Below are 57,071 nucleotides of genomic sequence, written 5' to 3'. Positions count from 1 at the left end.
GTGGGGGATGCCGAGGCCTACGTCGACGCCGACCTGGTACTGAACATTGCCGTCTACCAGCGGATTCCCCTGTTGCGCATCATTGCCGACAACGGGCAGAATTACTACCTTGACCTCGAGGGCGTACGCCTGCCGCTGAGCAAAAACTACACCGTCCGGGTACCCGTGGTAACCGGCCACGTGGTACCTTGGTCGGACGACTTTGCCACCCAGGCGGACCACCCCCTGAGCCAGCTTATGGAGCTGGGGCATTCCCTGCGGAATGACCCCTTCCTGGCGGCCCTGGTGGAACAAATAGACATAACGGAAACCGGAGAGTTGATCCTGGCCCCCAAGGTGGGGGATCAGGTCATCTACCTGGGACGCTACGACCCAAGAATTACGCCGGAACGACTGGAACGGCTTAAAACGTTTTACCGCGAAGGTCTTCCCTACGAGGGTTGGAGGAAATACCGGAGCTTCGACCTGCGCTACGCCGACCAGGTAGTAGCCAAAAAAGCATAACCATCACTTTTCAGGGGAGTGGCCATGACCCTAACCGCTCCTTCACTTTTAGCTAAATCATCGGATATAATGACTGATACCACTCAAACGAAAACCATTGCCGCCCTAGATATTGGCACCACCAAGGTATGCGCCCTCGTGGGCAGGCGCGACGAGCACGGTCGCGTCGAGATTCTGGGCACCGGAAAGGTAGACTCGGAAGGCGTGATGCGCGGCGTCGTGACCAACATTGAAAAGACGGTACGCGCCATCACCGAAGCCCGCCGCCTGGCGGAGCAGGCCAGCGGCGAGTCCATCCAGACGGTCCACGTCGGAATTGCCGGCCAGCACATCAAGTCGTTGCAGCACCGCGGCATGCTGATGCGGGATAACTCCCACTCCGAGATCAGCCAACGCGACATCGACCGCCTGATCGGAGACATGCACAAACTTGTGCTGCCCCCCGGCGACAAGATCCTCCACGTGATCCCCCAGGAGTATACCGTGGACAATGAGCAGGGCATCGTGGACCCCATCGGCATGTCGGGCTCCAAGCTCGAGGCCAACTTCCACATCATCACCGGACAGATTACCGCCAGCAACAACATCAACCGCTGCGTCGAGCGGTCGGGCCTCCACATGGCCAACGTGACCCTGGAACCCATCGCCAGCGCCGCATCGGTACTCTACGAGGACGAGAAGCAGGCCGGCGTGGCCCTGGTAGACATCGGGGGAGGCACCACCGACATCACCATTTTCCAGGAAGGCATCATCCGCCATACCGCGGTGGTTCCCTTCGGTGGTCACGTCATTACCAAGGACATCAAGGCCGGCTGCACCGTAATGGAGCAGCACGCCGAGAAACTGAAAGTGAACTACGGCAGCGCCCTGGCCAGCGAGGTCTACGAGAACCGCGTCATCGTCATTCCCGGACTGCGCGGCCGCGAGCCCAAGGAAATCAGTGAGAAGAACCTGGCCCTCATCATCCAGGCCCGCGCTGAGGAGATTCTGGACCACGTACTGTGGGAAATCCGCCGGGCGGGTTTCGACGGCAGTCAGCTGATCGGCGGCATCGTGCTGACCGGCGGCGGCGCCCTGCTGCGGGACTTCGACAAGCTCACCGAGCTGCACACGGGCATGAGTGCCCGCATCGGCTCGCCGGTGGAGCACCTGGCCCACGGTTACACTGAGCGGCTCACCAGCCCCATCTACGCCACCGGAGTAGGCCTGCTGCTGCAGGGCTTCGCCGACATCGACGCCGGACGCGTGGCCGCGCCGCCCGTCAAGAAGGAAGAGCCGGTGACGGAACTTGAGTTGGAGGAACAGATCAAGGAGGAGGTGAATAACCCCAGCTGGTTCGACAACGTATTCAAGCGTACCAAGGAGTGGTTCGAAGCCGAACCCGACCGCGATTTTTAACCCTGCGGAAATTCAGTTTCCCCTTAATCCTAACTCAACCCCGGTAGCTACCGGGTAAAAGATATACACCATGACAATCGACTTTCCACAGGGAGAATCTCCCATCATCAAAGTGATCGGCGTCGGCGGCGGCGGCAGCAACGCGGTCAATCACATGTACAACCAGGGCATCGTCGGCGTAGACTTCGCCATCTGCAACACCGACCACCAGGCCATGGAACTGAGCAACGTGCCCACCAAGGTGCAGCTCGGCCCCAACCTCACCGAGGGCCGGGGAGCCGGCTCGAAGCCCAACGTAGGCAAGCTGGCCTGCGAAGAGAGCATCGAGGAGGTGAAGAAGTACCTCGACAACAACTGCCGAATGCTCTTCGTCACCGCCGGAATGGGCGGTGGTACCGGAACCGGAGCCGCGCCCATCATCGCCCGGACCGCCCGGGAGATGAACATCCTCACCGTAGGCATCGTCACCCTGCCCTTCACCTTCGAAGGACGCCGGCGGGCCAACAACGGCATGGACGGACTGCAGGAACTGAAGGACAATGTGGATACCCTCATCGTCATCTCCAACGACAAGCTGCGGCAGATCCACGGCAACCTGAACCTCAGCGAAGCCTTCAGCAAGGCCGACAACATCCTGACCACGGCCGCCAAGGGCATCGCCGAGATCATCACCGTGGCCGGTTACGTGAACGTTGACTTCGAGGACGTGAACACCGTTATGCGCGACAGCGGGGTAGCCATCATGGGCACCGCCAGCGCCGACGGCGACGACCGCGCCCGCGTAGCCGTGGACCAGGCCCTCCACAGCCCCCTGCTGGAAGACAACGACATCCGGGGTGCCAACCACATCCTGCTCAACATTACCAGCGGTACCCGTGAGGTGACCATGGACGAGATCTTCGAGATCACTGAATTCGTCCAGGAGGAAGCCGGCTACGGCACCGACCTGATCTGGGGTAACTGCTTCGACGAATCGCTGGGCGACAAGATCAGCGTGACGGTAATCGCTACCGGATTCGGCGACAAGAAAGCCGCCAACCGCAACGTCGCTCCCGAGCGGCAGGTAGTACACCTTGAGGAGGAAAAGAAAGCGCCCACCGGCCGCCGGACCTCCCTGGAGGAGATCACCGGTGAGGAGGATCCCGCCGGATACGGCAAGCCCAACCAGGCCAACACCTTCGAGTTCGAGGATATGGAAGAAGCCAAGGCCCGGCTGCGGGCCCGCCGCCGCGACGGGGGCAGCTTCACCCAGAGCTTTATGCAGGAGGAAGAGGACGCCCGCCGGGAAGCCCAGCGCCGCGAAATGGAGCTGCGCGACCAGGAACGCCGTGAGGCGCTGCGTCAGCGGACCGAATTGCCCAAACTGAGCAACCCGAAAGTGGTCAATGAACTGGAGAACCAGCCCGCGTACCTGCGGCGCAACATTCAGCTCGACCAGACCAAGAGCAGCGACCAGCCGGAAATGAGCCGGTGGAGCATCACCGACGATGAGGAGATGCCGCTGCGCCGCAACAATTCATTTTTACACGATAACGTCGACTAGGTAATTACTAACTGATTTATTTGTCTTTATATCCTTGTTGATGCTGCCGCCCCACGGCCGCAGCCTTGACATTCACACCGTTTTAGCTTTGGAAGCGGGTAGCGAGGGGTCAATCTCGCTGCCCGCATTTTTTGTTTGGGCACCTCTGAAGCGACCAGGTGCTGCATCCATGGAAGGCTGGCGGCCCGAACAAGGTCAGCGCGGTTGACATCCAATGGGAGCCACCAAGCTTCTCGACTATGACATCCCAACTGTTAGTTCTCTGTTTCTTTTCCCTGCTAATGATAGGGTGTTCCGAGGGCGAATCTGCGAACAGCGACCTGAATACCAACTTGCCCGATGAGGTAACCGGCGTGTACTACGCCGTGATGGGGAAGGAAGACCCCGAAGCGGTATATCGCCGGATCGTTTCCGCATTACGGGGCAATGCCAACATTTCGGTAGTGGCCGAAGTGGATCATTCCGAAAATGCTGCGTCGGTGGGGCAGCGCCTGGAGCCTACCCGCCTGGTCCTGTTCGGCAATCCATCTCTTGGAACGCCCTTAATGCAGATTAACCCCCAAGCGGGGCTGGATCTCCCCCAGAAGATACTGGTGTACCGAGCGGGGAATGGAGCAACCACAGCGATATACAATTCAATTGATTACCTGGCCAGCCGCCACAGCGTGGGCGAGGCTGAATCCCTGGAAAGTATCGGCGAAGCCCTCGCTGGCCTGGTTGCATCCGCGGGCGGAGCGGAGTTACAGGCGGCGGCTACGCAAGAGGTGAGGGCGAATGAAGGCATCGTTAGTTTTAGGAATGCAGGAACCGTAGACTCCGTCTACCAAAACCTCAAAAACGCGGTTTCCAGCAACTCCAAACTTAAAATAATAGCGGAAATTGACCACCAGGCTAATGCAGCTTCGGTAGGAATGGAACTACCTCCCATCCGTTTGCTCGTATTCGGTAATCCGGCGTTGGGTACGCCACTGTTGCAGGAACAGCAACCTATCGGCCTCGACTTACCCCAGAAGATGCTGGTGTACGCGGCGGCCGACGGTGAGGTAGTAGTCGCCTTTAATGATCCGGCTTTCCTTGCACAGCGGCACGGAGTGGAAAACGCGGACCTGCAGCCGATACTCGATGCGCTGACGGGGCTGGCCCGACAAGCCCTGTCCCAATAAGGCCATACGGTGAGTAAATAGGTCCCGGAATGGGGATCACATAAGGGCAGGATTGCTTAAATACTACGGTATAACTTACCTTGTTGACATCACCTTGGTTATGAGAAAGAAAGCAGTAACGATTTACGACATTGCGGAGCGTTTAAAACTGAGCCCCTCCACCGTATCCCGGGGGCTGAGGAACGATCCGCGGATCAACAAGGAAACCCGAAGACTCATCGCCGAAACGGCCCAGATGCTGAATTACCATCCCAACCGGGTGGCGGCGGGACTGCGGGGCGGATCCACCCGTACCATCGGCGTTATCGTGCCCCGCATCGGCCGCAATTTCTTCGCCAAGGCCATCAGCGGAATCGAGGACGTGGCCCGGGCCCGGGGTTTTCAGGTGATCATCACCCAGAGCAACGAAAAGCTCACCACCGAAATGGAAAACGTGGCGGCCCTCACCGCGGCCCGCGTGGATGGCATCATTGCCAGTGTGACCATGGAGACGGTGGACGCCCGCCACTTCGCCAACCTGCAGAAGCAGCAATTTCCCCTGGTCTTCTTTGACCGGGTAGCCGGGGACTTTCCCGCCCACCGGGTGGTATTGAACGACAAGGATTCCGCCAAGGAGGCCGTGAATCACCTCATCCAGGGGGGCGCACGCCGCATCGCCCACCTGAGTGGTCCCCAGAGCCTGAACGTCTACGTAAACCGCTACGCCGGCTACCGGGCGGCCCTGGAGGAAGCCGGGCGGGAGGTGTCGGAAGACTACGTGGACCTCGACTGTATGGAGGTGGAGCAGGGCTACGATGCGGCCAAGCGGCTCTTTGCGCTGCCGGAACCTCCGGATGCGATCTTTTCGGCTTCCGATTACGCCGCCCTGGGCGTCATCCGCTACTGCCGTGAGAAAGGCATATCCATCCCTGAATCGCTGGCCGTGGTCAGTTTCGCCAACGAGATCTTCACCAGCCTGATCACCCCCGCCCTGAGCAGCGTGGAACAGAACAGCGAGCAGATGGGCGCCGCCGCGGCGGAACTGCTCTTCAAGCAAATCGACAGCCGCGACAAGCCCGTGCCCATCGGAGAGGTCGTCATTCCGGGGGAATTGCGCGTCCGGGCCTCCTCCCAGCGCGACGGGAACTAGCCAAGGAAATACTTGCTAAAATGCGGAAGCCCCCGCCAGCGCAGCTGGCGGGGGCTTCCGGTTTCCGTGGAATGGACAGTGATCAGTTCAGGGTGTACTCCAGGGTGATCTTGGTGTTCAGCACTTTCGAGATCGGGCAGTTCTCCTTGGCGTCGTTGACGATCTTGTCAAATTCGTCTTCCTCGATGCCTTCCACTTCGGCTTTCAGCTTCAGGTGGCTCTCGACGATGGTTCCGTCCTGGAAGTCGATGGCGCATTCGGTCTGCAGTTCCCCGGCGGTGTAGCCGGCTTCACCGAGTTTGAAGGTGAGGGCCATGGTGAAGCAGCCGGAGTGGGCGGCGGCGATCAACTCTTCGGGGTTGGTTCCCTTTCCGTCCTCGAAGCGGCTCTTGTAGGAATAATTGGTGCGCTCCAGGACGCCACTTTTGGTGTTTAAGTAGCCCGAGCCCTCCTTTCCGGAGCCCTGCCACACGGCGGTTGCGGTACGTTTCATGCGTTGTTGTATTTACTCCTCCTTACGAAGGACCGGTTGTATTTGTTCGTGCGTTTTTACCTTAACCCCCATGAAGATTGCAATTGTAACCGGGGCCAATCGGGGCCTGGGCAAGGAAGTGGCCCGCCAGCTGGCCGGCCGCGGGTACCGCGTCGTACTGACCAGCCGTTCGGACGCCGGACGGGCCGTAGCCGACAGCTTCCGGCAGGGGGGACTGGACGTGGATTTTCACCCTCTGGACGTGGCGGATGCCAACAGCATTGCTAACCTGACCGAATACCTGCGGAAGCAATACGGCACCATAGATGTGGTAGTCAATAACGCCGGCATTCACTACGATACTTTCCAGAATACGATGACCGCCGACTTCGATATCGTCGAGGAGGCCTGGCGGGTGAACACCCTGGGGCCCTGGCGGGTGAGCCAGGCGCTCTATCCGCTGATCCGCAAAGGGGGTGGGGGGCGCATCGTGAACGTGTCCAGCTCCAGTGGCTCCTTCGTGGAGTCCTGGCCCGGCACCCCGGCCTACGCCATCACCAAGGCCGCACTGAACATGCTGACCATGAAACTGGCGGCGGACCTGGAGAAAGACGGGATTCTTGTGAATTCGGTCTGCCCCGGCTGGGTACGTACCGACATGGGGGGACCGGACGGCACGCGCAGCGTCAGCGAGGGAGCGGAAAGCATCCTCTGGGCGGCCACTCTGCCGGATGACGGCCCCAGCGGAGGATTTTTCAAGGATGGGGAGCCGGTCTCCTGGTAGGCTCTTATACCCCTTCCCAGGCACCCGCCCTCCGGGGCCCTAAAAGCCGAGTTGGGTAGGCAGCCAGGTGCTGAGGCCGGGTACGAGGGTGACGATCAGCAGGGCCACCAGCATGGCCACGAAGAAGGGGAGGAGGGGGCGGACCACTTTCTGGATGGTGGTGCCGGCCACGCCCACTCCGACGAACAGCACCGAACCGACCGGGGGAGTACACAGCCCGATACAGAGGTTGAGGATCATGATGATGCCGAAGTGGACCGGATCGATGCCGATCTGGACGGCCACGGGCAGGAAGATGGGCGTGAAGATGAGCACCGCCGGGGTCATGTCCATGAATACCCCGACGAAGAGCAGGATCAGGTTGATGATGATCATGATCACGAAGGGGTTATCGCTGGTCGCCAGCAGGAAGGTGGTGATGTCCTGGGGGATGTTCTCAAAGGCCATGATCCACGACATGGAGATCGAGGTGGCGATGAGGATCATCACGATGGAGGTGGTGCCGATGGCGCTGAGGAAGATCTGCGGCAATTCGCGCACCCTTACTTCCCCATAGACGAAGGAGAGCCCGAGGCAGTAGAGCACGGCCGCGGCCGAGGCTTCCGTAGCGGTGAATACCCCTACGACGATACCGCCGATAACGATGATGAGCAGCAGCAGGCTGGGCAGGGCGCGGATGAAGGTGCGCCCCACCTCCCGGATTGAGAAGCTGCCCCGGAGGGTATAGCCCTTGCGTTTGGCCATGATGGCCGCCACGACCATGAGCAGGAAGCCGACGAGCAGTCCGGGAATGTAGCCTGCCAGGAAGAGGGCCGCAATGCTGACGCCGCCGCTGGCCAGGCTGTATACGATAAGGATGTTGCTGGGCGGGATGATCAGCCCCGTGGTCGAAGAGGTGATGTTGACCGCCGCGGCGAATTCCTTGCTGTAGCCTTCCTTTTCCATGGCCTTGCCCACGGTGCCCCCGATAGCGGAAGCCGCCGCGGCCGCCGATCCGGCGATGGCCCCGAAGAGCATGGCGGCGATGATGTTGACGTGGGCCAGTCCGCCGGGCAGGCTGCCCACCAGGGAGCGGGCGAAGGCGATGAGCCGGCGGGCGATGCCCCCCTGGTTCATGATCTGTCCGGCGAGAATAAAGAAGGGAATGGCCAGCAGACCAAAGCTGTCGAGCCCCGTGGCGGTCTGCTGGGCCACCGTGGTCAGGGCCGGCAGGGTGGGGATGCTGGCCAGCATGGTGACGGTGGCGCTGATGCCGATGCACCAGGCGATGGGCATGCCCAGGCCGATGAGGACGACGAAGGTGAGGACGAGGATGGCAACTTCCATCAGTTGGATTTAAAGTCGTGAAGGCGGTAGTAAATGATGAGCAGGCCGCTGATGGGGACCACCAGGTAGATCAGCGACATGGGCAGTCCGAGGGCCGGGGACGTCTGCCCCAGTTCGGCCGTCAGCAATACGAGCCGGGTACCCCCCACCACCATTACCCCGAAAGCGAAGAGGATGATGAGGGCCGCGATCAGCTTGACCGGCTTGTTCTTGAGCAGGTCGATCGAGAGGTGCATGTTCTGCCCGCTGGCGTAAGCCGCGCCCAGGATGCCGATCCAGATCAACAGGAAGCGGGCCAATTCTTCGGACCAGCTGGCCTGGTCGCCCATCACGTAGCGGGTAAATACCCCCCAAATCACGTCTACGGTCATGATGGCCAGCATCAGGGCCAGCGATCCGCCAAGTATTCTATCTACACTATCCTTCATTCTCGGGGGCCATTGCAATGATTCGTTCAATAAGGGAGTAGATCGCCGGCTGGTCCCGGTAGCTTTCCAGGATCGGGGCGGTCTGCTCGATAAAGGGGCCCTTGTCGGGGCGGATGATCTCCACTCCGGCGGCCTCCACGGCCTCGAGGGCTTCCAGTTCGGCTTCCTGCCACACTTCCCGCTGGTAGACTACGGCCTCGTCGGCCGCTTCCTGCAGCCATTCCCGTTGTTGCGGCGTCAGCCGTTCCCAGGCTCCGGTGCCGATGATCAGCACGTCGGGGGTGGCGGTGTGCTCGTCGAGGGTATAGTACTTGCATACCTCGTAGTGGCGGCTGGTGTAGAAGCTGGGCGGGTTGTTTTCCGCTCCGTCGACCACCCCCTGCTGGAGGGCGGTGTAGAGTTCGCCGTAGGAAATCGGGGTGGGGGATCCTCCGAGTGCCTTGACCAGGTTGATGGCCGTAGCGCTGAGCTGGACGCGGATCTTGGTACCCTTCAGATCATCCGGGGTGTGTACGGGACGGTCCTTGGTGTAGAAGGAGCGCTGGCCGGCGTCGAAGTAGACCAGGCCCCGCAGGCGGAACTGTTCGCTGGTGGTGAGCACCTCGCGGCCCAGTTCGCTGTCCTGGAACTGATAGACGTGCTCGCGGTCGCGGAAGAGATAGGGGAGGGAAAGGACGGTGGCTTCCGGGGAGAAATTCTCCAGCACGGCCGCTGATACCTTGGTCATGGCCAGGCTGCCGATCTGCAGCAGTTCCAGGGCCTGCCGTTCGGTGCCGAGTTGCTGGTTGGGGTAGATGGCGATGGTGAGTTCCCCGTTGGATTTCTCCGCCAGCCGCTCGGCCATGAATTCCATGCCCAGGTGTACGGGGTGGCCGGTGTCCAGACCGTGCGCGAGCCGCAGCACCCGGGTTTGCCCTTCTTCTCCGCAGCCGGTCAGCAACAGGAGAAGAAGGGCGGGTAAAACACGTAAAGGGGTGATCATTTTCTGAGTTCTTTTGCGTCGGAAAGGGCCTGCCGCACGGCGGCCGTCAGTTCGTCGAACTTCCTTTCCTTCAGCACTTCGTTGCCGATGAGCTGGGAGCCAAGGCCTACGCAGACGGCTCCGGCGCTGTACCAGCCGCGGAGGTTGTCCACCTCGGTGGTGACCCCGCCGGTGGGCATGATGCTGGTCCAGGGCTGGGGACCGCGTACCGACTTAATGAATTCCGGGCCGTAGACGCTGCCCGGGAACAGCTTGACGATCTCGCAACCCAACTCCTCGGCGCGGCCGATCTCGGTGAGGGTAGCGCAGCCCGGCAGGTAGGCCACCTTGCGGCGGTTACACACCAGGGCAATGTCCTCCCGAAGGGAAGCTGAAACGATGAAGCTGGCGCCGAGCTGGAGAAAGAGAGCGGCGGTAGCCGCGTCGTTTACCGAGCCCACGCCGATGACCATTTCGGGCAGTTCCTTGCGGGCGTAAACGTTGAGCTCCCGAAACACCTCGTGGGCGAAGTCGCCCCGGTTGGTGAATTCGAGCAGGCGGCCGCCGGCGTCGTAGCAGGCGCGGAGGACTTCCTTGCCCAGGGCGGCGTCGGGGTGGTAGAAAAGTGGCATGATGCCCTGGTCGTGGATGACCGAGAGGGTCTGGAGGCGGGTGTGGGTAGCCATAGGGGATTATCGTAATCAAAAGACGGGAGCCACCCGACCTGGGCGGCTCCCGGGAAGTAAGATAGGATTAACGGGCTACGCGGCCGGAGCCGTCGCCCTCAATGAGTTTGGTTACTTCGTCGACGGTGACCAGGTTGGCATCGCCGTAGATGGTGTGCTTCAGGCAGGAAGCGCCTACGGCAAAATCCAGGGCCTTCTGCTTGTCGTCCTTGTAGGTGAGGAGGCCGTAGATCAGGGCGGACATAAAGCTGTCGCCGCCCCCGACGCGGTCCACGATGTCGGTGATCTGGTAGGTCTGGGTTTCATAGAGCTTCTCACCGTCGTAAAGGACGCCGGACCAGCTGTTGTGGCTGGCGCTGATCGAGCCCCGCAGGGTTGTGATGGTCATCTTGCAGCGGGGGAAGCGGTTCATAAGTTCCTTGAGGACGGGCAGGTAGGCCTTGCCGTCCATTTCACCACCGGCGGTAACGTCCACCTCTTCGGGGTGGAGGCCGAAGTGCTTCTCGGCGTCCTCCTCGTTACCAAGGATAACGTCGCAGCCCTCTACCAGGGCGGGCATTACTTCCCGCGGATCCTTGCCGTACTTCCAGAGCTTGGCGCGGTAGTTGAGGTCGGTGGACACGGGTACTCCGAGGCGGTTGGCCGCCTGGATGGCTTCATGGCAGGCGTCGGCGGCACCCTGCGAAAGGGCCGGGGTGATGCCTGTCCAGTGGAACCAGTCGGCGTCCTTGAGCACCTCATCCCAGTCGACCATTCCCTTCTCGATGGTGGCCATGCCGGAGTAGGCGCGGTCGTAGACCACCTTGCTGCCGCGTTGTACTGCACCCATTTCCAGGAAGTAAATGCCGAGGCGTTCTCCGCCGCGGACGATGTGGTCGGTGTGGACGCCCCGCTTGCGGAGTTCCATCAGGGCGCAGTCGCCGATGTCGTTGTTGGGCAGCCGGGTGACGAAGTGGGCGTCCAGTCCGAAATTGGCCAGGGCCACGGCTACGTTACTTTCACCGCCGCCGTAGACGACATCGAAGCTGGCGGCCTGGGAAAACCGCAGGTGGCCGGGAGGGGTGAGGCGGAGCATGATTTCTCCGAAGGTGACAACTTTCATGCAGGGAAATTGAAATAGTTTTTGGCGTTGTGGTAGCAGATGTTCTCGATCAACTGGCCGATGAATTTACGATCGTCGGGCAATAGTCCCCGTTCAATATCCTGGCCGAACATATTGCAGAGCAGGCGGCGGAAGTATTCGTGGCGGGGGAAGGAGAGGAAGGAGCGGCTGTCGGTGAGCATGCCCACGAAGCGGCTCAGCAGTCCCATATTCGACAGCACGTTCATTTGCTTTTCCATCCCGTCGAGCTGGTCGAGGAACCACCAGGCCGAGCCGAACTGCATCTTGCCGGCCACGCTGCCGTCATTGAAGTTGCCCACCATAGTGGCCATCACCTCGTTGTCGGCGGGATTGAGGTTGTAAACGATGGTCCGGGCCAGCTGGTCGCTGTTGTCCAGGGTGTTGAGCAGCCGGGCCAGGCCGCGGGCCTGGGAGAAGTCGCCGATGCTGTCCACGCCGGCATCGGCGCCGAGGTTGCGCAGGATGCGGTCGTTGTTGTTGCGCAGGGCACCGAGGTGAAACTGCTGCGCCCAGTCGCGGCGGTGGTATTCGCGGCAGAGTTCAACGAGGAGGGCCGTCTGGAATTTCCGGGCCTCCTCCGCGCTCACCGCCCCCCCGGAACGGCGACTGGCAAAAGTGGTGCGGATCTCCCCGTCGGTGTAGCTCACGTCGTAGAGCTCGTTCAGGCCGTGGTCGGAGATGCGGCAGCCCAGGTCGTGGAAGTAGGCGATGCGGTCGTGGAGGGCCTCCAGCAGGTCATCGTAGCTGTGGATCTCCCGGTCGGCTGCCCGGGCCAGCTGGTCCATGTATTCATTATAGCCCTCGGCGGCGATGAGGATGGACTTGTCGGGACGGAAACCCGGCAGCACCTGGCAGCTGAAGGGGTCGGCCTTGATCCGTTGGTGGTGCTCCAGGCGGTCGGTGGGGTCGTCCGTAGTACAGATCACCTTCACGTTCATCTTGTCGACCAGGGAGCGTACCGAGAAGTCGGGTCCCTGCAGCATTTCGGAGCAGCGGTCGTAGATGGCGTCGGCGTTGTCGGGGCCCAGGATGCTGTCCACCCCGAAATACCGGTCCAGCTCCATCAGCGACCAGTGGTACAGCGGGTTGCGCATGGTGTAGGGCAGGGTAGCGGCCCAGTTGCGGTGCTTCTCCCGGTCGCTGGCCGAGCCGGTGATGCCGTCTTCGGAGATGCCGTTGGCCCGCATCGCCCGCCATTTGTAGTGGTCGCCCCGCAACCAGATGTCGGTCAGGTTGGCGAAGCGGTGGTCACTGGCCAGTTGCTCGGGCGGCAGGTGGCAGTGGTAATCGATAATGGGCGCGCCGGCGGCGTAACCGTGGTAGAGTTCCTGGGCGGCGTCGGATTCCAACAGGAAGTTTTCCGCGACAATCGGGTTTTGCATGCAATCGGTTGACTTTACTCGGGCAATATAGGAATACCTAGGGGAGTAGAGCGGGTAACCGGCCACAACTTTCTCGGTGTTACGAATTGCAGGCCAAATGTTATATCGGGTTCCGGCGGCTATACCTCATTATACATCACCTCCAGGTTCAGGTCGCGCAGCCGCTCCCCGAACCGCCATTCCGGGGCCTGGGGGATGGTGGTGGTTTTCCGCTGCAGGGCTTCCAGGGAGGTGCCGCTGCGCTTTTCCTTTTTTACGTAGGAGCGCAGTGCCCTGAGGTAATTTTCGAAGGATTTTACGTCGGCGAGGCTGCCGGTGACGGGGTAGGACTCGGCGGCGTGGCCAAAGAGGAATACCGTGTCGCGGTCAAAGGTCTTGCGGATTTTCCGCAGCACGGTGATCCAGTGGGTCATGTTGCCGCCGGCGGCGGGGTCGATGTAGGGGTAGCGGCGGTTGAACAGCAGGTCGCCCAGGTGGGCTACGTTGGCGTTCTCGAAGTGGATCACCGCGTCCCCGCCGGTATGGGCCGCGCCGAAGTGGCGGGCGGTCACGGTTTCCTGTCCACCCGGCAGGGCCATCGTCCACTCATCGGCGAACGTGGTGTCGGGCAGGGGCACGGCCTCGCCTTCCGTCCGCTTCGCTTCATTTTCGCTCAGGTTCTGCCGGGCGCGTTCGTGGCTCACGTAGGCGCGGGCCAGGGGAGCCACTACGCCGTTGCCGCCGGTGTGGTCGCCGTGGTGGTGGGTGTTGATGAGCAGGTCGAGCTCCTTGTAGGCGTCAAATACTTCCGTAAGAAACGTGGACGCCTGTTCCGGAAACTGGGAATCGACGACCACTCCTCCGACGCCTCCTTCCGGGCGGTAAAAGCCGATGGTTCCGCCCCGGTCGGTGAAGTACCCCACCTGGTTGCGGATCAGCCGTACTTCCGGGGCGGCCCAGCGGGTGCGCGCCAGCAGGGGAGTAAAAGGGGTAGTCAGCGCGAGGGCCCCGGCGGTGGTCAGGAAGCGGCGGCGTTGCATAGGATTACAATTTACCGAAAAGGTACGCCGGGCACTGGTAACCCGGGGCGGCGGGGCGCGGGTGCCGCGTGACGTGCCGATCCGGTGTAATTTGTAGACTGCTAGCTTACCTTCCCATGGAACGACCACGACTCACTACCCGTCGCCTGCTGCTCAGCCCTCCGGCCCTGGGTGATGCCGCCGCCGTGATCAATTTGGCCAACGATCCCCTGATCGCGGAATTTACCCTCTCGGTCCCCTATCCCTATACCGAAGCCGATCTGGTGGGGTGGCTGCAGGCCGTGGAGACCGGGTGGAATGACGGCACCGCCCTGGTATTTGCCATTCGGGACCCGGCTACGGAGGAATTCATGGGCGCCGCGGGCCTCCACCTTCATCCCCGTTACGGCCATGCCGAACTTGGATTCTGGATGGGGCGCCCCTTTCGCGGCAGGGGATACGTCCGGGAAGCGGTCGCGGCCCTGATCGATTATGGATTCGAGCAGCTGCCCATACAGCGAATTCATGCCAACCACCGGGCCGACAACGAAGCTTCCGGACGCGTACTGCTGGCATCTGGCCTGGTCCGCGAGGCGCTTCTTGAACAGTTCTTCATCAAGGAGGGGCAAGCGTGGGACGTGGTACAGTACCGATTGCTGCGCCGGGAATGGGAAAGGGCAACAGGAACTAATTGAAACATTTTGTTTATTTTACCGTCTTGCGTATCTTGCGGTCATGACCATCAAGCTGATCCAGTGCGACGCCCTGCGTCCCGACCGCCGCGCCATTTCCCGTACCCTCGAGGACATCGCCGATGACCTTGACAGTAGCCTGGCTACCGAATACACGGACATTCTCCTGGCCGGCTCTCCGGTGGAGATTGAGGTGAGCTTCAACACCAGCAGCGCCTTCCGGGCCCTGCGGAAGCTCGACATCGAGTACGAGCTGGAGGAATAGGCCCGCCGGCGGGCCGACTTTCGGCTGCCCCCTACCTTTGTGGAAAACCATTGCCTGCTCTTCCGTCCGGGAGGGGTGGGTCATTGCCTATGGATAAAGTAAGAATCGACAAGTGGCTGTGGGCCGTCCGCATTTTCAAGAGCCGGACGCTGTCCGCCGACGTGATCAAGAAGGGCAAGGTGCGCCTGAACGGGGAGCCCGTAAAGCCGAGTTCCAACGTTACGGTGGGCGACCGGCTGCTGGTGCAGAAGGAAGGCTTCAACCTGGACCTGGAAGTGGTGAAGCTGCTCAACAAGCGGGTGGGCGCCCCCCTGGCCGTGACCTGCTACGTGAACCACACCACGGAGGAGGAGATGAACAAGTACAAGGACTGGTTCGTGGGCAAGACCCAGGGCGAGTTCCGCGAGAAGGGACTGGGCCGGCCCACCAAGCGGGAGCGGCGGGAGATTGAATCCTTCAAGGAGGACCAGCTCTGGGACGACGGTGATGAATAACCGCCAGGGGCGGCCGGGCCAGCTGGGTCCCGCGCCTTACCTTCGCAACCCACAATCCTTACTATGCCCAAAGCGGAACCCGTAGGCGTGATCGGGGCGGGTACCTTCGGTACCGCCATGGCCAATTTGCTGGCCCGCAACACGGACGTGCTCGTCTATAGCCGTAATCCGGAACTCACCGAGCGGCTGAACCGGGAGCGTTTCCGCTTCGGGGTACCCCTCAATGCGCGCATCCGCCTGGTGAACGACTTCGCCGAAGTGGCCGAGCGCTGCCAGCTGATCCTACCCATCGTGCCCTCGAACAACTTCCGGGACATGATGCAGAGCATCACCGAGCACCTGCGGCCGAGCCACGTGCTGATCCACGGCACCAAGGGCCTCGACGTTACCGGCCTCGACGAGCGGCACATACCCACCACCGGCATCGACCGCAAGAACGTCCACACCATGACGGACGTGATCCGCCAGGAAAGCGTGGTGGTGAGGGTCGGCGCCCTCACCGGGCCCAACCTGGCGCGGGAGTTGCTCGACGGGCAGCCCTCCGCCTCGGTAATCGCCAGCAAGTTCGACGAGGTGATCGACCGGGCCAAGGTGGTCCTGAAATCCCGGCAGTTGCACGTCTTCGGTACCCACGACCTGCTGGGAGCCGAACTGGCCGGGGTGCTCAAGAACGTCATTGCCCTGGGGTCCGGCATCCTGAAGGGGGTGGGGCTGGGCAAAAACATCCAGGCCATGCTCATCACCCGCGGACTGGTGGAGATGGTCCACTTCGGCCAGGCGCTGGGCAGCGACAAGCGCGCCTTCTTTGGCACCGCCGGCATCGGCGACCTGATCGCCACGGCCACCTCCAAGAAAAGCCGCAACTACATGTTCGGCTACCGCATTGGCTCCGGCGAGAGCCTGGAGGAGGTGATGGCCACCAGCCAGGAACTGGCCGAGGGGGTACGCACCCTGATGATCACCCGCCATCTGGCCCGCAGCCTGCGGCTGCGGGTGCCGATCACCGAGATGCTGTACCAGATCGTCTTCGAGCAGTACCCGGTGGCGGAAGCCATGAACTACCTCATTACCTATCCCTACGACGTCGACGTCGATTTCCTTTAAGCCTCCTGCATGCAGCCCAAGACCTTTCTGCCCCACCTGATTGCCGTGGTCGTCTTCTACCTCACCGTGATCGTGCTCTTCCTGCCCCAGTTTCAGGGGGAGGGCCTGCAGCAGGGCGACATCGTCCAGTACCGGGGGGCTTCGCGGGAGCTGACCGAATTCCAGGAAGCTACCGGGGAGCGGACCAACTGGACCAACGCCATGTTCGGGGGCATGCCCACCTACCAGATCACCAAGGTGAGTGAGGGCAACCAGCTGAAGTACGCCAACCGCCTGTTTCGGGGTTTTCTGGGCGGACCGGCGGGCTACATCTTCAGCGGAATGCTGACCTTCTACCTGATGATGGTGTTGCTGGGCGTCAGCCCCTGGCTCAGTATTGCCGGGGCGGTGACGGCCGGCATCGCTACCAACAACATCGTGCTTTACGACGCTGGCCACGTGAGCAAGCTGGGCGTGATCATGTACCTGCCGCTGGTGGCCGCCGGGGTACTGCTGGCCTTCCGCCGCCGCTACCTGATCGGGGGGGCAATCTTTGCCCTGGGGATGGGGCTGGCCATTCTGGCCAACCACCCCCAGATGCTGTACTACTTCGGCCTTACCCTGCCTTTCCTGGGCGTGGCGGAATTGGTCCGCCACTTCCGGGCCGGCACCCTCGCCGTTTTTGCCCGGGCCATGGGCGTATTGCTCGTGGGACTGGCGCTGGCCGTAGGGGCCGGCGCCAGCAACCTGCTCACCACGGCGGAGTACCTGCCGCAGTCGATGCGGGGTGGGGCGGTGCTTTCTTCCACCTCCGAAGCCGATGGACCGGCCACCGGCAAAGCCGATCCCGACGGCGGACTCGATTATGGCTACGCCATGCAGTGGAGCAACGGCTTCAAGGATATGCTGGCCACCTACGCACCCCTGGCGGCCGGGGGCGGCAGTGGTCAGGAGATCGACCGCGACACCGACTTTGGCCAGGCCATGACCCGCTCGGGTTTCCGGGTGCCCGAAACTTTCCCCGCTCCCCTCTACCATGGCAGCCTGCCGTTTACGGAGGGGCCGATTTACCTAGGAGCGGTGGCGTGGGCGCTCTTCATCTTCGGCCTCTTCACCGCTTCCACCCCGGTGCGGATCTGGCTCACGGGGGGCACCCTCTTCATTTTCCTGCTGAGCCTCGGCAGCAACGGCGGCTGGATCAACCGCTTCCTGTTCGATAACCTGCCCCTGCTTAACAACTTCCGGACGCCGAACTCCGCCCTCAGTGTGTCCACCTTTTTAATGGTCGCCCTGGGCGTCCTGGGCCTCCACCGCTGGTGGGAACTGAAGCAAGCGGAATCCACTTTCGCGGGGATCCAGCTCAAGCGGGCCGGATTTACCGCTGCTGGGCTGGGTCTCCTCGTGGTCGTCCTGGGCATGACCCTCGACTTCAGCGCCCCCCAGGACGCCGCCCAGATCGCGCGTTTCACCGGAGGGCAGGGCGACGTAAACCAGCTGGTCGGTGCCCTGGAAGCTACCCGGGCGGACGTCTACTACACCGATGCCCTGCGCAGTCTGCTTTTCGTCGGACTCACCTTCGGGCTGCTGTACCTGCTCTGGAAAGGAACCCTGGGCTTCACCTGGGCGGCCCTGGCCATCGGACTGCTGGGACTGGTGGACTTTGTCGGCGTGAACGGACGCTACCTGACCCACGACGATTTCCAGCCCGCCCGCGCCATCACGAACGCCGTGCAGCCCAGTCCGGCGGACCAACAGATCCTCCAGGACCCCGACCCTAACTACCGGGTACTCAACCTGTCGCGGCCGCTCGACCAGGATGCCTTCACCAGCTATTTCCACAAGAGCCTGGGCGGGTACTCGGCCGTAAAAATGCGGCGCTACCAGGACCTGATCGACGGCTACCTGGCCCCCCGCGACATGGACGTCATCAACATGCTGAACACCAAGTACTTCCTGGTTCCGGGGGAAAATGGTGAGCTTTCGGCCCAGCGCAATCCCGACGCCTTCGGCAACGCCTGGCTGGTGGACGACATCCGGTTCGTCGAGGGCCCCGATGCCGAGTTTGCCGCCCTGGGCGAGGTGGAGGACCTGCGGAGCACGGCTATTGTCGACAATTCCTTTGCACCCGCGCTCGCCGCCCTCGATCCAACGGGGCAGGGGAGCATCGAGCTGACCAGCTATCAGCCCAATGAACTGCAGTACCGTTTCAATTCGCCCTCGGAGCAGCTGGTTGTCTTCTCGGAGATCTGGTACGGTCCGGACCTCGGCTGGGAGGCCACTATCGACGGAACGGAAGCCGAGCTCATCCGGGCCAACTACGCCCTGCGGGCCCTGCGGGTACCGGCCGGCGAGCATACCATTACGATGCGTTTCGATCCGCGGAGTTACAGCATCGGGCGTACCATCTCGCTGATCTGCAGCGTTCTGATCCTGCTGGGCGTGGCAGCGGCCGGGTGGTACCGCTACCGCTCCGCTCCAGGACAAGACTGACCTCTATGAAAAGTAAGCTCATTTCCCTGCTGTTTCCCTCTCTGCTGATCCTGCTCGCGACCGGCTGCGAGGAAGAAGTGCTGACCCCGGCGACCGAATCGGCCCTGGAAACCTACTACCCCCTGGAGTTGAACCGGCCGGCCTACTACCGCGTCGACAGCATCGTGCTGACCCCCACGGTCTCCGGCATCCGCTACGACACCGCCCGGGTAGAAGCCCGGGAAACCCTGGTGGAAACCTTCGTCGGAGCCGACGGAGCCCTGGTCTTCCGCGGGGAACGGTGGGAGCGGGCCGACGAGAGCCAGAACTTCACCTTCAAGCAAACCTTCACCGTAACCCGGACGGCCACCGCCGTGGTGCGCAGCGAGGACAACCTCAGCTTCACTAAACTGGTGCTGCCCCTGCGGGATGGCGTGCGGTGGGACGGGCATACGGCCTTCGATGCTTCCCGCGACGTGGCCGTGGGGCCGGAATTCCTGGACGTCTACAACGGCTGGGCCTACCGCTACACAAACACCGGGGAGCAACTCACCCTGCCTACCGGCCTGCAACTCGACAGCGTGGTGACGGTCGACCAGGCCGCCATCGACAACCTGATCGACCTGCGGTCGGCCTACGAGCGCTACGCCCCCGGTCGCGGACTGGTGGAGCGCTTCCTGGACGCCCGCCACACCCAGTGCCGCGAATGCTGCAACGGGGACACCGCCTCGTGCATTGACCTGCCCTGGGACGAAAAGGCCGAGAAAGGGATCATCATCCACCAGCTGCTGTTGCGCCGGGAGTAGGGGCTACCACCTGGCCAACCCAACTACCATTTACATTGCTGGAATTGGCGCCCGAAGGCACCGTAGCGTAAACCCGCGCCCCCGTTCTGACGATAGGTTGGAGTACGGGGCAACCGGTGTCATCACGCTGGTGCCTCATAGTGCGGGCCTGCCAGATGGGAGCCACCTGTTCATCCAAACCCCGAGGACCCGGTAAAACCACCGGTGTGACGAAATGCGATATCCTATCCGCCCCGTAACTTTTGGGCCGCCGATGCCTTTTATTTACCTTAGCCAGCGAATTTTCGCTAAACGATCATGATATGACCAAACACTCCTCCCGACACATCCGCCGCGCCGCCGTGCTCGGCTCCGGCGTAATGGGCTCCGGGATCGCCTGTCACTTTGCCAACGTTGGCCTCGAGGTACTGATGCTCGACATCCTGCCCCGCGACATGGACGATACCGAAACCAACCCCGCCGTCCGCAATTCCGTAGCGACCCAAGCCCTGCAGACGGCCATCAAGTCGAAACCGGCCCCCTTGTACGACAAGGACTTCGCCAAGCGCATCACGGTGGGCAACTTCACCGATGATATGGACAAGCTGGCCGACTACGACTGGATCATCGAGGTGGTGGTCGAGCGGCTGGACATCAAGCAGAAGGTGCTCGGGCAGGTAGACAAGGTGAGGAAACCGGGCAGTCTGGTAACCACCAATACCTCGGGCATCCCCATCCGGATGATTCAGGAGGGGATGAGCGAAGATTTCCGCCAGCACTTCTGCGGCACCCACTTTTTTAACCCGGCGCGCTACCTGCGGCTGTTCGAAATCATTCCCGGCCCGGACACGAAGCAGGAGGTGCTCGACTTTTTCATGCACTACGGCGATCTCTACCTTGGCAAGACCACGGTAATGGCCAAGGATACCCCCGCCTTCATTGGCAACCGCATCGGGGTGTACAGCCTGTCGAAGAGTTATGCCCTGACCGACGAGCTGGGGCTGCGCATTGAAACGGTAGACAAACTGACCGGACCCGCCCTGGGCCGTCCCAAAACGGGCACCTTCCGCCTGGGCGACCTGGTGGGCCACGACACGGGGGCCCACGTCATGACGGGCATCCGCGAGAACGCCCCCGACGACGAGGCGGCGGCCGTGCTGGAAATTCCCCAATACTACCAGTTCCTGATCGACAACAACTTCCTGGGCAACAAGACCGGGCAGGGCTTCTACAAGAAAGTGCTCGACGAGGAGGGCAACCGCCAGATCCTCGGGCTGAACCTGAAAACCCTGGAATACGAGGCCCCCGCCCGCGAGGACCTGCCCAGCCTGAAAACCGCCAAGCAGATCGATGACCTGCCCCGGCGGGTGAAGGCCCTCTTCAGCGCCGAGGACCAGGGCGGCACCTTCGTGCGCCGCATGCTGGCCGGACTGTTCGCCTATTCGGCCAACCGCATCCCGGAGATCAGCGACAACCTGTACAGCATCGACGACGCCATGCGGGCCGGTTACGCCTGGAAGCTGGGCCCCTTCCAGTACTGGGATGCCGTAGGGCTGCAGGCCGGCATCGACGCGGCCGAAGCCGACGGGGCCACCATCCCCGCCTGGGTGAAGGAAATGCAGGCCGCCGGCCACGACAGCTTCTACAAGCGCGAAGGCGGCCAGCTGAAGTACTATGACCTCCAGTCGAAATCCTACCGCGTCAAGCCCGGTACCGAAGCCTTCATCATCCTGGACAACCTCCGGGACCAGAAGCCGGTCTACCAGAACAGCGAAGTCACCCTCCACGACATCGGCGACGGGGTGGCCTGCCTGGAGTTCACCAGTGCCTACAACAGCATCGGCGAAGGCGTGCTGCGCGGCTACCAGGAAGCCATCACCAAGCTCGAGGAAGAAGGCTGGCGGGGCATGGTGCTCGGCAACAACGCCGACAACTTCAGCGTGGGCGCCAATCTCATGATGATCGCCCAACTGGCCTACCAGCAGGAGTTCGAGGAGCTCAATATGGCCGTCAACCTTTTCCAGCAGAGCGTGATGCGGCTGCGCTACTCGGCCATTCCGGTAGTGGCCGCTACCCAGGGCTACGTCTTCGGCGGCGGCTGCGAGAGCGTTATGCACTGCGACGGAGCGGCTGTGGCGGCGGAGAGCTACATCGGACTGGTGGAAGCCGGCATCGGTGTCATCCCCGCGGGCGCGGGCACCAAGGAGTTTGCCCTGCGGACGAGCGACAGCTTCTTCGAGGGCGACGTGATGATCCCCACCCTCATCGAGCGTTTCAAGACCATCGCCATGGCCTCGGTATCGACCAGCGCCTACGAGGCCTACCACCACGGCTACCTCATCAAGGGCCGGGACAAGGTCGTCGTCAACAAGGACCGCAACCTCACCGAAGCCAAGCGGATGGTGCTGGACCTTGCCGACGACGGCTACACCATGCCGCAGCAGCGTGAGGACATCACCGTCCTCGGGCGCGGCGGCCTGGCGGCCCTCTACGCCGCCGCCAACGAACTGCGGCGGGGGCAGTACGCCAGCGAGCACGACATCAAGATCGCCAAGAAGATCGCCTGGGTGCTCTGCGGCGGCGACCTCACCGGCACCCAGCAGGTGAGCGAGCAGTACCTGCTGGACATCGAGCGGGAGGCCTTCCTGAGCCTGTGCGGCGAGCAGAAGACCCTGGAACGCATCCAGCACATGCTGCAAACCAACAAGCCCCTGCGGAACTAGCCACCCCAAACCAAAGAAGAAAATACCATGAAAGAAGCATATATCGTAAGTGGCCTGCGCAGCGCCGTTGGCAAAGCCGGCCGCGGTGGATTCCGGAATTTCCGCTCCGATGACCTGGCCGTACGGGTCATCCAGGCCCTGTTTGAACGCAACGACAAGATCGACCCCCAGGTCGTCGACGACGTCCTGGTGGGCTGCGCCAACCCGGAAGGGGAGCAGGGGCTGCAGGTCGGTCGCCAGATCAGCCTGCGCGCCCTCGGCAAGTCGGTCCCCGGCGTCACCGTGAACCGCTACTGCGCCAGTGGCCTGGAAACCATCGCCATGGCGGTGGCCAAGATCAAGGCCGGGATGGGCGAGTGTTTCGTGGCCGGCGGTGCCGAAAGCATGAGCCACATTCCCATGACGGGCTACAAGCTGGCCCCCAGCTACGAGGTGGCCAGCACCACGCCGGACTACGTCGTCAGCATGGGCATCACGGCCGAGGCCGTGGCCAGGAAGTACAACGTCAGCCGGGAGGACGCCGACCGCTTCGCGGTGCGCAGCCACGAACGGGCCGCGGCCGCCATCGACCAGGGGCTGTTCGCCGACGAAATCCTGCCCGTTGAGGTGGAAGAGGTGTTCGTCAAGGACGGCAAGCGGCAGACCAGCAGCCATACGGTGGCCGTCGACGAGGGCGTCCGCCGCTCGACCAGCATGGAGGCCCTGAGCAAGCTCCGCCCCGTATTCCAGCAGGGTGGGGTAGTGACGGCCGGAAACAGCAGCCAGACCAGCGACGGGGTAGCCTTCGTCATCGTGATGAGCGGCGAAATGGTGAAGCAACTGGGCCTCGAGCCCATCGCCCGCCTAGTGAGCTGCTCGGTTGGAGGCGTCGACCCGCTGTACATGGGCATCGGTCCCTGTGTGGCCATCCCGAAGGCCCTGCGGCAGGCCGGACTGCAGCTGAAGGACGTGGAGCTCGTGGAGCTAAACGAGGCCTTTGCTACCCAGTCCCTGGCCGTCATCCGCGAGATGGGCATAGACCCGGAGATCGTCAACGTCAACGGTGGTGCCATCGCCCTGGGCCACCCCCTGGGTTGTACGGGGGCGAAGCTGTCGATCCAGCTGCTTAATGAAATGAGGCGCCGCGACCTCCGCTACGGCATGGTCACCGCCTGCGTCGGCGGCGGACAGGGCATCGCTGGCATCTACGAACGGCTGTAGGAAACGTTAATTTCCGGAAAAAAGGGAGGGCAACCGCATGCGCGAATTGCCCGTTTCCCGGCTTTTCCACCATACGCAATTAGGCCGACGATACCCGCCGGGGCGCCATAAGACGCCCCGGCGGGTGGGCCGCGAAATAATACGTAGCGGGGGCGGAGTAGCCGCCTGGCCGCCAGGAGGCAACTTGCCCGGCGGAAGTGCGTTCTTGGCCGTATGATTAGCTTCTTCTTTGCGACGCTCGGATCCCTGTTTTCGGTGGTTAACCCCTTCGGGGCGGTACCTATGTACCTCACCCTGACCAACGATTATAGCAACGTGGAGCGGTCGCATACCGCCCGGCGGACGGCCCTGTACTTCATGGTGATCCTGGTGACCTTCTTCTTTGCCGGGTCGGTGATCCTGAACTTTTTCGGCATCTCCCTGAACGCCCTGCAGATCGCCGGCGGGCTCATCATCATCAACAGCGGTTACGGCCTGCTGAACAGCAAGTTCGAGCGCCGCCGCATCAGTCACCAGATCGAGGAGGAGGCCCAGGCCAAGGAGGACATCAGCTTCACCCCCATGGCCATGCCCATGCTTTCCGGTCCCGGCAGCATCTCCCTGCTGATCGGTCTTTCGGCCAGTGATCCGAGCTGGGAAGTGAGCGCCCTCATCGTTGGCGTCGTGGCCGTCATGGCCGTGCTGGTGTTCATCACCCTGCAGTATGCCCCCCTGTTGTTCCGCTTGCTGGGCCGCGCTGGTCTGAGCGCCCTTAGCTGCATCATGGGCTTTCTGGTGATGGCCATCGGCATCCAGCTGCTCATTTACGGGGTTGTCAGCCTGGTGGGCGACATCTGGCCCCAGGTGGAGCTGATGCGCAAGTAGGAGCGGCGGCGGAGCGCGGGTGCCGGGGAAAGCCGGGGAAGCCAGCACAAGCGGGCGCGTTCCGCTGTTGCTTACGGGAATACGTACTGAATATAACCCTGACCGTGAAGACCACTTTGATCCTGGGAGCCACGCCCAACCCCTCCCGTTTTGCTTACCTGGCCGCCGAACGCCTCGCCAACCGGGGCCACGAAATCATCCCGGTGGGCATCAAGAAAGGTCGCATCAAGGGCCGTGAGATCCTGAATGGCAAGCCCGACGTCCCGGAAATCGACACCGTGACCCTCTACATCGGCCCCCAGCACCAGCCCGAGTACTACGATTGGCTCCTGCGCGTGGCGCCCCGGCGCATCATCTTTAATCCGGGTACGGAAAACGCCGAACTGGTACGCCTGGCCCGGGAAGCGGGCATCGAGGTAGTGTACGGCTGTACCCTGGTAATGCTGGCCGGCGACAGCTACTGAAATGGGTATCCGACCCGCCCGGGGTGAACGCCGGGGGCAAAAGTGGGGTTACCCTAGTTAGCCATTCATTAGTATTTCCCATCAACCTTACGGGGCCGGCGGTGGCTGATTCCACCGGCAAATGCACTTTTATGACGAAAGCGAAAACGATTGCGGACCTCCAGCGCAAAAAGCCCTACGGCACCTTTGACAATATTGAAATCTGGCCGGGCAGGCCGTATCCCCTCGGTGCCACCTGGACGCCCAAGGGCACCAATTTCGCCGTCTTCAGCGAGGGCGCTACCCGTATGGACCTCTGCCTTTTCCGGCAGGATTCCCCCAATGAGGAAGCCTATCGCATCCAGATGATGGAACAGACCGACCAGGTCTGGCACTGCTACATCCCCAAACTGGAGACCGGGTGGCGCTACGGATTCCGCGCCCACGGCGACTGGAACCCCAAGGAAGGCAAGCTCTACAATGCCAACAAGCTGCTCATCGATCCCTACACCAAGGCCATCGACGGGACCATCGACTGGCACCCCGCCGTATTCCCTTACCCCATCCACGACGAAGACCCGGAGCGCTACCTGAAAATGGACGAGCAGGACAGCGCCCCTTACATCACCAAGGGGGTGGTGATCGACACCCGCTACGACTGGGAAGGCGACGTACGGCTGGAGCGCCCGATGCACGAAACGGTCATCTACGAGATGCACGTGAAGGGGCTGACCCAACAGCTGCCCGCCATCCCCGAAGAACTACGCGGCACCTACGCCGGTCTGGCCCATCCGGTGACCATCGAGTACCTGAAGAACCTGGGCATCACCGCCGTGGAGCTGATGCCGGTACACCACTTCGTCCAGGACAGCCACCTCATCGACAAGGGGCTGCGCAACTACTGGGGCTACAATTCCCAGTGCTTCTTCGCTCCCCACGCCGACTACGCTTCATCCGGGCGGGCCGGCGAGCAGGTCAAGGAGTTCAAGGACATGGTCAAGGCCCTGCACAAGGCCGGACTGGAGGTCATCCTCGACGTCGTCTACAACCACACCGCCGAAGGCAACCACTACGGTCCGATGCTGGGCATGAAGGGGCTGGACAACCAGGCCTACTACCGCCTCGTTGAGGACAGCAAGGAGTTCTACATGGACTATACCGGCACCGGCAATACGGTCAACATGGTCCACAACCGCTCCCTCCAGCTCGTGATGGACAGCCTGCGGTACTGGGTGACGGAAATGCACGTCGACGGGTTCCGCTTCGACCTGGCCAGCGCCCTGGCCCGCGGACTTTACGAGGTGGGCAAGCTGAGTACCTTCCTCGACACCATCCACCAGGACCCCATCATCAGCCAGGTGAAGCTCATCGCCGAACCCTGGGACGTCGGTCCCGGCGGCTACCAGGTGGGGGCCTTTCCCGTGCTCTGGTCGGAATGGAACGGAAAGTACCGCGACAGCGTCCGGGAGTTCTGGAAGGGCGACGCGGCCGGAGTAGCCGACCTGGCATACCGCCTTACGGGCAGCAGCGACCTCTACGAACTCAGCGGCCGGCGCCCGGCGGCGAGCATCAATTTCGTGACCGCCCACGACGGCTTTACCCTGCGCGACCTCTACAGCTACAACGAAAAGCACAACCTGGCCAACGGCGAGGAAAACAACGACGGAGAATCCCACAACAACAGCTGGAACTGCGGGGTGGAAGGGCCAACCGACGACCCGGAGATCCAGGCCCTTCGCCTGCGGATGCAGCGCAACCAACTGGCCACCCTCCTCTTCAGCCAGGGGGTACCAATGATCAGCATGGGCGACGAATACGGCCGCACCCAGATGGGCAACAACAACGCCTACTGCCAGGACAACCCCATCAGCTGGTTCGACTGGAACTGGGACAAGGATCAGAAGGAACTCCACGAATTCACCCGCTACCTGATTACCCTGCGGCGGGAAAACCCCGTTTTCCACCGCCGTCGTTTCTTCAGCGGCCTCAAGATCCAGGATACGGCCATCAGTGACATTCTGTGGCTGAACCCCGCCGGCCACGAAATGACGGAAGAAAACTGGGCCGACGGCAACCAGCGCAGCGTCGGCATGATCCTCAACGGCGAGGGCATGGACGAATACGACGAGCGCGGCCGGCGCATCAAGGACGATATCTTCCTCATGATCCTCAACGGCTACTGGGAAGGGGTGGAGTTCAACCTGCCGGGCGTACGGGAGTATACCCGCTGGGAATTGCTGGTGGATACCCACACCAGTAAAATTCCGCCACCGAAGGATTACCTCGCCGATGAGCCTTTCCTGCTGGGCCCCCGCAGTTTATACCTCTTCCGCCTCAAGCTGCGCGCCGCCAACCAAACCGAGGAAGGCAAACGCAAGGTGTCCATTGTGGAGCAGGTGCGTAAATTGCTGCAGATGATTCAGGAATAGCCCGATGCAGTTACTTACCCATACCCAGATCAACGCCAAGGTGACCCGCCTGGCGATGGAGATCCTTGAACGAAATACGGAGGAGAGCGAGCTCTACATCCTTGGCATCAACCGCCGGGGCATGGAGCTCGCCCACCGGCTGGAACAGGACCTGAGGAGGATATCCCAGGCACCCCTCCACCTCTGGAATTTGCGGATGGATCCGGCCGATCCGCTGGCCGCCGGTCCGGAACTTGACCACGACGTGGAGGAGCTGAACGGCAAGCCCGTGCTGGTCGTCGACGATGTAGCCAATACCGGGCGCACGCTCTTCTACGCCCTCGGTGCCCTCCACCGGGTGCTGCCCAGCAAGATTGAGGTTGCCGTCCTGGTGGACCGCCAGCACAAGAACTGGCCCATCTACGTCACCTACAGCGGCATGGTGTTGTCCACCACCCTCGGAGATAATATTGTCGTGGAATTCGGTGAGGAGGACCTTGCCGTCCTCCAGTAGCCCATCCTTTACCGTGCGCTAGCGCGCCCCGCCCGGCAGTTGCAGGGCAAGGGTCAGGTAGAAAGTGCGCGGGGCACTAGGGATGATGCCCGGTCCCGGGTAGCCGGTGGCCCGGCGGGTGAAATAGCTTTCGTTCATCAGGTTGTTGATGCCCGATTCCAGGGTCAGGAACCGCCAGCGGTAGCTCAGGCTGAGGTCCGCCACCCCGTAGGCCGGGATGCTGCCCACGATACCGCTCTGGTTGTCGGCCCGGTCCTGTTCGGCGTTGCTGGCGTCGGTGTACTGCCGCGACAGGTAGCTGTACTGCAGGGAGCCGAGCAGGTTGCCGTAGCCGAAGCGGAGGCCGGTCTTCAGGTTCAGCCGGGGAATAAACTCCACCCGATTGCCGGCTACCCCGGCAATTTCGGAATCGGTGTAGCGGGAGTCCGTCAGACTGGTGTTGGCGAACAGGGTGAGGGCATAGGGCTGGGATCCGTCGGCGGCCGTAGCGGGATCCAGGAGCCGCCATTCCACCAGGCTCTCCAGTCCGTACAGGAAGGCCGCACCGATGTTGCCGCGCCGGCGCACGATACGTCCGGTTTCCACTTCCTGGCCGTCGGCGTTGGTTCTCACCTCCGGGGTCAGCACTTCCCCAAGGCGGTTGCCGTAGCGTATGGCGAAGGTGTTGGCCGTGTAGGACCAGCGCCCCTTCCGCCCCCTCAGTCCGGCGTCGAGGGTATAGCCGCTCTCGTCGCGGATGTTGGGGTCGATCTGGAAACTGGGGTTCACCGTACGGATGTCGTTGAAGGTGACCGAGCGGTAGTTCTCGCTGACGTTGGCGAAAGCCTCCAGCCCTTCACTGTGACGGTAGCTCAGGCCCACCCCGAGCAGCAGCAGGTTGCGTTCGAATACCCGGTCGTCGGTGAAGGTTTCTTCGCGGATGGGGTTGCCGGCCAGGTCGAAGTCGAACCGGCGGTAGCTGCCCCGGCTTTCCGTGCGGATGTACTCGAAGCGGGCACCGGGGGTGACGCTGAAGCGGTCGGTCAGGTAGAAGATGTGCTCACCGAAGACGGCCACGTTCCGGTTCGGGAAGGTGAAGTCGGACTGGTTGGGGTAGCTCGGGAAGCGGTCGGTAGCGAGGCTGAAATCGGCGTCGCCCTCCGCGGTGCCTGGTCCCTGGATGGCAGCGTTGTTGGCGCGGTACACCTTGGTACCCAGCAGGGCGATGGCTTCCTGCTGCCCGATGCGGTAGCGGTGCAGAATCCGGGCCTCCGCGCCGTAGTTGCGGAACCGGCCGATGAGTAGGTCGCGGGGAGCGGTGAGGTCTTCGGTCTGGCTTACGCGATTGGTCCGGAAGCCCACCGCCCGCCGGCCGGCGTCGAGGCCGAAGACGTTCAGGCTGAAGTTGGTGCGGACACTGAAGCGGTGCTCGACCTTCAGGTTGTACAGCTGCCAGTCGACCGCGAACCAGTTGCGTTCCCGGTTGCTGCTGAAGGGGTCACGGTAAAACTGGGCGTCCGTCAGGCCTCCGGGCTGCTGGGCGAGGTAGTCCAGGTAGGTGTATTCGGCCGCGATCCTGGTATTGGGCAGGAAGGCGGGGGCAAAGTCGAGGTGGAGGAAGGCGTTGTGGGACTGGAAGCCGGAATTGGGCCGGAAGCCGTCGCCCCGCTTATAGTTGTAGAAGCCGTAGTAGCCCACAGGGCCCGTCTGCCCGCTCAGGCTGTTGAAGGAGGTGAACAGCCCGTTGGAGCCCACCGTCTGCCGGCTGTTGACCACGAACTGGCGGGTGCGTTCCGGCTCGCGGAACACGAAGTTGACCAGGCCACCGAACTGGGTGCCGTACTGCAGGCTGGCCGCCCCCCGGACGACCTCGATCCGGGCCAGGGCCTCGGCCGGAGGAGTGTAGTAGCTTTCGGGGTACCCCAGCACGTCGGCGCTGATGTCGTAGCCGTTCTGTCGGGTGTTGAAACTGGCCGACCGGCTGGGGTCGAGGCCGCGGCCGCCGATGTTCAGTTGCAGCCCCGCGTCGTCGTTTTCGTAAATATTAAGGCCGGATACCTCGCCGTAAATCTGCCGGGCCTGGTTGGTGGCCAGGTTCACGGTTAGGGCATCGAGGCTCACGACCTCAGTTTTGCGGCCGGCGTAGATGGCCGTACCCTCCACCGCCCGCAGCCGGGTCAGGGCCTCCCGCCGGCGGGCCTCGGCCACGATGGTTACCGAGCTCAGGTTCAGGCTCAGGGGCTGGAGTTCCAGCCGCAGGGAAGCTTCCTCACCAGTCACCGCAACCTGGCGAGTGGCAAACCCGATGGCAAAGACGGTCAGGGTAGCCGGCCCCGTAGCCGGCAGGGCCACCGCGGCCCGGCCGCCCGCGTCGGTGGTGAACAGCCGTGCGGTTTCGGCCACGAAGATCTCGGTGTCCGGGATCGCGGTCCCGGAAGTATCGGTTACTACCAGCCCAACGGTGCGCTGGCCGAAAAGACAGCTCCATCCCAGCAACAGGCACACCAGGAAAAGCAGGCGGTCAGAATCCATAGATCGTATCTTGAAAGGGCAGCAGCCATTGGTGTACGGGCGCGTCCCGGGAAACGGTGGTGAGGTCGACCCGGGGATCCACGTACCGCTGGCTGAGCCGCCCGTTGAGGGCCACGTAGCTGTCGACGTATACCGCCGGCCGGACGAAACCGCGGTTGCGGTATTCTTCCGCCAGGAAATGCCCGAACTCGAGTAGGAAATCGGGTTGGGAGGCCATTTGTTTCTCCTGGAAGACGGAAAGAAACTCCCGGTTGTCAACCACCGCCCGACGGTCGCTGTCAGCGTCCTCGATGCGGAAGGTGGCCAGGCCGGCCTTTTCCATCAGCATCACCCGCCAGGAGAAGCGGTAGCCGCTTTCGGTCCAGAAGAGCTCCCCAGGTTGCAGGAGATAGCGAAAGGGGAAGAGGAGGTGGAACAGCAGCAGGACCCCGATGGGCAGGAGCCGCCAGTCGCTGCTGGGCCGCGGCAGGGGGAAACGCACGGCGATGCGGGAACGGCCCCGCGCCAGCCAGCCCAGGATGCGCTCGTGGACTTCCGGACCGAAAAAGATCAGGGCGCTGACGATCATGATGTAGGGGAACATCCCGATCGGGAACAGCACCCGCGTAAGCACGTGGAAGACGACCACGAGTACGAAGGCCATTACCCGGGTTCTGCGCCACAGCAGCAGAAAGGGGATGGCCAGGTCGTACAGCGCCCCGCCCCAGGCGAAAGCAAAATGTACCCAGCGCTGTTGGAGCAGGTCGCCCAGCAGAGGCAGGTCGTAGCGGGCGGGCAGCCAGATGGCCAGGGGCTGGGCGTGCAGCAGCCAGTCGCTGTTGAGTTTGGCCAGGCCGGCGTAGAAGTACACTATGGCTACGAAAAGCTGGAGCGCCTGGATATATACCTTGTCCACCCGGCACCCGCGCGCCGCCGCCAGCCCCGCCGGAATGGGGATCCAGAACAGCAGCAGGGACAACAGGCTGATGAAGTAGTAGTGGTTGAGGTAGGTGGTCTTGTCCATCAGCTCGATGTAGGTGAAGCCGAGGAAAAAGACCGCCATGGCCAGGCGGTAGCGGTAACCCACCATGATGCAGGCCGCCGCGACGGCCACGAGGGCAAAGAGCAGGTAGGTCCAGGACCCAAGGGGCTTGACCCACTCGAAGTAGCGATAGGAGAAGAAAAAGTCGGGCTCCAGGTACAGTTTTTCGATCCAGCCATTCGCCCAGAAGCGCACAATGCTGAGCAGCATCATCAGGCCAAAGCCGAATCTAAAAACGACCAGGGGTGCCGCGCTAGTCTCCGTCCGCATCCACGTAGTCTACGTTGATCCCCAGGGCCTGCAGCATATCGACCTTGAGGAGAATGACGTTGGCCTGGAGGGCATCGTAGAGCTGCAGCAGTTCGGTATTGTTGGTAGTTACCTGGGTGGCCACGTCGGCATCGAGGCCGGAGGCGCGGTCCGCAGCGGCGATAAAGCCACTCTGGATGCGGGCACTCAGGGCTTGTCCTTCCCGCTCCACGCTGAGGGCGTCGAGGTAATCGGCCAGTCCGGGCTCACCATTGAAGAAATCACGCCCGGCACTCAAGCCTTCCAGGAACAGCTGCTTGCTCAGGCCACCGTGGTAGGGAGCTTCGGCCAGTTCCGGCCGCGGGCCGTTGGAGAACACCCCGGCCGGGATGCCCACCTTGCCGGCCCGCAGGTACTTCTCGTACCAGTAGATGAAGTCGTTCACGGTGCGGTCGACCGAAGCCGTCGCGCTGTTGCCCGAGGCCGCCACGTAGGCGTCGCGGTACCCGCCGGTGGTCCAGTCAGCCAGCGCCGCGGAAGACAGGCCGTGAATGCGGCGGCTGAGCTCCGCGATCGTGCCGCGGTGTTCCACCGGTGATTCGGTGCCGTAGAGTAGGAAGTCCAGGGCGGGGAAGCCCTGCACGTCGGTGTTCGAGGGAAGCTCCAGGGAACCGGTGTTGCCGGCCTTCAACCGGGCGGTATTGGTGGGGTAGATATTGAGCTGCTCGCGGAGGCGGTGGTCTTCGCCGGGGCCGGTCATGAAGGGGCTCAGTCGCTGCCAGCCCAGGTAGGCGGTGGCGAAGGCCGTGCGCACTTCGCTGAGGCTTTCGGCCGTAGGGGTGGCTTCGAAGGAGGTGGCGGCGGCCTGGAGATCGTCCGCGTCCCGGGTGAAATCTTCGAAGGCCGGGATGATGACGTCGTCGGCCCAGTGGGCGAGCATGGCCGCCCGGTCGAAACTGGCGGGGGCTAGGCTGGTGCCGGGGTCGGTTTCACAACCGGCGGCACTCACGGCAACGAGGAGCAGGAGGAGAAAGCGGATCATGGCAAATTAGTCTGCGGCCTGGTCAACGGAAAGGCCAAATGCGGTAGCGATGGTGGATGCCTGGTCACGGATGGTGGCCGGGGTAACGTCCCACAGGCCATTGGCTCCGTCGGACAGCAGGTCTTCCTGCAGTTCGCGGACCTCCTCGCGGTTCAGATAGGGAGCACCGGTGGCGGGGTTGCGGGAAAACTGCAGGGCGTAGAGGAAGCCGTAAGCCTCACTCAGGGCATGGAAGGCCGCGGTGGGGGCATTGCCGCCCTCGAGCGATTCCGCGCCCCGTACCAGGTAGAAGATGGTGCGTACGGCGAGTACCTTGCTGAGTTTCTCCTTGATGATGGCCGCCTGGGCGTCGCGCTCCGCGTAGTCGCCGGCCACGATGGCGGCCCGGCCGCGCTTGAAGGCATCGAATACGTCCTGGGCAATGCCGGCGTAGTCGGGGTCGTCGTTGACGCGGTCGAGGTATTCGTTGAGGAAGCTGTCGTCGTCGCCGAGGGTCAGCAGGGGCTCGGCGGGGTTGTCGGCGGCGCCGAAGACGTAGCCGTAGGCTTCGTCCCACTTGTGCTCCATGGTGGTGTAGGTCTTGCCGTCCTCCAGGGTGCCGGCGTCGTTGGTGGCGCGGTTGTCGGCCTCATCCAGTACCTGGGGGCTGAGGTAGTTGTTGACCGTCTGGTCGAGCATGAGGGCGCCGATGAGCGACTTGGCGAAGACCTGGTTGTACTCCAGTCCCTGGGCGCTGACGTAGCGGGCGGAGGATCCGTTGGGGATCTGCCCGGCTACTCCGGCACTGGCCAGCTCGTTCCAGCGGGGAAATACTTCATTGACTTGGGCTTCGATCCAGCCGTCGAATTCATCGCGGATGACCGCCGAGGTGGTGGCGTCGGCGAAGAAGTAATCGTAGCTGGCGGCCACCTTGCTGCGGATCGATTTGGTGGCGGCGTTCAGGTCGGCGGAGGCGAAGGGGGCTACGTCCTCGCCGTTGGGGCCCTCGTTGCGGAACATAGCGTTCAGCTCGGCCGTGGTATTGGCAGGATCCTGGAAGGCGTCAACGAGTTCTTCGGCCATGGCGATCCGGGTGGACTGGCCGCTGAAACTTACGGTCGATGCACCATCCCGGGTAAAGGAATAGGTTTCAGGTACTTCAAGTTCAGGGGTGGGGTTCTCATCTTCCTGGCAGCCGGTGAGGAACAGTGCGGCGAGACAGAAAAACAACAAGGCGTTACGGGTCATGGTCTTGGGTTATTTGTATTCAGTCTTATTAAGCACAAAAGTAGCCCATGCCCCCCGGCTTGACCAAGCCAAACGGACACTATTTTTAATTTGTCTAAATAAAACCGTGAGATTGTAAATACGCTCTGGATTCCGTGTGCCCCGGGGTAGGGGAGTACCGCCTACCTGCTTATCTTCCCGCACCCCAAGAGAGTACCCATGGCAACCCAAGACAGAAAGCGTTTCAAAAAAATATTAGTCGCCAACCGCGGAGAGATCGCGATCCGGATCCTGCGGGCCGCCAGCGAGCTGCAGATGCGGACCGTAGCCATATATACGTATGAGGACCGGTACAGCCTCCACCGCTATAAGGCCGACGAGAGCTACCAGATCGGTCCCGACGACGAACCGCTGCGGCCCTATATCGACATCAAGGGCATCATAGAGCTGGCGAAGGAGAAAGGAGTGGACGCCATCCACCCCGGATACGGCTTCCTGTCGGAAAATGTAGATTTCGCGCGGGCCTGTCTGGCCGCCGGCATCGAATTTGTCGGGCCATCGCCGGACAGCATGGACCAGCTGGGCGACAAGGTAGCCGCCAAGGAGCTGGCCCGCCGGGTGGGCGTACCCTTAATCCAGGACAGCGACAAGGATATTTCCGATCCCACGGTTGCCGTGGCTGAGGCCGCCCGGATCGGCTATCCCGTCATCATCAAGGCGGCGGCCGGCGGCGGTGGCCGCGGTATGCGGGTCGTCCGGAACGAAAAGCAATTGCGGGCCGAGGTACAGGAAGCCAGCAGCGAAGCCGAGAAGGCCTTCGGCAACGGGACGATCTTCCTGGAGAAGTTCATCGAGAACCCCCGCCACATCGAGGTGCAGCTGATGGGCGACCGTGAGGGCAACCTAGTCCACCTCTTCGAGCGCGACTGCTCCGTACAGCGCCGTTTCCAGAAAGTAGTGGAGGTAGCGCCCGCGGCCAACCTTGCCCAGGAAACCAAGGACAAGCTCTACGAATACGCCCTGCGGCTGGGGAAGGCCGTCGACTACTACTGCGCCGGCACGGTGGAGTTCCTTGTCGACCAGGATGAGTCCATTTACTTCATCGAGGTGAACCCCCGCATCCAGGTGGAGCACACCATCACCGAGGAAATCACGGGCATCGACCTGGTGCGCACCCAGTTCCTCGTCACTATGGGCTATCGCCTGGACCACCCCACCATCTTCATCCGCAGCCAGGAAGAGATCCGGGCCAATGGCTACGCCATCCAGTGCCGGGTGACCACCGAGGATCCGGCCAACAACTTCAAACCCGACTACGGTACCCTTATTGCCTACCGCTCCGCCAGCGGCATGGGCATCCGGCTGGACGCCGGCAGCGCCTTCCCCGGGGCCATCATTTCGCCCTATTTCGACAGCCTCCTGGTGAAGGTCACCGGCTCGGGCCGTACCCTGAAGGGAGCCGCCGAGCGCCTGCACCGCGCCCTGCGGGAATTCCGCGTCCGGGGGGTCAAGACCAACATCGGCTTCCTGCTGAACCTGCTGGAGAACCAGGATTTCCAGGAAGGCAAGGCCACCGTCCGCTTCATCCCCGACCACCCGGAACTGATGAACCTACCCAACTTCCGCGACCGGGGCACCCGGCTGCTGCGGTACCTGGCGGACGTCATCGTCAACGACAACCCGGACGTAAAGAATAAGGACGCCAGCCGTACCTTCCTCAAGCCGGTGGTTCCCCCCTTCGATCCCTACGGTCAGGTACCGAAGGGGAGCCGCGACCGGCTGCTGGAACTGGGCCGCGACGGCTTCGTCGACTGGCTGAAATCGGAGAACCGCATCCAGTATACCGATACTACCTTCCGCGACGCCCACCAGAGCCTGCTGGCTACCCGGATGCGGATGATCGATCTGCTCAACGTGTCCCGCAGCTACGCCTACAACCAGCCGGGCGACCTGTTCAGCATGGAAGTATGGGGGGGAGCCACCTTCGACGTCGCCCTGCGATTCCTCAAGGAGGACCCGTGGCGCCGGCTCCGCAAGCTGCGCACCGCCATTCCGAACACCATCTTCCAGATGCTGCTGCGCGGCAGCAACGGAGTAGGGTACAAGGCCTACCCCGACAACCTCATCATCAAGTTCATCGAGGAAGCCGCCCGGGGCTCCATGCTCTACGACAACGAAGGGCGGGAGAAAGGATACGCCGGGGGCATCGACCTGTTCCGCATCTTCGACTCCCTGAACTGGGTGAAGAACATGGAGGTGTCCATCAAGACGGTGCGGGAGAACACCGACAGCCTCGCCGAGGCCTGCATCTGCTATTCCGGCGACCTGACGAACCCTGGCAAGACGAAGTTCACCCTCCAGTACTACATCGACCTGGCCAAGCGGCTGGAAAGCGCCGGTGCCCACCTGCTGGCGATCAAGGACATGGCCGGTCTGCTGAAACCCCTGGCCGCCCGGGAACTGATCACCGCCCTGCGCGAAGAGGTCTCCCTGCCGATCCACCTCCACACCCACGATACCAGCGGCATCCAGAGCGCCACCTACCTGGAGGCCATCAACGCCGGCGTCGACATTGTGGACGTAGCCATCAACAGCCTTTCCGGTCTCACTTCCCAGCCCGGCTACAACAGCATCGTTGCCATGATGCAGGGCCACCCCCGGGAGAACCCCGTGGACCTGCCCCTGCTGAACCGTTACGCGGACTACTTCGAAACGGTACGCAACTACTACTATCCCTTCGAGACGGAACTGCGGGCCGGTACGGCCACCATTTACGATACGGAGATTCCCGGCGGACAGTACTCCAACCTGCGGCCCCAGGCCCGCGGGCTCGGTCTCGAGGAGCAGTTCCCGACCATCCGGGAGAACTACGCCGCGGCCAACCGCCTTTTCGGCGACCTGGTCAAGGTGACCCCCTCCTCCAAGGTGGTGGGCGATATGGCCATGTTCATGACCAGCAACGGGCTGACGGAAGCCGACGTGCGGGAACGGGGCAACAAGCTCGACTTCCCGGACAGCGTAAAGAGCCTGATGCGGGGAGATCTCGGACAGATCGAGGGAGGCTTCGACAAGCAGGTGCAGCAAATGGTGTTGAAGGGCGAGGAGCCCTACACCGACCGCCCCAATGCCCACCTGGAGCCCATCGACTTCGACCAGGTAGCGAAAGATTACCGTGCGGAGTTCGAGGAAGAGCCCCGAATGATGGACCTGCTGAGTCAGCAACTGTACCCGAAGGTCTTCGCCGAGTTCAAGGAGTTCCAGCAGGAATACGGTGAGGTAGCCAACCTGCCCACGCCGGCCTTCTTCTACGGCCTGAAGCCCAATGAGGAGATCCTGGTGCGCATTAGCGCCGGCAAGCGCATTGCCATCAAGTACCTGAACATGACCAACGCGGATGAGCTGGGCAACCGCCTGGTCTTCTTCAGCCTGAACGGACAGACGCGCAGCATCACCGTCCGCGACCGTTCACTGGAGAGCAAGGTCGCCGTCCACCAGAAAGCCAGTGGTGAACGGGAAGTAGGCTCCCCCCTCCAGGGTAACCTGAGCCGGATCCTGGTGAAGGTCGGCGACGAGGTGCAGGCCGGCGATCCCCTGTTCGTAATTGAGGCCATGAAGATGGAGTCTACCATCACCAGTCCGGTGGACGGAGAGGTTACCCTCATCCCCCTGAAGGAGAAAACCCTGGTGGAAGCCAATGACTTGATCGTAAAACTGGGGTAGGGCCGGCGGGGGCACAACCTTTCGGAGGCTCCCGCGGTCTTACTCGGAAAGTTCAACCCTGTCGTATGCAAAGAGGCTTCGGTTACCTGTTGTTGATCCTGCTGTTGGCGGGGTGCATGGAAAGCGGGGACGCCCCCGATTCGGATCCACCCTTTGCTCCCGCCATTTTCGGGGGGAGAGACGTGCCCGCGGAGAGTGACCGCAGTTTCGTTCCCGGCGAACGCATCGGGGGCATCAAGCCGGGCATGCCCATGTCACTGGTAGAAAACCTCTATGGTTCCGACAACCTGGAAAGCCGGGACCTGCCAGCCGGCGAAGGCATTACCGTGCCCGGTTATGTCCTCTTTCCCGGCCAGCACGACGAACTGTACATCGAACTCGGAAAGGACAAACAGCCCTCCCGCGCCCGCTTCTTTCACCCACGGTCCAACTGGACCCACGCAGCCACTGGTCTGACCATTGGCACCACCCTGCGGGAGCTCAACGAGATGAATGGCCGCCCCTTCGAGTTTCGGGGGTTCGGGTGGGACTACGGCGGCACCGTCACCGACTGGCGGGGCGGAAAACTGCAGCACTTGCTGGTCCGGCTGACCTACGCTCCCGAGCGGGTGGGGGCCGGGGGGCTGCCCGACAGCCTGATTGGGGATATTCCCCTCAACAGCGACCTCCCCGACCTGCGGGAACTGGGGCTGGAGGTGAGGGAGATCGTAGTTCCCATCCGCCAGGAAGCCGACGAAGTAAAGTGAAAGAGGGCCGCCGGTGATCCGGCGGCCCTCTTTGCTGGGAAATGGTTGGCGTTTGCCGCGCGGCTTACTAAGCCAGCACCGCTTTAACTTCCTCGGCCGCATCCTGGAGGGAGATGGCCGAGCGTACGTTCAGTCCGGAGTTGTCGATGAGCTCCTTGGCGATGTCGGCATTGGTGCCCTGGAGGCGCACGATGATGGGCACCTTGATGTCACCGATGTTCTTGTAGGCGTCGACTACCCCCTGGGCGACGCGGTCGCAGCGGACGATGCCGCCGAAGATGTTGATGAGGATGGCCTCGACCCGGTCGTCGCGCAGGATGATGCGGAAAGCTTGCTCTACGCGGGCGGCGTCGGCCGTGCCCCCGACGTCGAGGAAGTTAGCCGGCTCACCTCCGGAGAGCTTGATGATGTCCATGGTCGCCATGGCCAGTCCGGCGCCGTTCACCATACAGCCGACGTTGCCGTCGAGGTTGACGAAGTTCAGGCCGTGGCTCTGGGCTTCCACTTCGGTGGGGTCCTCCTCGGTGGTGTCGCGCATCTCGGCCAGGTCCTTGTGGCGGTAGAGGGCGTTGTCGTCGAGGCTGAACTTGCAGTCGACGGCCACGATGCGGTCGTCGCCGGTGTGGAGGCAGGGGTTGATCTCGATCAGGGTAGCATCGGCGCCCAGGTAGGCCTGGTAGAGCTTGCTTATGAACTTGGTCATGTTCTTGAAGGCGGTGCCTTCCAGTCCCAGGTTGAAGGCCACTTCCCGCGCGTTGAAGCCCTGCATGCCCAGCTCGGGATCGATGTAGGTCTTGTGCACCAGGTGGGGCGTTTCCTCGGCTACGGCCTCGATGTCCATGCCGCCCTGGGTAGAGTGGATGATCACGTTCTGCTTACGCTCGCGGTCCATCAGGATGGAGACGTAGTACTCCTTGTTGGCGTCGAAGTCCGGGGCGTAGGCGTCTTCGGCGACGAGGATCTTGTTGACCTGCTTGCCAGGGCCCTCCATGCCGCCGGGCGTTTGGGGCGTCTTGAGCTGCATGCCCAGGATGTTGGAGATGTGCTGCTTGGCTTCCTCGCGGTTCTTGGCCAGTTTCACGCCACCTCCCTTGCCGCGGCCGCCCGCGTGGATCTGGGCCTTTACTACGGCAAAGGGGCTGCCGGTTTCCTTAGCGAGCTGGTCGTATTTCTCCAGGGCCTCGTCGACCGTATCGGCCGCGTAGCCGTTCTGGATCGGTACACCGAACTTGGTCAAGATGGATTTACCCTGGTATTCGTGGAGGTTCATTGGCTTAAATTTTGTGGGTCGTGAAGGTAGGAAAAAGTTGGGCCACGGAGGGCAGGTGCCGGGTTTTCCACCAATTGCCCGCCGTCAGTGATTTCCGCCTCCCGAAGTTGCCCCCGTATGGTGGCTTCACCCAGGGGCAATCCCGGCGGAATGTTGCACCACCCGCGGGGAGCGGCCGGGGCGGTGTACCTTTGGCTTGTTCATGCACCAGACCGAATTGCAACAGTTTCTCGGCAGGTTTCTGCTCTTTGCCGGCCTGCTGCTGGCGTATGGGATACTGATGTTCGGGATCAATGAGGCCCTCTACCGACTTCGGCCATTACCGCTGGAGCCGTCGCGCGTCCTGATCGCGGGGGATTCCCACCTGCGGCAATCCCTGAATCCGGCTGCCTTTGAGGATGCCCGGAATATTTCCGTCACCTCGGAGCCCTACGCCATCACCTACTGGAAACTGCGGGCCATTCTGGATGAGGTTCGGCCGGATACCGTTCTGCTCAGCTTTGCTCCAGGCAATGTTTCGGGTTATACGGATCTCATGTTCTACGACGCAGCCTCCGCGGCCAATCAGTTCAACAAAGCTTTCCGGGTGCTAGACCTGAAGTCGTTGTTTCAGGACTTTCCGGTTAACAAGAAGAAGCTGTTCGCTATCCTCATCAAAAAGCATACGCTGTACCCCAACCTGCATCAAGGGGCGTTCATCGGGGAATTTCAGCCGGTCGCCTACAGCCAGGCGAATACGGCAAGTCAACGGATCCAGCGCCACTTCCGGCAACCTGGCCTTCCGCCCGCCAGGACCAGCACCGCCATGATCACCTACCTGGATTCGATCATCAATCTCTGTCAGTTGAGACGGATTACCCCCATTGTAGTCGTTTCCTCCCACCAACCATCCTACGTGGAGGCGGTACCCCCGGAAATAATGACGGCCTACCAAGGGAAACTGGAAGAATTCCGTGAAAGGGGAATTACGACGATTGATGGGTTGAACAGGGCCTATCCGCCTGCGATGTTTCAGGACGCCGATCACCTGAACCAGGCCGGAGCGGCTCGCTTTTCCTCCGACGTTGTGACCCGACTGGGTGAATTACCGGCGATCAAAAATGAAAGTAGATGAACGGGATGGACTCCCGGGCTACCGCGCCGCTGAGGATGAGCAGGGCGGCATAGGCCATCCACCGATGGGGCAGTGGCCAGTCAAGCCCCATCTTTTCCAACGCGAAATCGTCGTGACGGCCTCTCCATTCCACGACCACCATGAAGGTGAGCAGGGGGATGGCCATCAGGTTACGCCACGACAGGCTGGCAAAGGTGATCGGGTCGAACAGGCTTGGCGAAAAGATGCCCGACAGGTATTGCATCGCGTCGCCGATCGAGGGGGAACGGAAGAACACGAGCAGCAGGGCACAGGTCATTTGGGTAGTAATGATTTGCACCACCTCCCTGGATCCCAGCCTCCCGGGCTTCACCAGACCAAAGAGACCGCCGCGGGTCCGGTTGCGGAAATAAAGCGAGGCGGCAAGCCATACTCCGTTTAACCCGCCCCACACGACGAAGGTCCAGTTCGCCCCGTGCCACAATCCGGTAACGAGGAAGACGACCAGAATGCGCAGCCCGAGGGAAGACCGGCTGCGCCGGGATCCCGGGAGAACGTTGAACAGGTAGTCGCGGAACCACTGGGTCAGCGTGATGTGCCACCGTTGCCAGAATTCCCGGATGTTGCGGGCAAAGATGGGAAAGGCAAAGTTGCGGCTCAGTTTGATGCCGAACAGCCGGGCCAGTCCAATGGCCATATCCGAATACCCCGAAAAATCGCAGTAGATCTGCCCCGCGAACAGGATTGCCCCCAGCAGCAGGGTACTCCCCGAATAATACTCGTAATGGCCAAAAATGTCATTGACGATAATCGCGCAGCTGTCGGCGACGGCCACCTTTTTGAAGAGCCCCCACAGGATCTGACGGAGGCCACGAACGGCCAGTGCATAGTTGAAGGTCCGCCTCCTGAGCATCTGCGGCAGGAGGTCGGTCGCCCGTTCAACGGGGCCGGCTACCAATTGGGGGAAAAATGAAACGAAGGAAGCAAAGGCCAGCAGGTCGGTGGTCGGGATCACCCGGTTGCGGTATACGTCGATGCTGTAACTGAGGGTCTGGAAAGTATAGAAGCTGATGCCAATGGGCAAAATGATCCGCAGCGTCCAGGAATCAACCGAGGTGCCGAACAGGGTGAATGCGTCGGCAAAGCTTTCCACGAAGAAATTGAAATACTTGAAAAACAGGAGTATGCCCAGGTTGAACGCCAGGCTGACCAGCAGCAGCGCCTTGCGTTTCCCCGGATGCGGCTGTCGGTAAATCAACAGTCCCGTAAGGAAGTCCACCAGGACGCTGCCGGCCATCAGGCCCAGAAAGCGCCAATCCCACCATCCGTAGAAAATACAGCTGGCTCCGAGGAGGACCAGGTTTTGCCGGCGGTGGCCATCACCCGCCACCGACCAGTACAGTAGGAATACCAGGGGGAGGAATAGCGCAAACTCCAGGGAGTTAAAAGACATTGGCGGGGTGTGTACCCCTGGAAACGCGCTTACTTCCCCCGGATTGTCAGTTCACGTTTCTTCGGCGCGTAGTCAGGCGGGATTACAGCTCATTCACGTGCGCCTTCACCCAGGCCGCCCGTTCCAGGATGGCCGCCTGCTGTTCGCCGCCCTTGCGCTCCCACCCCTTGTACATGAAGGCCATGCGGTAATTACTCCCCAAGCGCTCGCGGTGGCGGTCCAGGAAATCCCAGTACAGGCTGTTGAAGGGGCAGGCCCGGGGCCCGGTGTGTTGCTTGGGGTCGTAGTGGCAACCCCGGCAGTAGTCGCTCATCTTGTTGATGTAGTTGGCGGAACTGCAGTAGGGCTTGGTAGCGATGAGACCCCCGTCGGCCCGCTGGCTCATGCCCCGGGTGTTGGTGATCTCCACCCACTCAATGGCGTCGATGTACACGCCCAGGTACCAGGCGTCCACGGCGTCCGGGTGGGCCCCTAGGATGAGGGCGAAATTCCCGGTGATCATCAGCCGCTGGATGTGGTGGGCGTAAGCCAGGTCCAGGCTCTGATTGATGGCGTGACTGAGGCAGTTCATCTTCGTGTCCCCCGTCCAATACCACTCCGGCAGGTCAGCCCGGTGGTCCAGGGCGTTGACTTCGGCGAATTCCGGCATCTGCGCCCAGTACACCCCACGCATGTATTCCCGCCAACCCAGGATCTGCCGCACGAAACCCTCGACCTGGTTGATGGTGATTTCTTCCGGTCGTTCCCGCCAGGCGTTGATCGCGGCGTCGATCACCTCCCGGGGGCCAAGCAGCTTGGTGTTCATCGCGAAGCTCAGGTTGGCGTGGAAGAGCAGGGGATGACGGGTCGTCATGGCGTCCTGGTAGGTTCCGAAGTGGACCAGTCTGTGACGGCAGAAGTCCGAGAGGGCTTCTAGGCACTCCCGGCGGGTGACCGGATAAGTGAAGCGGTTGCCGGGCATGCGACCCATGGTAGCGATGCCGTGCCGCTCCAGCAGGGTGACGATCTCCCCTCCATCTCTTTCGAAACGGGGGGATTCCGGGATGCTCACCTCCGCGGAGATGCGCCCCCGGTTGTCCTGGTCGTAATTCCACTGCCCCGTGGCGGGCTCCCCGTTGGCGTCCATGAGGATGTCGTGGCGGCGGCGCATTTCGCGGTAGAAGGTTTCCATCAGGTAGCGCTGCTTGTCTGCGAACAACCGCCCTACGTCCTCCCGGACGGAAAGGAAATGCTCGCTGTCGCAGGCTACTCCTCCAGCCTTTTCCGAATATAGTTTTAGCTCCTGGTCCAACCGCCATTCATCGGGTAGCTGGTATTCAAATGCGGGATTTTCCTGTTCGCGTCGCAGGTGGCTTACGCAATCGGTAATTGAGTGGTGACCGGCGGCCAGTGTTTCGTCCAGCGATCGGTACACGACGTGGTGGCCCAACTCACGGAGCCGGTTGGCGAAGGCGCGCATCGCCAGGAAGAAACCGGTGATTTTTTGGACGTGGTGGCGGGTATAGGTGGCTTCCGAGTGGGTCTCGAAGAGACAATACACCGTGGCGTTGTCCACCTCCCGGAACCAGGAGTGGTTTTCGTTGAGTTGGTCGCCGAGGATGAGGCGCAGGCGGGCGTAGGGCAAGGGGAATTTTCTGGCCTAACCGAGCGCGGCGGACCATGGTTCAGCGCGGTTGCGGTTGGGGCGGCACCCGCGTCCGTGGTCAGGCTTGCGACTCCAGGATATTCCGCAGCAGGGCCTGGGTTTCCCGGGGCTCGGCAGCGCCTCCGCTTTTTTTCATCACCTCGCCCATGAAGAAGCCGATGAGCCCCTTCTTGCCCTTGCGGTAGGCGGCAGCTTTTTGGGGATTGGCCTGGACCACCTCCCGGGCGATGTCGCTCAGGAAATTGATGTCGGTGTTCTGGATGAGGCCGAGTGCAGTAGCGCGTTCTCCAGGATCGCCGGGGGTGTCGAGCAAGTCGGGCAACAGGCGGGAGGCGGCGTTGGCGGCGCTTACCTTACCCTCGGCGATGAGCTGCTGGAGGGCGGCGAAGCGGGCGGGGGTGAGGGCGGGCTCAGCATCCTGGGTATGCGGCAGTACGCGGTTTACCCACAGCTTGGCCAGTTCGGGAACGGCCGGGGAAGCGGCGGCGTACCGGCGGAAGGTTGCGTAACGCTGCCGGTCCTCGCTGATGAGGGCGGCATCGTCGGCGTCGAGCCCCAGGGCGATGAGTTCGTCGTAAGCTTCCCAGGGCAGGGTGCCGATTTCGGCGCGCAGCCGGGCGATGTCTTCCTCGCTCACCACTACCGGCGGCAGGTCGGGATCGGGAAAGTAGCGGTAATCGTGGGCATTTTCCTTGGTCCGCAGTGCGGAGGTGGTACCACTTTCCGGATCGAATTGCCGGGTTTGCTGGGCTACGGTGCCGCCGGATTCCAGCAGGGCAATCTGCCGGTCTACCTCGAAGGCAATGGCCCGGCGGGCGAAGCGCATCGAGTTCATGTTCTTGATCTCGCAGCGGGTGCCGTAGGCGGATTGCCCTTCCGGGCGGACGCTGATGTTGACGTCACAGCGCAGGCTGCCTTCTTCCATGTTGCCGTCGCTGATGTCGAGCCAGCGCACGAGTTGGCGCATGCCGCTCATGAAGGCGTCCACCTCCTCGGCGGAACGCAGGTCGGGTTCGGTAACGATCTCCAGCAGGGGGGTGCCGGCGCGGTTAAGGTCGACCTGACTGAAGTCCTGGCCCTCGGCGTGGATCGACTTCCCGGCGTCCTCCTCCATGTGGATGTGGTGAAGCTGAATGCTGCGTGGTTCGCTTCCGGCGATCCGGATCGGCAGCTGGCCGCCAACGCAAATGGGGCTTTCGTCCTGGGTAATCTGGTAGCCCTTGGGCAGGTCGGCGTAGAAGTAGTTCTTCCGGTCGAAGGTGCTGCGGCGATTGATCTGGCAGCCCAGGGCAAGTCCCAGCTTGACGGCGAAGGCTACCTGCCGCTCGTTCAGGAAGGGCAGGGTGCCGGGGTATCCCAGGCTGACCGGGCTGATGTGGGCGTTGGGTTCTGCTCCAAAGGCGTTGCGGTCGTCGCAGAAGGCCTTCGATTCGGTAGCCAGCTGGACGTGGGTCTCGAGGCCGATGACGGTTTCGTAGGTGGTCATAGGCTGGCGAAGATAAGTAAGTGGTCGGACGGGTTAGTCGTCCGACGAATTTCACATAGACCACTAAGTCGTCCAATGAATTTTCGTCGGACGACTTAATCGTCCGACCACTTCACCATGGACCACCCCCCTACAGCATCGCCGCCAGCTTCTCCACTACGTAGTCCACCTGCTCGCGGGTGTTGTGGTGGCTGAAGCTGAAGCGGATGGTGTGCCGCTTGGAGTCCGGGTGGAGGTGGCCCACCACGTGGCTGCCCACGTCGATGCCGCTGGAGCAGGCCGAGCCCCCGCTGGCGGAGATGCCCGCCAGGTCCAGGTTCATGAGTAAGAGGTCCCCTTTGGGAGATTCCGGGAAGCTCACCGACAGCACCTTGTAGTGGCTGCGGCAGGGGTCGCCGTTGAAGCGTACCTCCGGATAGACTTCCCGCAGTCGCTCCATCATGTACTGCTTGACGGACTCCATTTGGTTGCGGCGCTCCTCGCGTTCTTCCACCGCCCGCTCAAGGGCCTTGGCCAGGCCAACGATGCCATAGACGTTCTCCGTACCGCCGCGCATGTTGCGTTCCTGGGCGCCGCCGTCGAGGTAGGGCTTGATGTGGTTGTCGTTGTTGATGTACACAAAGCCCACGCCCTTGGGCCCGTAGAACTTGTGGGCCGAGCCGGAAAGGAAGGACACCCGGGTCTTCTCCAGGTCGATGGGGAAGTAGCCCATCGTCTGCACCGTATCGCAGTGGAAGTACACCCCGAATTCGCCGCAGAGGTCGGCGACCTCCTGCAGCGGCAGCAGGTTGCCGATTTCGTTGTTGGAGTGCATCAGGCTGACGAGGGTATCCGCAGACTGCTCCTCCAGCCGGCGGCGCAGGTCGGCCAGGTCAACGTGCCCCCGCTCGTCGATATTCACCATTTCTACTTCCGCGGCCCCGGTGGCGGCGATGGCCTCCAGGCTGTGAAGCACGCAGTGGTGCTCCAGGGGAGAAGAGATGATGCGCTTCACGCCAAGGTCGCGCACGGCGTTCTTCAGGGCCATGTTGTTGGCCTCGGTACCGCCGGAGGTGAAGAAAATTTCTCCGATGCTGCAGTTCAGGGCGTTGGCCACCGTTTTGCGGGCCGCCTCGATCAGGCTGCGGGCCTTGCGCCCCTCGGCGTGGATGCTGGAGGGGTTGCCGAAGGTGGATTGCATGACCTCCACCATGGCCGTGAGGACTTCGGGGTCAATGGGGGTGGTGGCGGCGTTGTCGAGGAAAATGCGGTTCAAGGGCTCAGTCGGTTAATTCGATAAGGATAGGGCAATGATCGGAGTGCAGGGCGTCCTTGAGGTGTTCCACGCGGACGATGCGGTCGGCCAGGGCAGCGGGGTAGCTGTGGTAATCGATGCGCCAGCCCTTGTTGTTGTTGCGGGCGTTGGCGCGGTAGCTCCACCAGCTGTAGGTGACCTCCTCGGGATGAAGGTAGCGGAAGGCGTCAACAAAGCCCGTCTTTTCAAACCACTTCGTCATCCAGGCCCGCTCCTCCGGCAGGAAGCCGGTGGTGTTCTCGTTGCGTTTCGGGGCGTGGAGGTCAATCTCGTGGTGGGCGATGTTGTAATCGCCTACGACCAGCAGGTTGGGGCGGGTCTGCTGCAGCTCCAGCACAAACTCGAGGAAATCATCGAGGAAGCGGTACTTATACTCCTGACGGTGATCGCCTTGACCCCCGTTGGGGAAGTAACAGTTGAGGATGGTCAGGTCGCCGTGATCGGTGCGGATTACGCGTCCCTCGCAGTCGTATACCTCGAGCTGACAGCCTTCTACCACCCGGTCGGGGGCCTGCTTGCTCAGCGTCAGGACGCCGGAGTAGCCCTTCTTGCTGGTGGCACTGTGCCAGGCGGCGTGGGTGTAGCCTACGGCGGCCAGTGCGTCCAGTTCGACCTGCTCGGGGGCGGCCTTGGTTTCCTGGAGGCAGAGGATGTCCACGTCTACGGTGGCGGCCCATTCGGCGAGTCCCTTGCGGAGGGCCGCGCGGATTCCGTTGACGTTGTAGGTCGCGATGGTCATGATCGGGGGAGGTTTATTGGGGGCGGAACAGCTCCTGGAGGTGGGGGGCTTGCTCCGGCTTCAGCCGGCCGGCCAGTACCAGCCGGAGCTCCCGGCGCCGCAGGGCATCGGTGTAGCGCTGCTGTTCCATTTCGGTGAGGGGGATCAGTTCGGGCACCTGTACGGGCGACCCATGGTCCTTGTCCAGGGCAACGAAGGTGAAGTAGGCATGGTGGGTCCGCCGGGGGTGGGTACCCTGCATGGTGGCGGCGAAGACCTCGACGTAGACCTCAATACTGGTGTTGAAGGCGCGGGTAACGCTGGCTTCCAGGGTGATTACCTCACCGTTCTTGATCGCGCTCTTGAAGGCCACGTTGTCGACGCTGGCCGTCACCACGGGGCGGGCGCAGTGCTTGCCGGCGCAGATGGCACAGCAGATGTCCATCCACCGCAGCATGTTACCGCCCATGAGGTTGTCCTGGGGGTTGGTATCGTTGGGCATGACGAGTTCCGACATCGTCGTAAAACTCTCCGCCACGCGCTTGGGCAGCGGCCGGCTCATTGCATCATCACTCCGGGGCGGCCCAGTACGGGCAACTCGGTGAGCGACTCCTGGCTAATGGTGCCCGCCGGGAAGGTGTACCGCTTGTCCAGCATGTGCTTCCCGTTGTTGAAACTGACCCAGTACTCGTTCGTGATCGCGAAGAGCGAGGGCTGGATGGGTTCAAGCTTCAGGGAATCCTGGGCCTCCAGCTTCTGGTGGAAGTGGCGCAGTACGGTTGTCGTCTTGTCCACGCCGTCGATGCTGCCGTAGCCCTGACTGGTGACCAGGATGTTCTCCATCGGTTCCTGCCGCAGGTTGATCAGGTAGATATCCCACAGCTCCTCCCCGGCCTCCTGGCGAGGTACCGCGGCCACGGCTACGTCGGTTACTTCGGGTGTTGCTATGTCTTCTTTCATAGAGCGGTCTGCAATTGGGCCGCAAAGGTACGAAGGCTGGCGGGAAGGAGGCAGTCGTTGGCCTCCCTATAAGCATGTGAGAACAAGGACCTTCCCTTCGCCGGCCTAGCGCCCCCAGCGCAGGCCCAGTTCCAGCCGCTGCCGTTCCATGGCGGGACTGCCTTCCCGGTACACCGGGGTGAGGTGGCGGGTGGTGCCCAGGGTGAGGTGGAGGTTCCCCGACAGCCGGTAATCTGCCCGCAGCCAGGTAGAAAGCGACAGGCGGTTCAGCACGGGATTCAGTACCGAGCGGTTGCCGCCGCCTCCGGCGGACATATCGAACTGGGTCCCGCCACCACCATAATTCGAGCGGCTAAACCGCTCCTCGGCCACGGTTACTGACACTACCCCCGCGGAATCCAGTACCGCGTAGGTAGGGCCGGAGCCCCCCATAAGGTAACCACCCTGCAGTCCCCCTTCGAGGGTGAGCCGACCGGATAAACGGCGACCGAGGCCGGTCCGGACGGCCAGGGTATGGGTTTGCAGCTCACGGGGTTGGCGGAACTCTTCCCGCGCCTGGGCGGTGCTCAGGCCGGCGGTGGGTACCGGGTAACTCGGCCCAAACAGTTCCTGGGGGTCGTCCATTCCGGAGGTGGTCACTTCCCGGCGGCCGTAGTCGTAACGGAGCCCTACGGGCACGAACCACCGGCCGGTAGGGAAGCGGCGCGTCAATTCCACGTACCCTCCGGGGTAGTAGCTGTTTGGGTAGGTCGTTGCCCCAGCCTCCAGGGTGAGGGTCTGAAACGGTTGAACCGGAATAATCTCCTCCGTACGAGCACGAACCACCGGCGGGTCGAAGTTGAACGCCGGTTCGATCAGGGTAAAAGACAGGGTGGGAAGGGCAGAAACCCTGGCGGCAACTTCTCGAGGTGACGGTGTCGGGGCAGTGGACTCCACCGGATTAGGCACTTCATTGGCTGTCGGAGCGGGTGCCGGGGTACCCGGCGAAGCGGCCCGGGAAGGGGGAGAGGTGGGTTGACGGCGGGCGTTCGAGGTGGCCGTGCCGGTTTGATCGGCCGGGGGGGAGGGTTGAATGGCCTGCTCAAGCTCAGCATCCTCAATTGACGGGGCAGGTAGGGTAGTCGCCTTCGGCATCTCCGGGGCCGGTTGAAGAACCGATGCCATCGGGCTTGGGGGAGGCGGAGGACCAGGCACTACCTCCGGCCACAGCACCAGCGTCCCCGCCCCGATAACGGCGACGAGCAGCAGCAAGGGCAGCAGCATCCGCCAGCGGCGCTTGCGGTCCAGGCGGGTCTCCATATCGGCCCACGCTTCATCCCAGAAGGCGTCGTCCGGGGTCCAGGGCGTATTGCTATCCGGCATAACGGTTGAATTTGTGGGTTTCCTGATTGAGGCGTTCGCGCAGCAACTGGCGGGCCTTGTTGAGGTGCCAGCGGCTGTTGCCTTCGCTGAAGTGCAACTTGGCGGCGATTTCGGCGTGGCTGTAGCCTTCCACCGCAAAGAGCCAGAAAACCTCCTTGCTGGTCTCGGGCAGCATATCGATCATGCGGCAGAGGTCTTCAGCGTAAAGCTCGTGGGTGGCCGTATCCGGGGTGGGCTGGTCCCAGCCGGCGATTTCCAGGGTGGGACGCTTGCGTTGTTTGCGGAACTGGTCGATGCTGCTGTGGAAGACCACCCGCTTGATCCAGCCTTCGAGGCTGCCTTCCCAGCGGAACTGCCCCAGCTTTTCGAAGACTTTCATCATGCCCCCGTTGAGCAGGGCCATGGCTTCCTCCCGGCTATTCGTATAGCGGCGGCAGACCTGGAGGGCGGCGGGCCCGTAGGTGCGATAAAAGGTTTCCTGGGCGCGACGATCGCCCCCCAGACAAGCCTTAACCAATTCCCTTTCCTGGTTTTCTTGCATGGGCGAATCAGAATCTGGTAGCAATGCCCAGGGTCAAACGGCGGTAGCTTACCTCCCGCTCGAAACTTCCCCCGCGGTTGTCCGCTGCGGCGAAGTCCACCCGGGTAAAGCGGTATCCGAGGTCGAGCACCATGGCCCCCCACTGCCCGGATGGGGGAAGGAGCAGGAGCCCGACTGAGGGGTGAAGGAGGGCCCCGGCCCGCCGGGAATCCAGCGATTGTCCGGGACTGCCCACCGGCAGGGCCACGCCTCCACTCAGCCGCAGGAGGGGCCGCAGGGCCCGCTTTCCCAGCTGGTACTCGGCCAGGGCCGTCAGGGAAGCCAGCCGCTCCTCCCGGTCGGCGTTCATCAGCTCAAAACCCATGCCCGCCCCGGCGACAAGGCCGCCGAATTGCCGCAGGTGGTGATAATAGGCCCCGATGCCCAGGGCGACCGCCGGCCCGAAGTCGTTGTTCCCGTTGCGGGCCCATCCCACGGAGCCGCCGAGCTGGTGGTACCAGTTGCGCGCTGGCGGGTCCGAAGGACCGTCCGTAGTAGGCCGCTGCTGTGCCGTCAGGGACGGCGGCAGCAGGAGGGTGAAGCAAACGAGCAGCAGCAGGGGCATGAAGGGTCAGTTGCAGATGGAGATGTCGGCGGCGTAGGCCGGGCGGCCCGTATCGTCGTAGTCGTACTGGCGGATGCCGGCCTGCTCCCAGCCCAGGACGATGAGTTCGCGGCGGGCGGGCAGCACGATCACGTCCTTGGCGGGAAAGTCCGTGGCCTGGTGCACTTCGGCCCCCAATCGGCCATCATCGGTGAGGTCATACACCTTCAGGCCCTCCGGACCGGAGCAGAGGAAGAGGTGGTCGCCGTCCACACCGAGTCCGTGACTGTTGCTCATGGGAATTTCCTGGAGGGCGCGCGGGTCGCGGGGATCGCTTACGTCGATCACCGATAGCTGGTCGCCGCGGTTGCCGCAGTCGGCCCCGCCCCACATGGTGACGTAGGCGATGTCGTTCTGTACCACCACGGGGTCGCAGCTCAGCACGTGGGCGAAGGTGGACAGGTACTCGGGTTGCAGGGGATTGTCGATGCCGTAGATGTGCATGCCGTTGTTGGCCCCCATGAACAGCATGTTCTTATAGGGGAAGATCGTCTCAATCCCCCAGGGCATCCGGGTGATGCCCATGAACTCCGGTTCGGTGGGGTTGGCCAGGGAGAAGGTCCGCAGCGAACTCTCGTCGACGGCGTACAGGGTGCCCCGGTTGATGGTGAAGCGGGCCAGGCTGCCGCCGGTGCCCACCTGCTCGCTGCTCCCGCCGGCGGCTCCGGCGGCGGCCATCGCGAAGTCGAGGTTCTGGCGGTCCGCGGTGAAGAAGATACCGTCCTCCATCATCCAGCCGCGGCCGTAGAAAGGGGAGTTGCAGTCGACCTGCATAGTCTCCGTTCCTTCGGTATAGGCAACAGTGACGTCTCCCGTACCATGGAGGTTGGCCGCGAAGTCGGTATACGGGTCGAAGACGTCCTTCGTCCGGCTCAGGAATTCCGGGTTGGCGGGGTCGGAGAGGTCGAAGGCCAGCAGGTCGATGTACTGGTTTACGTACAGTATGTTGTTGCGCACGGCCAGCCCGACCCCGCCGGGGATGTTCATGAACTTCAGCGGGCGGGGGGCGGCGTTGTCGCTGTTGTCGATGAGGTGGAGGCCGGCATTGCGGTCCAGGACGAAGAGGATGTCGCCGTAAACGTAGAAGGCGGAGGGGTCACAGACCTGTTGGGGGACGGTCGTGCTGAAGTCGTCACTGCGCCACTCGGCGGCCGTCAGCACCACCGGGTGGTAGGCCGTATAGGTGACCACGTCGGTACATTCCTCCTCCAGGCAGCCCGTTAGGAGCAGCGTGCAGCACAGAAGGGTGAGTAAATGTTTCATAACGGTGGGTTGATTGGCTGGTAGGACGCGGGTGAGCCGGCCCGGCGTTGGCGGGGAAAGGATAAAATTACCGGAAGTGGAGGGAATATCCCGCCCCGGGCCTCGGAATCAACCTTTCTGCTTTCTCCGCTTTTACTTGCGAAGTACAACCCCCCGATATGACCCCCCTGCGCCGGGTAAACGATTATCTCTCCCTCGTCAAGTTCTCCCACACCATTTTTGCCCTTCCGTTTGCGCTGCTGGGCTTCTTCCTGGCTACCCTGGATGCGGGAGAGCTGCGGCCGCTTACCCTGTTGCTGGTGGTGCTCTGCATGGTTTTCGCCCGCTCGGCGGCCATGGGGTTCAACCGCTACCTGGACCGCGACATCGACAGCCGCAACGCGCGGACGGCCGTGCGGGAAATTCCGGCGGGTACCATCTCGGCCCGCTCGGCCCTGGTCTTCGTGGCGGTGAATTGCCTGCTCTTCATCGGAGCGGCAGGACTGCTCAACCCCCTCTGCCTGGCGCTTTCCCCGGTGGCGCTGCTGGTCATCCTGGGCTACAGCTACACGAAGCGGTTTACCTACCTCTGCCATTTTGTCCTCGGGCTCGGCCTGGCCCTGGCCCCCATTGGCGCCTACCTGGCCGTCACGGCCGAGTGGGCGGTGCTGCCGGTCCTCTACGGGGCCATCGTGCTGCTGTGGGTGAGTGGATTTGACATCGTGTATGCGCTGCAGGATGAGGAGTTCGACCGGGAGGAGCAACTGTACTCCATTCCCGTTCGCCTCGGCACCCGGGGGGCCTTGCGGCTCGGCCGGATGCTGCACCTGCTGTGCGCCGTCATCGTCGTACTCGCCGTGCTCCGGCAGCAAACCGTATACCCCGAAGTTGGGGGACTGACCTGGGTGGCCGGCGGCATCTTCCTGTCGCTGCTGGCCTACCAGCACACGGTGGTCCGCGCCGACGATCTCTCGCGCATCAACTTGGCGTTCTTCACCACCAACGGGATAGCCAGCCTGATTTTCGGCGGGCTGTCCGTGCTGGATATGTACGTATAAATCCGGCGGTCAGTCCCTAGATCACGCTGGCAAACTGCCGCAGGAAGCGGGCGTCGTTCTCGAACATCAGCCGGATGTCGGTAATGTTGTAGAGCAGCATCGCCTGCCGCTCGATGCCCATGCCGAAGGCGTAGCCGGTGTACTTCTCGGGGTCAATGCCACAGTTTTCCAGGACGGCCGGGTCTACCATGCCGCAGCCCAGGATTTCCAGCCAGCCGGTTCCCTTGGTGATGCGGTGATCGTGTTCGGTTTCCAGTCCCCACCAGATGTCCATTTCGGCGCTCGGTTCCGTGAAGGGGAAGTAGCTGGGGCGCAGGCGGATCTTGGTGCCTTCCCCGTACATCTCGCGGGCAAAATGGAGCAGGGTAGCCTTCATGTCGGCGAAGCTCACCCGCTCTGCGATGTAGAGCCCCTCCACCTGGTGGAACTGGGCGTGGCTGCGAGCGCTGATCGTCTCGTTGCGGTATACCCGCCCGGGGGCGATGATGCGGATGGGGGGCTGCTGCTGTTCCATGGTCCGCGCCTGTACCGAACTGGTGTGGGTGCGCAGCAGCATGGCCGAATTGTTGGGGCCGGCCGGCATTCCCTCGGAAACGTAGAAGGTATCCTGCATGTCGCGGGCGGGGTGGTCCTCCGGGGTGTTCATGGCCGAGAAGTTGTGCCAGTCGTCCTCCACCTCCGGGCCCTCGGCCACGGCGAATCCGATGCGTTCGAAGATGGATACGATGCGCCGCATGGTCAGGGCGATGGGGTGGCGGCTGCCCAGGGGGCGGGGTTCGGCGGGGGCCGTCAGGTCGAGGTCGGCCGCGGCGGACTGCTCCTCAGCGTGGCTGGCGGCGGACTTCAGTGCATCGTAGCGCTCCTGGGCCACGGTTTTGGCGCGGTTGACCAGCTGGCCGAAGTCGCGCTTGCGTTCGTTGGGCAGGTTGCGCATCTCACCCATCAGGGGCTTGAGTACGTTCTTGCTGCCCAGGAAGCGGATGCGGAAGGCTTCTACGGCTTCGGGGGTCGGGGCTTCGGCGGCCTCGATTTCGGCGATCAGTTGCGCTACGCGTTCGAATACGTCCATGGTGCTGCGGCGGTTTGGCGGGCGAAGATAGGCATGAAGGAGCTACCCGGACTATCTTACGGCCGATGGCGTGGACTGATCGGATGACCCGGAGCGAATGGTTGGTGGCAATCGGGCTGTCCGGCCTGATGATCGGATTGGTTTTTTCTCCCGCCCTGCTCTCCATCTCCCTCATTTTTACCGTAGCGGTGGCTGTCCTGGGTACTCCGGGTGGGCCGCCAACCTACTGGCGGGAGCGGCTACCGGACGCGCTGTCCAATTCCCTGTTCTGGGGGCTGGTGGGCCTTTACCTTATTCTGCTGCTGGGGGCTCCCCAGACCACCGACTGGGGCTATTACCTGGAGCGATTACGTATCAAGTTGCCGCTGCTGGTGCTGCCCCTCGCCTGGGCCGCCCGACCCTTTTTGCGGCGGAGCGCGGGTGCCCCGGATCCGCGGGCCAGCCGGGCGTGCCTGGGCCTGGTCGCTTTCGTAGCCGTCGTCCTGGCGGGCGTACTCATCAACTACGGCCTGCACTTCGCTGAATTCAACGACCTCATCCGGAGGGGGCAGGCCCTCCCGGTACCCCGGGGCAACCACATCCGCTTCAGCTTGCTGGTTGCCCTGGCATCGGTGGTGGGCATTGACGGCTGGTTCCGGTACCGTAGCCGCTGGTTGCCTTTGCTGGGGACCTTTTGTCTGCTGGGCTTACACCTGCTGGCCGTGCGTTCGGGACTGGTCACCGCCTACGCGGGCTGGGCGGTAGTGGTGGGCGGGTGGGCCCTCCGGTTGGGGCGGCACCGCTATCTCTGGGGTATGCTGGCGGGGCTGGTGGCTCTGCCGTTGGTGGCCTATCTGGTGGTACCCTCCTTCCGCACCAAGGCGGATTACATGCGGTACGAGCTCTTCCACCGGGACGCCCGCCAGGATACCGCCGAGTATTCCGACCAGGGCAGGCTCGCCAGCATCCGCCTCGGCCTCGACGTATGGCGCGATTACCCCGTCTGGGGCGTTGGCCCCGGCAACCTCGAGCGGGAAATGCGGGAAAGGTACGCGGTAGCCTATCCGGGGGTGGAGGCCAAGCGGCCCCACAACCAGTTTGTCACCGCCCTGGCGGCGAGTGGGGTAGTGGGTTTCGCAGTTACCGTAGCCAGCTTCCTGCTGATCGGTTTCGGGTCAGGGCGTTGGCGCGACCCCCGCTTTGCGGCCATCTGGGTGGTGCTGACCCTGAGCTGCCTGGTGGAGAACACCCTGGAAACCTCCGTGGGGGTATCCCTCTTTACCGCTTTTCTGCTGGCGTTCGCCTATCCCCCGAAGCGGAATCCGGGATAAAGCATCATGCCCCCGTCGATGTAGATGGTAGCCCCGGTGATGTAGTCGCTGGCGTCGCTGGCCAGGAAGGTACAGAGGTTAGCCACGTCCTCGGCCTCGCCAATGCGGCCGTAGGGGATGAGCTTCAGCAGTTCGTTCATGGCGTCTTCCCCTTCCCAGGCGGCGCGGTTGATTTCGGTGCGGATGGCGCCGGGGGAGATGCTGTTGATTCGGATCTTGTCGCCGGCCAGTTCCTGGGCCATGCTCTCCATCATCATCTTGACGCCCCCCTTGGCGGCGGCGTAGTTCACGTGGCCCGCCCAGGCGATCTCGTCGTGTACGCTGCTCATGCAGATGATCTTGCCGGCCGCGGAGGAGTGCTCATGAACCCCCTGCCGGCGGAAAATGCGGGCCGCTTCCCGACAGCAGAGGAACTGCCCGGTAAGGTCAACGCTGATCACCCGGTTCCACTGCTCCAGCGTCATCTCCGTGAAGGCGGCGTCGGCCTGCAGGCCGGCGTTGGCTACGAGTAGGTCGAGGTGACCATATTCCTCGTGGCAGGCCTCGAAGAGTTTGATGACTTCCTCCTCCTTGCTCACGTCCGCCTGTACCGCGATCGCCCGGCCCCCTGCGGCTTCGATTTCGCGGCGGACTTCCTTGGCCTCCTTGTCGCTGCTGTGGTAGTTGATGACCACGTTCATGCCTTCCCGCGCCAGGCCGATGGCGCAGGCACGGCCCAGTCCGGTACTCGAGCCGGTGATGATGGCGGTTTGTCCCTTGAGGTCGATCGTCATAGCTGCCTTTTCGCGGATGAACGTCCTCCACAGGCCGGGGTTCGGTCGCCCCCGCCCGGCAGCTTAATGTTTCTGCGGGGTTTCGTTGCCGGAGCCGAGATACCGGAAGCTGCGGAAGAATTTGTCCGAGGCATCCCCCAAACCCCGGCCGGTGAGGGCAAAGGTCTTCAGTTCGAAGTAGCGCCCTCCGGCCACGAAAGCCAGGGTGCGGGCGCTGGCCTCTCCGTCTTTGTAGTCGATCCGCCACAGGCGGCCGGGGAAGCCCTCCACCGCCCGTTCCGTGGCGTAGATCACTTCCCCCCTCAGGGCTTCCGCGGCGGATTCCTGGGTGGACAACAGTAGTTCTTCCACCAGTTCCGTGCTGTCCTGGTGGAGTGCACCGGGCGGATAGTCCACGTAACTCAGCACGTAGATCAGGTTTTCGGCCCGTTGCAGGTCGGGCACCTTGAAGAAGTAGGTATGGAATACCTGATCGCCCACGGCGGTGGTCAGGGTATCCGCCTTATGGGACAGCGGGCCGGGAGTGTGAATGCGGAAGCGGCCGTCCAGGTCGTCGACCTCGGTCCAGCGGCTAGCGTCTTCGTAGCTCTTTACCGGCTCCTTGTCGGGAGCGGCCATGGGGGTCTGGGCGTAGGCCGAAACCGACGCCAGAAAGAAAAGGAAAAGGGTAAGGCGGTAGATGCGCATGGAGTACAGACACCGGGGTGGGGTCGGGGGTTGGTGGCGGTGGACCAGAATGTCCGTCACCTTACTCCTCCCGCTTCACGATGCGGAAGCCGATGCCGGTCACTTCCTCCAGGGGGTCCTGGCGGGAGAACTGGG

51 protein-coding genes (2 of these 51 running past the window's edge) are annotated in these 57,071 nt (G+C 62.5%); 23 read left to right on the top strand and 28 right to left on the bottom strand.

Features of this window, described 5'->3' with window-relative positions; all coding sequences use genetic code 11:
* The 5 genes from CGL56_RS02505 to CGL56_RS02485 form a co-directional block, all read left to right on the top strand.
* Positions 1-504, top strand: partial view of a cell division protein FtsQ/DivIB gene (locus CGL56_RS02505; RefSeq protein WP_099104916.1) — the 3' portion only. It extends 315 nt beyond the left edge of the window; the window shows 504 of its 819 coding nt (coding positions 316-819); its start codon lies off the left edge, out of view; its stop codon occupies positions 502-504.
* Positions 505-573: 69 nt separating this feature from the next.
* On the top strand, positions 574-1,902 hold the full coding sequence (gene ftsA / locus CGL56_RS02500) for a cell division protein FtsA (RefSeq protein WP_099104915.1): 1,329 nt from the start codon (positions 574-576) through the stop codon (positions 1,900-1,902).
* Between the two features lie 70 nt (positions 1,903-1,972).
* On the top strand, positions 1,973-3,445 hold the full coding sequence (gene ftsZ / locus CGL56_RS02495; RefSeq protein ID WP_099104914.1) for a cell division protein FtsZ: 1,473 nt from the start codon (positions 1,973-1,975) through the stop codon (positions 3,443-3,445).
* Positions 3,446-3,684: 239 nt separating this feature from the next.
* Positions 3,685-4,608, top strand: coding sequence for a DUF302 domain-containing protein (locus CGL56_RS02490; RefSeq protein WP_099104913.1), 924 nt, complete (start codon positions 3,685-3,687; stop codon positions 4,606-4,608).
* Positions 4,609-4,708: 100 nt separating this feature from the next.
* Positions 4,709-5,737, top strand: coding sequence for a LacI family DNA-binding transcriptional regulator (locus tag CGL56_RS02485; RefSeq protein WP_099104912.1), 1,029 nt, complete (start codon positions 4,709-4,711; stop codon positions 5,735-5,737).
* Between the two features lie 82 nt (positions 5,738-5,819).
* On the opposite strand, the gene CGL56_RS02480 is transcribed toward CGL56_RS02485, so the two are convergent.
* Positions 5,820-6,230: an OsmC family protein gene (locus CGL56_RS02480; protein ID WP_099104911.1), complete on the bottom strand. Its 411-nt coding sequence runs from the start codon at positions 6,228-6,230 to the stop codon at positions 5,820-5,822.
* Positions 6,231-6,300: 70 nt separating this feature from the next.
* Between CGL56_RS02480 and CGL56_RS02475 the strand changes: the two genes are divergently transcribed.
* Complete coding sequence (locus CGL56_RS02475) at positions 6,301-6,993, top strand: SDR family oxidoreductase (protein WP_167641511.1); 693 nt, start codon at positions 6,301-6,303, stop codon at positions 6,991-6,993.
* Between the two features lie 39 nt (positions 6,994-7,032).
* Here CGL56_RS02475 and CGL56_RS02470 read toward each other — a convergent pair whose 3' ends face one another.
* From CGL56_RS02470 to CGL56_RS02440, 7 genes are all read right to left on the bottom strand, one after another.
* Positions 7,033-8,319 carry a TRAP transporter large permease gene (locus CGL56_RS02470; protein ID WP_209280256.1) on the bottom strand — a complete coding sequence of 429 codons (1,287 nt, stop codon included), beginning with the start codon at positions 8,317-8,319 and terminating at the stop codon, positions 7,033-7,035.
* Positions 8,319-8,747, bottom strand: coding sequence for a TRAP transporter small permease (locus tag CGL56_RS02465; protein WP_099104908.1), 429 nt, complete (start codon positions 8,745-8,747; stop codon positions 8,319-8,321). The genes CGL56_RS02470 and CGL56_RS02465 overlap by 1 nt, the downstream gene beginning before the upstream one ends.
* A complete protein-coding gene (locus tag CGL56_RS02460; protein ID WP_099104907.1) occupies positions 8,737-9,729 on the bottom strand; it encodes a TRAP transporter substrate-binding protein in 993 nt (330 codons plus the stop codon). The genes CGL56_RS02465 and CGL56_RS02460 overlap by 11 nt, the downstream gene beginning before the upstream one ends.
* The gene (locus CGL56_RS02455; RefSeq protein ID WP_099104906.1) at positions 9,726-10,394 is read right to left on the bottom strand and encodes a bifunctional 4-hydroxy-2-oxoglutarate aldolase/2-dehydro-3-deoxy-phosphogluconate aldolase; all 669 of its coding nucleotides are present in this window, start codon (positions 10,392-10,394) and stop codon (positions 9,726-9,728) included. The genes CGL56_RS02460 and CGL56_RS02455 overlap by 4 nt, the downstream gene beginning before the upstream one ends.
* A gap of 67 nt (positions 10,395-10,461) precedes the next feature.
* Entirely contained in the window at positions 10,462-11,496 is a 1,035-nt protein-coding gene (locus tag CGL56_RS02450) for a sugar kinase (protein WP_099104905.1), read from the bottom strand.
* The gene (uxaC, locus tag CGL56_RS02445; protein ID WP_099104904.1) at positions 11,493-12,899 is read right to left on the bottom strand and encodes a glucuronate isomerase; all 1,407 of its coding nucleotides are present in this window, start codon (positions 12,897-12,899) and stop codon (positions 11,493-11,495) included. The genes CGL56_RS02450 and uxaC overlap by 4 nt, the downstream gene beginning before the upstream one ends.
* 119 nt (positions 12,900-13,018) lie before the next feature.
* Complete coding sequence (locus tag CGL56_RS02440) at positions 13,019-13,918, bottom strand: MBL fold metallo-hydrolase (protein ID WP_099104903.1); 900 nt, start codon at positions 13,916-13,918, stop codon at positions 13,019-13,021.
* A gap of 116 nt (positions 13,919-14,034) precedes the next feature.
* On the opposite strand from CGL56_RS02440, the gene CGL56_RS02435 reads away from it, so the two are divergent.
* The 12 genes from CGL56_RS02435 (at position 14,035) to CGL56_RS02380 (ending at position 27,837) form a co-directional block, all read left to right on the top strand.
* Positions 14,035-14,592 carry a GNAT family N-acetyltransferase gene (locus CGL56_RS02435; RefSeq protein WP_099104902.1) on the top strand — a complete coding sequence of 186 codons (558 nt, stop codon included), beginning with the start codon at positions 14,035-14,037 and terminating at the stop codon, positions 14,590-14,592.
* 40 nt (positions 14,593-14,632) lie between these two features.
* Positions 14,633-14,854 (top strand): hypothetical protein, encoded by a 222-nt coding sequence (locus tag CGL56_RS02430; protein WP_099104901.1) that lies wholly within the window; start codon positions 14,633-14,635, stop codon positions 14,852-14,854.
* Positions 14,855-14,943: 89 nt separating this feature from the next.
* Positions 14,944-15,348 carry an RNA-binding S4 domain-containing protein gene (locus tag CGL56_RS02425; RefSeq protein ID WP_099104900.1) on the top strand — a complete coding sequence of 135 codons (405 nt, stop codon included), beginning with the start codon at positions 14,944-14,946 and terminating at the stop codon, positions 15,346-15,348.
* 63 nt (positions 15,349-15,411) lie between these two features.
* A complete protein-coding gene (locus CGL56_RS02420; RefSeq protein ID WP_099104899.1) occupies positions 15,412-16,452 on the top strand; it encodes an NAD(P)H-dependent glycerol-3-phosphate dehydrogenase in 1,041 nt (346 codons plus the stop codon).
* A gap of 9 nt (positions 16,453-16,461) precedes the next feature.
* Positions 16,462-18,921 carry a YfhO family protein gene (locus CGL56_RS02415; RefSeq protein WP_099104898.1) on the top strand — a complete coding sequence of 820 codons (2,460 nt, stop codon included), beginning with the start codon at positions 16,462-16,464 and terminating at the stop codon, positions 18,919-18,921.
* Between the two features lie 5 nt (positions 18,922-18,926).
* Entirely contained in the window at positions 18,927-19,706 is a 780-nt protein-coding gene (locus CGL56_RS02410; RefSeq protein WP_099104897.1) for a hypothetical protein, read from the top strand.
* 302 nt (positions 19,707-20,008) lie between these two features.
* Positions 20,009-22,408 (top strand): 3-hydroxyacyl-CoA dehydrogenase/enoyl-CoA hydratase family protein, encoded by a 2,400-nt coding sequence (locus CGL56_RS02405; RefSeq protein ID WP_099104896.1) that lies wholly within the window; start codon positions 20,009-20,011, stop codon positions 22,406-22,408.
* A 27-nt stretch (positions 22,409-22,435) separates the two neighbouring features.
* Entirely contained in the window at positions 22,436-23,608 is a 1,173-nt protein-coding gene (locus CGL56_RS02400) for a thiolase family protein (RefSeq protein ID WP_099104895.1), read from the top strand.
* A gap of 213 nt (positions 23,609-23,821) precedes the next feature.
* A complete protein-coding gene (locus tag CGL56_RS02395) occupies positions 23,822-24,472 on the top strand; it encodes a MarC family protein (protein ID WP_099104894.1) in 651 nt (216 codons plus the stop codon).
* Between the two features lie 104 nt (positions 24,473-24,576).
* A complete protein-coding gene (locus CGL56_RS02390; protein ID WP_099104893.1) occupies positions 24,577-24,936 on the top strand; it encodes a CoA-binding protein in 360 nt (119 codons plus the stop codon).
* Positions 24,937-25,067: 131 nt separating this feature from the next.
* On the top strand, positions 25,068-27,344 hold the full coding sequence (gene glgX, locus CGL56_RS02385; protein ID WP_099104892.1) for a glycogen debranching protein GlgX: 2,277 nt from the start codon (positions 25,068-25,070) through the stop codon (positions 27,342-27,344).
* Between the two features lie 4 nt (positions 27,345-27,348).
* Positions 27,349-27,837, top strand: coding sequence for a phosphoribosyltransferase family protein (locus CGL56_RS02380; protein ID WP_099104891.1), 489 nt, complete (start codon positions 27,349-27,351; stop codon positions 27,835-27,837).
* 18 nt (positions 27,838-27,855) lie between these two features.
* On the opposite strand, the gene CGL56_RS02375 is transcribed toward CGL56_RS02380, so the two are convergent.
* Genes CGL56_RS02375 through CGL56_RS02360 form a run of 4 tightly spaced genes read right to left on the bottom strand, consistent with a single transcriptional unit; the run spans position 27,856 to position 33,887 of the window.
* Positions 27,856-30,348 carry a TonB-dependent receptor domain-containing protein gene (locus CGL56_RS02375; RefSeq protein WP_099104890.1) on the bottom strand — a complete coding sequence of 831 codons (2,493 nt, stop codon included), beginning with the start codon at positions 30,346-30,348 and terminating at the stop codon, positions 27,856-27,858.
* Positions 30,338-31,639 (bottom strand): HTTM domain-containing protein, encoded by a 1,302-nt coding sequence (locus CGL56_RS02370; protein WP_099104889.1) that lies wholly within the window; start codon positions 31,637-31,639, stop codon positions 30,338-30,340. The genes CGL56_RS02375 and CGL56_RS02370 overlap by 11 nt, the downstream gene beginning before the upstream one ends.
* Positions 31,623-32,660, bottom strand: a complete 1,038-nt coding sequence (locus CGL56_RS02365; RefSeq protein WP_099104888.1) for an imelysin family protein — start codon at positions 32,658-32,660, stop codon at positions 31,623-31,625. Before CGL56_RS02365 ends, CGL56_RS02370 begins: the two co-directional genes overlap by 17 nt.
* A 6-nt stretch (positions 32,661-32,666) precedes the next feature.
* A complete protein-coding gene (locus CGL56_RS02360) occupies positions 32,667-33,887 on the bottom strand; it encodes a DUF4856 domain-containing protein (protein ID WP_099104887.1) in 1,221 nt (406 codons plus the stop codon).
* 198 nt (positions 33,888-34,085) lie between these two features.
* Between CGL56_RS02360 and CGL56_RS02355 the strand changes: the two genes are divergently transcribed.
* Positions 34,086-37,586, top strand: a complete 3,501-nt coding sequence (locus CGL56_RS02355; RefSeq protein ID WP_099104886.1) for a pyruvate carboxylase — start codon at positions 34,086-34,088, stop codon at positions 37,584-37,586.
* 65 nt (positions 37,587-37,651) lie between these two features.
* The gene (locus CGL56_RS02350; RefSeq protein WP_099104885.1) at positions 37,652-38,332 is read left to right on the top strand and encodes a hypothetical protein; all 681 of its coding nucleotides are present in this window, start codon (positions 37,652-37,654) and stop codon (positions 38,330-38,332) included.
* Between the two features lie 67 nt (positions 38,333-38,399).
* Here the strand turns inward: CGL56_RS02350 and sucC are convergent, their stop codons facing one another.
* Positions 38,400-39,602 (bottom strand): ADP-forming succinate--CoA ligase subunit beta, encoded by a 1,203-nt coding sequence (gene sucC / locus CGL56_RS02345; RefSeq protein ID WP_099104884.1) that lies wholly within the window; start codon positions 39,600-39,602, stop codon positions 38,400-38,402.
* A gap of 202 nt (positions 39,603-39,804) precedes the next feature.
* On the opposite strand from sucC, the gene CGL56_RS02340 reads away from it, so the two are divergent.
* Positions 39,805-40,716 (top strand): hypothetical protein, encoded by a 912-nt coding sequence (locus CGL56_RS02340; protein WP_099104883.1) that lies wholly within the window; start codon positions 39,805-39,807, stop codon positions 40,714-40,716.
* On the opposite strand, the gene CGL56_RS02335 is transcribed toward CGL56_RS02340, so the two are convergent.
* From CGL56_RS02335 to CGL56_RS02285, 11 genes are all read right to left on the bottom strand, one after another.
* Positions 40,697-42,148 carry an MBOAT family O-acyltransferase gene (locus tag CGL56_RS02335; RefSeq protein WP_099104882.1) on the bottom strand — a complete coding sequence of 484 codons (1,452 nt, stop codon included), beginning with the start codon at positions 42,146-42,148 and terminating at the stop codon, positions 40,697-40,699. The two genes, CGL56_RS02340 and CGL56_RS02335, sit on opposite strands and share 20 nt — an antisense overlap.
* 82 nt (positions 42,149-42,230) lie before the next feature.
* Positions 42,231-43,772, bottom strand: coding sequence for a cryptochrome/photolyase family protein (locus CGL56_RS02330; protein WP_099104881.1), 1,542 nt, complete (start codon positions 43,770-43,772; stop codon positions 42,231-42,233).
* A 79-nt stretch (positions 43,773-43,851) separates the two neighbouring features.
* Complete coding sequence (gene gatB / locus CGL56_RS02325; RefSeq protein ID WP_099104880.1) at positions 43,852-45,279, bottom strand: Asp-tRNA(Asn)/Glu-tRNA(Gln) amidotransferase subunit GatB; 1,428 nt, start codon at positions 45,277-45,279, stop codon at positions 43,852-43,854.
* 130 nt (positions 45,280-45,409) lie between these two features.
* The gene (locus CGL56_RS02320) at positions 45,410-46,534 is read right to left on the bottom strand and encodes a cysteine desulfurase family protein (protein WP_099104879.1); all 1,125 of its coding nucleotides are present in this window, start codon (positions 46,532-46,534) and stop codon (positions 45,410-45,412) included.
* Positions 46,535-46,538: 4 nt separating this feature from the next.
* Positions 46,539-47,312 (bottom strand): exodeoxyribonuclease III, encoded by a 774-nt coding sequence (locus CGL56_RS02315; protein WP_099104878.1) that lies wholly within the window; start codon positions 47,310-47,312, stop codon positions 46,539-46,541.
* Between the two features lie 13 nt (positions 47,313-47,325).
* Positions 47,326-47,808: an acyl-CoA thioesterase gene (locus tag CGL56_RS02310; protein ID WP_245183941.1), complete on the bottom strand. Its 483-nt coding sequence runs from the start codon at positions 47,806-47,808 to the stop codon at positions 47,326-47,328.
* A gap of 41 nt (positions 47,809-47,849) precedes the next feature.
* Entirely contained in the window at positions 47,850-48,251 is a 402-nt protein-coding gene (locus CGL56_RS02305) for a hypothetical protein (protein ID WP_099104876.1), read from the bottom strand.
* A gap of 105 nt (positions 48,252-48,356) precedes the next feature.
* The gene (locus CGL56_RS18000; RefSeq protein WP_143470577.1) at positions 48,357-49,613 is read right to left on the bottom strand and encodes a hypothetical protein; all 1,257 of its coding nucleotides are present in this window, start codon (positions 49,611-49,613) and stop codon (positions 48,357-48,359) included.
* Entirely contained in the window at positions 49,603-50,154 is a 552-nt protein-coding gene (locus CGL56_RS02295) for an RNA polymerase sigma factor (RefSeq protein ID WP_099104874.1), read from the bottom strand. The genes CGL56_RS18000 and CGL56_RS02295 overlap by 11 nt, the downstream gene beginning before the upstream one ends.
* 7 nt (positions 50,155-50,161) lie before the next feature.
* On the bottom strand, positions 50,162-50,758 hold the full coding sequence (locus CGL56_RS02290; protein ID WP_099104873.1) for a hypothetical protein: 597 nt from the start codon (positions 50,756-50,758) through the stop codon (positions 50,162-50,164).
* A gap of 6 nt (positions 50,759-50,764) precedes the next feature.
* Positions 50,765-52,060 (bottom strand): LVIVD repeat-containing protein, encoded by a 1,296-nt coding sequence (locus tag CGL56_RS02285; protein WP_099104872.1) that lies wholly within the window; start codon positions 52,058-52,060, stop codon positions 50,765-50,767.
* 158 nt (positions 52,061-52,218) lie between these two features.
* Between CGL56_RS02285 and CGL56_RS02280 the strand changes: the two genes are divergently transcribed.
* Positions 52,219-53,097, top strand: a complete 879-nt coding sequence (locus CGL56_RS02280; protein WP_099104871.1) for a UbiA-like polyprenyltransferase — start codon at positions 52,219-52,221, stop codon at positions 53,095-53,097.
* 16 nt (positions 53,098-53,113) lie between these two features.
* On the opposite strand, the gene pheS is transcribed toward CGL56_RS02280, so the two are convergent.
* The gene (gene pheS / locus CGL56_RS02275; RefSeq protein ID WP_099104870.1) at positions 53,114-54,166 is read right to left on the bottom strand and encodes a phenylalanine--tRNA ligase subunit alpha; all 1,053 of its coding nucleotides are present in this window, start codon (positions 54,164-54,166) and stop codon (positions 53,114-53,116) included.
* Positions 54,167-54,231: 65 nt separating this feature from the next.
* Between pheS and CGL56_RS02270 the strand changes: the two genes are divergently transcribed.
* Positions 54,232-55,476: an O-antigen ligase family protein gene (locus tag CGL56_RS02270; RefSeq protein WP_099104869.1), complete on the top strand. Its 1,245-nt coding sequence runs from the start codon at positions 54,232-54,234 to the stop codon at positions 55,474-55,476.
* On the opposite strand, the gene CGL56_RS02265 is transcribed toward CGL56_RS02270, so the two are convergent.
* The 3 genes from CGL56_RS02265 to CGL56_RS02255 all read right to left on the bottom strand — a co-directional run.
* Positions 55,449-56,249, bottom strand: a complete 801-nt coding sequence (locus tag CGL56_RS02265; protein ID WP_099104868.1) for an SDR family oxidoreductase — start codon at positions 56,247-56,249, stop codon at positions 55,449-55,451. The two genes, CGL56_RS02270 and CGL56_RS02265, sit on opposite strands and share 28 nt — an antisense overlap.
* Positions 56,250-56,312: 63 nt before the next feature.
* Positions 56,313-56,936, bottom strand: a complete 624-nt coding sequence (locus CGL56_RS02260; RefSeq protein WP_099104867.1) for a hypothetical protein — start codon at positions 56,934-56,936, stop codon at positions 56,313-56,315.
* A gap of 61 nt (positions 56,937-56,997) precedes the next feature.
* Positions 56,998-57,071, bottom strand: partial view of a gliding motility lipoprotein GldH gene (locus CGL56_RS02255; protein WP_099104866.1) — the 3' portion only. The gene runs 397 nt beyond the window's last position; 74 of the gene's 471 nt are visible here — the last part of the coding sequence; its start codon lies off the right edge, out of view; its stop codon occupies positions 56,998-57,000.

The organism is Neolewinella marina, assembly GCF_002631205.1.
In the GTDB taxonomy this organism is placed as follows: Bacteria; Bacteroidota; Bacteroidia; order Chitinophagales; family Saprospiraceae; genus Neolewinella; species Neolewinella marina.
The sequence above is the reverse complement of the archived record's forward strand: the minus strand, read 5'-3'. Positions and strand labels throughout refer to the sequence as shown.

Coding starts and splice junctions, on each gene's coding strand:
- CGL56_RS02340 (WP_099104883.1), top strand. CDS start 39,805: ATGCACCAGACCGAATTGCAACAGTTTCTCGGCAGGTTTCTGCTCTTT.
- CGL56_RS02310 (WP_245183941.1), bottom strand. CDS start 47,808: ATGTCGGAACTCGTCATGCCCAACGATACCAACCCCCAGGACAACCTC.
- gatB (WP_099104880.1), bottom strand. CDS start 45,279: ATGACCACCTACGAAACCGTCATCGGCCTCGAGACCCACGTCCAGCTG.
- CGL56_RS02470 (WP_209280256.1), bottom strand. CDS start 8,319: ATGGAAGTTGCCATCCTCGTCCTCACCTTCGTCGTCCTCATCGGCCTG.
- CGL56_RS02285 (WP_099104872.1), bottom strand. CDS start 52,060: ATGAAACATTTACTCACCCTTCTGTGCTGCACGCTGCTCCTAACGGGC.
- CGL56_RS02315 (WP_099104878.1), bottom strand. CDS start 47,312: ATGACCATCGCGACCTACAACGTCAACGGAATCCGCGCGGCCCTCCGC.
- CGL56_RS02460 (WP_099104907.1), bottom strand. CDS start 9,729: ATGATCACCCCTTTACGTGTTTTACCCGCCCTTCTTCTCCTGTTGCTG.
- ftsA (WP_099104915.1), top strand. CDS start 574: ATGACTGATACCACTCAAACGAAAACCATTGCCGCCCTAGATATTGGC.
- CGL56_RS02305 (WP_099104876.1), bottom strand. CDS start 48,251: ATGAAAGAAGACATAGCAACACCCGAAGTAACCGACGTAGCCGTGGCC.
- ftsZ (WP_099104914.1), top strand. CDS start 1,973: ATGACAATCGACTTTCCACAGGGAGAATCTCCCATCATCAAAGTGATC.
- CGL56_RS02260 (WP_099104867.1), bottom strand. CDS start 56,936: ATGCGCATCTACCGCCTTACCCTTTTCCTTTTCTTTCTGGCGTCGGTT.
- CGL56_RS02400 (WP_099104895.1), top strand. CDS start 22,436: ATGAAAGAAGCATATATCGTAAGTGGCCTGCGCAGCGCCGTTGGCAAA.
- CGL56_RS02405 (WP_099104896.1), top strand. CDS start 20,009: ATGACCAAACACTCCTCCCGACACATCCGCCGCGCCGCCGTGCTCGGC.
- CGL56_RS02360 (WP_099104887.1), bottom strand. CDS start 33,887: ATGACCCGTAACGCCTTGTTGTTTTTCTGTCTCGCCGCACTGTTCCTC.
- CGL56_RS02280 (WP_099104871.1), top strand. CDS start 52,219: ATGACCCCCCTGCGCCGGGTAAACGATTATCTCTCCCTCGTCAAGTTC.
- CGL56_RS02485 (WP_099104912.1), top strand. CDS start 4,709: ATGAGAAAGAAAGCAGTAACGATTTACGACATTGCGGAGCGTTTAAAA.
- CGL56_RS02420 (WP_099104899.1), top strand. CDS start 15,412: ATGCCCAAAGCGGAACCCGTAGGCGTGATCGGGGCGGGTACCTTCGGT.
- CGL56_RS02490 (WP_099104913.1), top strand. CDS start 3,685: ATGACATCCCAACTGTTAGTTCTCTGTTTCTTTTCCCTGCTAATGATA.
- pheS (WP_099104870.1), bottom strand. CDS start 54,166: ATGGACGTATTCGAACGCGTAGCGCAACTGATCGCCGAAATCGAGGCC.
- CGL56_RS02415 (WP_099104898.1), top strand. CDS start 16,462: ATGCAGCCCAAGACCTTTCTGCCCCACCTGATTGCCGTGGTCGTCTTC.
- CGL56_RS02480 (WP_099104911.1), bottom strand. CDS start 6,230: ATGAAACGTACCGCAACCGCCGTGTGGCAGGGCTCCGGAAAGGAGGGC.
- CGL56_RS02465 (WP_099104908.1), bottom strand. CDS start 8,747: ATGAAGGATAGTGTAGATAGAATACTTGGCGGATCGCTGGCCCTGATG.
- CGL56_RS02375 (WP_099104890.1), bottom strand. CDS start 30,348: ATGGATTCTGACCGCCTGCTTTTCCTGGTGTGCCTGTTGCTGGGATGG.
- CGL56_RS02440 (WP_099104903.1), bottom strand. CDS start 13,918: ATGCAACGCCGCCGCTTCCTGACCACCGCCGGGGCCCTCGCGCTGACT.
- CGL56_RS02350 (WP_099104885.1), top strand. CDS start 37,652: ATGCAAAGAGGCTTCGGTTACCTGTTGTTGATCCTGCTGTTGGCGGGG.
- glgX (WP_099104892.1), top strand. CDS start 25,068: ATGACGAAAGCGAAAACGATTGCGGACCTCCAGCGCAAAAAGCCCTAC.
- CGL56_RS02430 (WP_099104901.1), top strand. CDS start 14,633: ATGACCATCAAGCTGATCCAGTGCGACGCCCTGCGTCCCGACCGCCGC.
- CGL56_RS02410 (WP_099104897.1), top strand. CDS start 18,927: ATGAAAAGTAAGCTCATTTCCCTGCTGTTTCCCTCTCTGCTGATCCTG.
- CGL56_RS02355 (WP_099104886.1), top strand. CDS start 34,086: ATGGCAACCCAAGACAGAAAGCGTTTCAAAAAAATATTAGTCGCCAAC.
- CGL56_RS02265 (WP_099104868.1), bottom strand. CDS start 56,249: ATGACGATCGACCTCAAGGGACAAACCGCCATCATCACCGGCTCGAGT.
- CGL56_RS02425 (WP_099104900.1), top strand. CDS start 14,944: ATGGATAAAGTAAGAATCGACAAGTGGCTGTGGGCCGTCCGCATTTTC.
- CGL56_RS18000 (WP_143470577.1), bottom strand. CDS start 49,613: ATGCCGGATAGCAATACGCCCTGGACCCCGGACGACGCCTTCTGGGAT.
- CGL56_RS02450 (WP_099104905.1), bottom strand. CDS start 11,496: ATGAAAGTTGTCACCTTCGGAGAAATCATGCTCCGCCTCACCCCTCCC.
- CGL56_RS02290 (WP_099104873.1), bottom strand. CDS start 50,758: ATGCCCCTGCTGCTGCTCGTTTGCTTCACCCTCCTGCTGCCGCCGTCC.
- CGL56_RS02295 (WP_099104874.1), bottom strand. CDS start 50,154: ATGCAAGAAAACCAGGAAAGGGAATTGGTTAAGGCTTGTCTGGGGGGC.
- CGL56_RS02370 (WP_099104889.1), bottom strand. CDS start 31,639: ATGCGGACGGAGACTAGCGCGGCACCCCTGGTCGTTTTTAGATTCGGC.
- CGL56_RS02365 (WP_099104888.1), bottom strand. CDS start 32,660: ATGATCCGCTTTCTCCTCCTGCTCCTCGTTGCCGTGAGTGCCGCCGGT.
- CGL56_RS02435 (WP_099104902.1), top strand. CDS start 14,035: ATGGAACGACCACGACTCACTACCCGTCGCCTGCTGCTCAGCCCTCCG.
- CGL56_RS02475 (WP_167641511.1), top strand. CDS start 6,301: ATGAAGATTGCAATTGTAACCGGGGCCAATCGGGGCCTGGGCAAGGAA.
- CGL56_RS02380 (WP_099104891.1), top strand. CDS start 27,349: ATGCAGTTACTTACCCATACCCAGATCAACGCCAAGGTGACCCGCCTG.
- uxaC (WP_099104904.1), bottom strand. CDS start 12,899: ATGCAAAACCCGATTGTCGCGGAAAACTTCCTGTTGGAATCCGACGCC.
- CGL56_RS02395 (WP_099104894.1), top strand. CDS start 23,822: ATGATTAGCTTCTTCTTTGCGACGCTCGGATCCCTGTTTTCGGTGGTT.
- CGL56_RS02335 (WP_099104882.1), bottom strand. CDS start 42,148: ATGTCTTTTAACTCCCTGGAGTTTGCGCTATTCCTCCCCCTGGTATTC.
- CGL56_RS02270 (WP_099104869.1), top strand. CDS start 54,232: ATGGCGTGGACTGATCGGATGACCCGGAGCGAATGGTTGGTGGCAATC.
- CGL56_RS02455 (WP_099104906.1), bottom strand. CDS start 10,394: ATGGCTACCCACACCCGCCTCCAGACCCTCTCGGTCATCCACGACCAG.
- sucC (WP_099104884.1), bottom strand. CDS start 39,602: ATGAACCTCCACGAATACCAGGGTAAATCCATCTTGACCAAGTTCGGT.